Source organism: Pseudomonas sp. PA-1-6B (assembly GCF_021609545.1).
Lineage (GTDB): Bacteria > Pseudomonadota > Gammaproteobacteria > Pseudomonadales > Pseudomonadaceae > Aquipseudomonas > Aquipseudomonas fluorescens_BV.
Genome location: NZ_WJZM01000013.1, coordinates 57672 through 108125, shown reverse-complemented (window position 1 = coordinate 108125; position 50454 = coordinate 57672). Strand labels below are relative to the sequence as shown.

49 protein-coding genes (1 of these 49 cut by a window edge) are annotated in these 50454 nt (G+C 59.9%); 33 read left to right on the top strand and 16 right to left on the bottom strand.

Annotated features, from left to right (window positions below; genetic code table 11):
* Nucleotides 1-158 precede the first annotated feature (158 nt).
* The 16 genes from mnmG (at nt 159) to glmS (ending at nt 15979) form a co-directional block, all read left to right on the top strand.
* Nucleotides 159-2051: a tRNA uridine-5-carboxymethylaminomethyl(34) synthesis enzyme MnmG gene (gene mnmG / locus GIV35_RS09285; protein WP_105229199.1), complete on the top strand. Its 1893-nt coding sequence runs from the start codon at nt 159-161 to the stop codon at nt 2049-2051.
* Nucleotides 2048-2692, top strand: a complete 645-nt coding sequence (gene rsmG, locus GIV35_RS09280; RefSeq protein WP_200647459.1) for a 16S rRNA (guanine(527)-N(7))-methyltransferase RsmG — start codon at nt 2048-2050, stop codon at nt 2690-2692. Before mnmG ends, rsmG begins: the two co-directional genes overlap by 4 nt.
* Nucleotides 2693-2710: 18 nt before the next feature.
* The gene (locus tag GIV35_RS09275; RefSeq protein WP_005792605.1) at nt 2711-3508 is read left to right on the top strand and encodes a ParA family protein; all 798 of its coding nucleotides are present in this window, start codon (nt 2711-2713) and stop codon (nt 3506-3508) included.
* A gap of 9 nt (nt 3509-3517) precedes the next feature.
* Complete coding sequence (locus GIV35_RS09270; protein WP_003195890.1) at nt 3518-4390, top strand: ParB/RepB/Spo0J family partition protein; 873 nt, start codon at nt 3518-3520, stop codon at nt 4388-4390.
* 148 nt (nt 4391-4538) lie between these two features.
* Nucleotides 4539-4946: a F0F1 ATP synthase subunit I gene (locus GIV35_RS09265; protein ID WP_010565865.1), complete on the top strand. Its 408-nt coding sequence runs from the start codon at nt 4539-4541 to the stop codon at nt 4944-4946.
* Between the two features lie 16 nt (nt 4947-4962).
* Entirely contained in the window at nt 4963-5832 is an 870-nt protein-coding gene (gene atpB, locus GIV35_RS09260) for a F0F1 ATP synthase subunit A (RefSeq protein WP_003195886.1), read from the top strand.
* Nucleotides 5833-5965: 133 nt separating this feature from the next.
* A complete protein-coding gene (gene atpE, locus GIV35_RS09255; RefSeq protein WP_002555987.1) occupies nt 5966-6223 on the top strand; it encodes a F0F1 ATP synthase subunit C in 258 nt (85 codons plus the stop codon).
* A gap of 55 nt (nt 6224-6278) precedes the next feature.
* Nucleotides 6279-6749 (top strand): F0F1 ATP synthase subunit B, encoded by a 471-nt coding sequence (locus GIV35_RS09250; RefSeq protein ID WP_003195835.1) that lies wholly within the window; start codon nt 6279-6281, stop codon nt 6747-6749.
* Between the two features lie 12 nt (nt 6750-6761).
* Nucleotides 6762-7298, top strand: a complete 537-nt coding sequence (locus GIV35_RS09245) for a F0F1 ATP synthase subunit delta (protein WP_003195833.1) — start codon at nt 6762-6764, stop codon at nt 7296-7298.
* Nucleotides 7299-7319: 21 nt separating this feature from the next.
* Nucleotides 7320-8864 (top strand): F0F1 ATP synthase subunit alpha, encoded by a 1545-nt coding sequence (gene atpA, locus GIV35_RS09240; protein WP_003195831.1) that lies wholly within the window; start codon nt 7320-7322, stop codon nt 8862-8864.
* A 50-nt stretch (nt 8865-8914) separates the two neighbouring features.
* Nucleotides 8915-9775: a F0F1 ATP synthase subunit gamma gene (atpG, locus tag GIV35_RS09235; RefSeq protein WP_005792602.1), complete on the top strand. Its 861-nt coding sequence runs from the start codon at nt 8915-8917 to the stop codon at nt 9773-9775.
* Between the two features lie 27 nt (nt 9776-9802).
* Nucleotides 9803-11179, top strand: coding sequence for a F0F1 ATP synthase subunit beta (gene atpD, locus GIV35_RS09230; protein WP_003195827.1), 1377 nt, complete (start codon nt 9803-9805; stop codon nt 11177-11179).
* Nucleotides 11180-11223: 44 nt separating this feature from the next.
* Nucleotides 11224-11640, top strand: coding sequence for a F0F1 ATP synthase subunit epsilon (locus tag GIV35_RS09225; protein ID WP_003177061.1), 417 nt, complete (start codon nt 11224-11226; stop codon nt 11638-11640).
* 123 nt (nt 11641-11763) lie between these two features.
* Nucleotides 11764-13131: a bifunctional UDP-N-acetylglucosamine diphosphorylase/glucosamine-1-phosphate N-acetyltransferase GlmU gene (gene glmU, locus GIV35_RS09220; protein ID WP_186527022.1), complete on the top strand. Its 1368-nt coding sequence runs from the start codon at nt 11764-11766 to the stop codon at nt 13129-13131.
* Between the two features lie 237 nt (nt 13132-13368).
* Nucleotides 13369-14136 (top strand): DeoR/GlpR family DNA-binding transcription regulator, encoded by a 768-nt coding sequence (locus tag GIV35_RS09215; protein WP_003195822.1) that lies wholly within the window; start codon nt 13369-13371, stop codon nt 14134-14136.
* A gap of 10 nt (nt 14137-14146) precedes the next feature.
* Nucleotides 14147-15979, top strand: a complete 1833-nt coding sequence (glmS, locus tag GIV35_RS09210; protein ID WP_034129178.1) for a glutamine--fructose-6-phosphate transaminase (isomerizing) — start codon at nt 14147-14149, stop codon at nt 15977-15979.
* A 135-nt stretch (nt 15980-16114) separates the two neighbouring features.
* Here the strand turns inward: glmS and GIV35_RS09205 are convergent, their stop codons facing one another.
* The 6 genes from GIV35_RS09205 to GIV35_RS09180 are packed head-to-tail and all read right to left on the bottom strand — an operon-like array spanning nt 16115 to nt 21792.
* Nucleotides 16115-17047: a phosphatidate cytidylyltransferase gene (locus GIV35_RS09205; RefSeq protein WP_236264102.1), complete on the bottom strand. Its 933-nt coding sequence runs from the start codon at nt 17045-17047 to the stop codon at nt 16115-16117.
* 1 nt (nt 17048) lies between these two features.
* Nucleotides 17049-17669, bottom strand: a complete 621-nt coding sequence (locus GIV35_RS09200; RefSeq protein WP_034129175.1) for a lysophospholipid acyltransferase family protein — start codon at nt 17667-17669, stop codon at nt 17049-17051.
* Nucleotides 17670-17678: 9 nt separating this feature from the next.
* Nucleotides 17679-18122: a hypothetical protein gene (locus GIV35_RS09195; protein ID WP_054916981.1), complete on the bottom strand. Its 444-nt coding sequence runs from the start codon at nt 18120-18122 to the stop codon at nt 17679-17681.
* On the bottom strand, nt 18112-19410 hold the full coding sequence (locus tag GIV35_RS09190) for a phosphatase PAP2/dual specificity phosphatase family protein (RefSeq protein ID WP_236264101.1): 1299 nt from the start codon (nt 19408-19410) through the stop codon (nt 18112-18114). The genes GIV35_RS09195 and GIV35_RS09190 overlap by 11 nt, the downstream gene beginning before the upstream one ends.
* A gap of 2 nt (nt 19411-19412) precedes the next feature.
* On the bottom strand, nt 19413-21161 hold the full coding sequence (locus GIV35_RS09185; RefSeq protein WP_236264099.1) for a bifunctional alpha/beta hydrolase/class I SAM-dependent methyltransferase: 1749 nt from the start codon (nt 21159-21161) through the stop codon (nt 19413-19415).
* A gap of 10 nt (nt 21162-21171) precedes the next feature.
* Nucleotides 21172-21792, bottom strand: a complete 621-nt coding sequence (locus tag GIV35_RS09180) for a CDP-alcohol phosphatidyltransferase family protein (protein ID WP_236264098.1) — start codon at nt 21790-21792, stop codon at nt 21172-21174.
* A gap of 445 nt (nt 21793-22237) precedes the next feature.
* On the opposite strand from GIV35_RS09180, the gene GIV35_RS09175 reads away from it, so the two are divergent.
* The 9 genes from GIV35_RS09175 to cfaB all read left to right on the top strand — a co-directional run bounded on the left by GIV35_RS09175 (nt 22238) and on the right by cfaB (nt 34071).
* Nucleotides 22238-24760 (top strand): RHS repeat-associated core domain-containing protein, encoded by a 2523-nt coding sequence (locus GIV35_RS09175; RefSeq protein WP_236264096.1) that lies wholly within the window; start codon nt 22238-22240, stop codon nt 24758-24760.
* Between the two features lie 134 nt (nt 24761-24894).
* Nucleotides 24895-26820: a protease modulator HflK gene (gene hflK / locus GIV35_RS09170; protein ID WP_236264116.1), complete on the top strand. Its 1926-nt coding sequence runs from the start codon at nt 24895-24897 to the stop codon at nt 26818-26820.
* A 9-nt stretch (nt 26821-26829) separates the two neighbouring features.
* A complete protein-coding gene (hflC, locus tag GIV35_RS09165; protein ID WP_202690890.1) occupies nt 26830-27825 on the top strand; it encodes a protease modulator HflC in 996 nt (331 codons plus the stop codon).
* The gene (hflK, locus tag GIV35_RS09160; RefSeq protein ID WP_198714587.1) at nt 27822-28856 is read left to right on the top strand and encodes a protease modulator HflK; all 1035 of its coding nucleotides are present in this window, start codon (nt 27822-27824) and stop codon (nt 28854-28856) included. The genes hflC and hflK (GIV35_RS09160) overlap by 4 nt, the downstream gene beginning before the upstream one ends.
* Entirely contained in the window at nt 28853-30739 is a 1887-nt protein-coding gene (locus GIV35_RS09155; RefSeq protein WP_236264094.1) for a cation-translocating P-type ATPase, read from the top strand. Before hflK (GIV35_RS09160) ends, GIV35_RS09155 begins: the two co-directional genes overlap by 4 nt.
* A 116-nt stretch (nt 30740-30855) precedes the next feature.
* Nucleotides 30856-31107, top strand: a complete 252-nt coding sequence (gene bufA2, locus GIV35_RS09150) for a BufA2 family periplasmic bufferin-type metallophore (RefSeq protein ID WP_020302041.1) — start codon at nt 30856-30858, stop codon at nt 31105-31107.
* A gap of 67 nt (nt 31108-31174) precedes the next feature.
* Nucleotides 31175-32020 carry an MNIO family bufferin maturase gene (gene bufB, locus GIV35_RS09145; protein ID WP_105229026.1) on the top strand — a complete coding sequence of 282 codons (846 nt, stop codon included), beginning with the start codon at nt 31175-31177 and terminating at the stop codon, nt 32018-32020.
* Nucleotides 32011-32799, top strand: a complete 789-nt coding sequence (locus tag GIV35_RS09140; RefSeq protein WP_105229025.1) for an HvfC/BufC N-terminal domain-containing protein — start codon at nt 32011-32013, stop codon at nt 32797-32799. The genes bufB and GIV35_RS09140 overlap by 10 nt, the downstream gene beginning before the upstream one ends.
* Nucleotides 32800-32886: 87 nt before the next feature.
* Entirely contained in the window at nt 32887-34071 is a 1185-nt protein-coding gene (gene cfaB / locus GIV35_RS09135; protein ID WP_223022944.1) for a C17 cyclopropane fatty acid synthase CfaB, read from the top strand.
* A 131-nt stretch (nt 34072-34202) separates the two neighbouring features.
* On the opposite strand, the gene cls is transcribed toward cfaB, so the two are convergent.
* Nucleotides 34203-35642, bottom strand: coding sequence for a cardiolipin synthase (cls, locus tag GIV35_RS09130; RefSeq protein ID WP_105229023.1), 1440 nt, complete (start codon nt 35640-35642; stop codon nt 34203-34205).
* 130 nt (nt 35643-35772) lie between these two features.
* On the opposite strand from cls, the gene GIV35_RS09125 reads away from it, so the two are divergent.
* Complete coding sequence (locus tag GIV35_RS09125) at nt 35773-36294, top strand: DUF3617 domain-containing protein (protein ID WP_014720569.1); 522 nt, start codon at nt 35773-35775, stop codon at nt 36292-36294.
* Here GIV35_RS09125 and GIV35_RS09120 read toward each other — a convergent pair.
* Genes GIV35_RS09120 through folE2 form a run of 6 tightly spaced genes read right to left on the bottom strand, consistent with a single transcriptional unit; the run spans nt 36291 to nt 41501 of the window.
* Nucleotides 36291-37628, bottom strand: a complete 1338-nt coding sequence (locus GIV35_RS09120) for a dihydroorotase (protein ID WP_236264092.1) — start codon at nt 37626-37628, stop codon at nt 36291-36293. The genes GIV35_RS09125 and GIV35_RS09120 overlap by 4 nt on opposite strands.
* Before the next feature lie 3 nt (nt 37629-37631).
* Nucleotides 37632-38192, bottom strand: coding sequence for a gamma carbonic anhydrase family protein (locus tag GIV35_RS09115; RefSeq protein WP_005792581.1), 561 nt, complete (start codon nt 38190-38192; stop codon nt 37632-37634).
* Nucleotides 38189-39067, bottom strand: coding sequence for a metal ABC transporter substrate-binding protein (locus GIV35_RS09110; RefSeq protein ID WP_202690854.1), 879 nt, complete (start codon nt 39065-39067; stop codon nt 38189-38191). The genes GIV35_RS09115 and GIV35_RS09110 overlap by 4 nt, the downstream gene beginning before the upstream one ends.
* 11 nt (nt 39068-39078) lie before the next feature.
* Complete coding sequence (locus GIV35_RS09105; protein WP_003195772.1) at nt 39079-39945, bottom strand: metal ABC transporter permease; 867 nt, start codon at nt 39943-39945, stop codon at nt 39079-39081.
* Nucleotides 39946-40614, bottom strand: coding sequence for a metal ABC transporter ATP-binding protein (locus tag GIV35_RS09100; RefSeq protein ID WP_202690853.1), 669 nt, complete (start codon nt 40612-40614; stop codon nt 39946-39948). It lies immediately after the preceding gene.
* Nucleotides 40611-41501 carry a GTP cyclohydrolase FolE2 gene (folE2, locus tag GIV35_RS09095; protein WP_198714597.1) on the bottom strand — a complete coding sequence of 297 codons (891 nt, stop codon included), beginning with the start codon at nt 41499-41501 and terminating at the stop codon, nt 40611-40613. Before folE2 ends, GIV35_RS09100 begins: the two co-directional genes overlap by 4 nt.
* A 128-nt stretch (nt 41502-41629) precedes the next feature.
* Here folE2 and GIV35_RS09090 point away from each other — a divergent pair, with 128 nt between their 5' ends.
* Nucleotides 41630-42841 carry an N-acetylmuramoyl-L-alanine amidase gene (locus GIV35_RS09090; protein WP_202690852.1) on the top strand — a complete coding sequence of 404 codons (1212 nt, stop codon included), beginning with the start codon at nt 41630-41632 and terminating at the stop codon, nt 42839-42841.
* Here the strand turns inward: GIV35_RS09090 and GIV35_RS09085 are convergent.
* The gene (locus tag GIV35_RS09085) at nt 42838-43206 is read right to left on the bottom strand and encodes a hypothetical protein (protein WP_034129159.1); all 369 of its coding nucleotides are present in this window, start codon (nt 43204-43206) and stop codon (nt 42838-42840) included. The genes GIV35_RS09090 and GIV35_RS09085 overlap by 4 nt on opposite strands.
* 126 nt (nt 43207-43332) lie before the next feature.
* Between GIV35_RS09085 and dksA the strand changes: the two genes are divergently transcribed.
* The 4 genes from dksA to GIV35_RS09065 are packed head-to-tail and all read left to right on the top strand — an operon-like array spanning nt 43333 to nt 46621.
* Nucleotides 43333-43737 carry an RNA polymerase-binding protein DksA gene (gene dksA / locus GIV35_RS09080; protein WP_034129158.1) on the top strand — a complete coding sequence of 135 codons (405 nt, stop codon included), beginning with the start codon at nt 43333-43335 and terminating at the stop codon, nt 43735-43737.
* A 27-nt stretch (nt 43738-43764) separates the two neighbouring features.
* A complete protein-coding gene (gene zigA / locus GIV35_RS09075; RefSeq protein ID WP_014720560.1) occupies nt 43765-44970 on the top strand; it encodes a zinc metallochaperone GTPase ZigA in 1206 nt (401 codons plus the stop codon).
* Nucleotides 44970-45614, top strand: coding sequence for a DUF1826 domain-containing protein (locus GIV35_RS09070; RefSeq protein WP_236264091.1), 645 nt, complete (start codon nt 44970-44972; stop codon nt 45612-45614). The genes zigA and GIV35_RS09070 overlap by 1 nt, the downstream gene beginning before the upstream one ends.
* Nucleotides 45615-45658: 44 nt before the next feature.
* Entirely contained in the window at nt 45659-46621 is a 963-nt protein-coding gene (locus GIV35_RS09065) for a CobW family GTP-binding protein (protein ID WP_213153198.1), read from the top strand.
* Here GIV35_RS09065 and GIV35_RS09060 read toward each other — a convergent pair.
* On the bottom strand, nt 46615-47010 hold the full coding sequence (locus tag GIV35_RS09060) for a DUF3301 domain-containing protein (RefSeq protein ID WP_003195752.1): 396 nt from the start codon (nt 47008-47010) through the stop codon (nt 46615-46617). The two genes, GIV35_RS09065 and GIV35_RS09060, sit on opposite strands and share 7 nt — an antisense overlap.
* A 117-nt stretch (nt 47011-47127) precedes the next feature.
* On the opposite strand from GIV35_RS09060, the gene pdxY reads away from it, so the two are divergent.
* Nucleotides 47128-48000, top strand: coding sequence for a pyridoxal kinase PdxY (pdxY, locus tag GIV35_RS09055; protein WP_003195749.1), 873 nt, complete (start codon nt 47128-47130; stop codon nt 47998-48000).
* A gap of 133 nt (nt 48001-48133) precedes the next feature.
* Here pdxY and GIV35_RS09050 read toward each other — a convergent pair whose 3' ends face one another.
* On the bottom strand, nt 48134-48619 hold the full coding sequence (locus GIV35_RS09050) for an acyl-CoA thioesterase (protein WP_003195747.1): 486 nt from the start codon (nt 48617-48619) through the stop codon (nt 48134-48136).
* Nucleotides 48620-48901: 282 nt separating this feature from the next.
* On the opposite strand from GIV35_RS09050, the gene GIV35_RS09045 reads away from it, so the two are divergent.
* Nucleotides 48902-50454, top strand: the 5' portion of a protein-coding gene (locus GIV35_RS09045; RefSeq protein ID WP_200647446.1) for a cation:proton antiporter. 208 nt of this gene lie beyond the right edge of the window; the window shows 1553 of its 1761 coding nt (coding positions 1-1553); its start codon is at nt 48902-48904; the stop codon falls past the right edge of the window.

Genomic DNA, 50454 nt, shown 5'->3' with positions numbered 1-50454 from the left:
CTTTTAATTTCTATTGTCTGTGATTCATCCACAGCTGGTTAAATTTTGTGCAAAGGGTTCTTTAGGAAGGGCGAAGTCCCTATACTTGCCGCCAAAGCTGTAGAACCCTTTCAACAAACAATTCCTGATTACCTACATAAGCAGGCACGAGGTGCGTGGTGGATTTCCCTTCCCGTTTTGAAGTGATCGTCATCGGCGGCGGTCATGCCGGTACCGAGGCAGCACTGGCGTCAGCACGCATGGGTGTAAAAACCCTGTTGCTGACGCATAACGTGGAAACCCTCGGTGCCATGAGTTGCAACCCCGCAATTGGCGGGATTGGCAAAAGCCATCTGGTCAAGGAAATCGATGCCCTTGGCGGGGTAATGGCGATGGCCACCGACAAGGGTGGTATTCAATTTCGCGTGCTCAACAGCCGCAAAGGCCCGGCCGTACGTGCTACCCGGGCTCAGGCCGACCGCATCCTGTACAAAGCAGCGGTACGCGAAACCCTGGAAAACCAGCCGAACTTGTGGATATTTCAGCAGGCCGCCGATGACTTGATCGTCGAGCAGGACCAGGTACGCGGTGTCGTTACGCAAATGGGTCTGCGTTTTCATGCAGATTCGGTCGTACTGACCACGGGCACGTTCCTCGGCGGACTTATCCACATCGGTATGCAAAATTATTCCGGTGGTCGTGCCGGTGACCCGCCGTCGATTGCCCTGGCAAAACGTCTGCGTGAACTACCGCTGCGCGTCGGCCGTTTGAAAACCGGAACCCCGCCACGCATTGATGGGCGTTCTGTGGATTTCTCGATGATGACCGAGCAAGCCGGCGACACGCCGATCCCGGTCATGTCGTTCATGGGTTCCAAAGAACAGCACCCGAAACAGGTCAGCTGCTGGATTACCCACACCAACACCCGAACCCACGAAATCATTGCCGCGAACCTTGATCGTTCGCCGATGTATTCCGGGGTGATCGAAGGCATTGGCCCGCGTTATTGCCCGTCGATCGAAGACAAGATCCACCGCTTTGCCGACAAGGAAAGCCACCAGGTCTTTATCGAACCCGAAGGCTTGACCACCCACGAGCTGTACCCCAACGGAATTTCCACTTCGCTGCCGTTCGATGTGCAAATCCAGATCGTGCAGTCGATTCGCGGTATGGAAAACGCGCACATCGTGCGTCCGGGCTACGCCATCGAGTACGACTACTTCGACCCGCGCGACCTGAAATACAGCCTGGAAACCAAAGTGATCGGCGGCCTGTTCTTCGCCGGCCAAATCAACGGCACCACCGGTTATGAAGAAGCCGGGGCCCAAGGTTTGCTGGCCGGGACCAACGCAGCATTGCGTGCACAGGGCAAAGACAGCTGGTGCCCGCGTCGCGATGAAGCCTACATCGGCGTATTGGTCGACGACCTGATTACCCTGGGTACCCAGGAACCGTACCGGATGTTCACATCTCGGGCGGAATACCGTCTGATCCTGCGCGAAGACAACGCCGACCTGCGCTTGACCGAAAAAGGTCGCGAGCTGGGCCTGGTCGATGACGCCCGCTGGGCGGCCTTCTGCAAAAAACGCGAAAGCATTGCGCTCGAAGAACAGCGTCTGAAAAGTACCTGGGTTCGCCCGGGCACGGAGCAAGGCGACGCCATCGCAGAAAAATTCGGCACGCCGTTGACCCATGAGTACAACTTGCTCAACCTGCTTTCCCGTCCGGAAATCGACTACGCTGGTCTGGTCGAAGTGACTGGCCAGGGCGCAGAAGACCCACAGGTTGCCGAACAGGTTGAAATCAAGACCAAATACGCAGGCTACATTGATCGCCAGCAGGACGAGATCGCTCGGCTGCGCGCCAGTGAAGACACCAAACTTCCTGTGGATATCGACTACACCGGAATTTCCGGGTTATCGAAAGAAATTCAAAGCAAGTTGGGGATAACTCGGCCGGAAACCCTCGGGCAGGCTTCACGTATCCCTGGCGTCACTCCGGCAGCCATCTCGCTGTTGATGATTCATTTGAAAAAACGCGGCGCGGGCCGTCAGTTGGAGCAAAGCGCTTGAGTTCGTTGGTCACCTCGCAACACGCCGAAGAGTTATCCACAGGAGCGCGCCAGTTGGGCGTAGTCCTGACCGAAGCCCAGCATGAGCTGCTGCTGGGCTACCTGGCCCTGTTGATCAAATGGAACAAGGCTTACAACCTGACCGCAGTGCGTGACCCAGACGAGATGGTGTCGCGGCATTTGCTCGACAGCCTCAGCGTGATGCCGTTTATCGAAAATGGCCGTTGGCTCGATGTGGGCAGCGGCGGCGGCATGCCTGGCATCCCGTTGGCGATCCTGTTTCCCGAGTCCCACGTGACCTGCCTGGACAGCAACGGCAAGAAAACCCGCTTCCTGACCCAGGTCAAACTCGAGCTCAAGCTGGATAACCTGCAAGTTATCCACAGTCGTGTCGAAGCATTCACGCCTGAACTGCCTTTCAACGGGATCGTGTCCCGGGCGTTCAGCAGCATGGAGAACTTCAGCAACTGGACACGCCACCTGGGCGACCGTGATACCCGCTGGTTGGCAATGAAGGGCGTTCATCCAAGCGACGAGCTGTTAGCATTGCCGGCAGACTTCCACCTCGATAGCGAACACGCCTTGGCCGTACCTGGTTGCCAAGGCCAACGCCATCTGCTGATACTGCGCCGCACGGCATGATTGGGAACACAAGCAAGAATGGCTAAGGTATTCGCGATAGCGAACCAGAAAGGTGGCGTGGGTAAGACCACCACCTGTATCAACCTCGCAGCATCCCTGGTCGCGACCAAGCGTCGGGTGCTGCTGATCGATCTCGATCCACAGGGCAACGCCACCATGGGTAGCGGTGTGGATAAACACGGCCTGGAAAACTCGGTCTACGATTTGCTGATTGGCGAATGCGACCTGGCCCAGGCCATGCACTATTCCGAGCACGGCGGTTACCAACTGCTGCCGGCCAACCGCGATCTGACCGCGGCGGAAGTGGTGCTGCTGGAAATGCAGATGAAAGAAAGTCGTCTGCGCAGCGCTCTGGCGCCCATTCGCGAAAACTACGATTACATTTTGATCGACTGCCCACCGTCGCTGTCGATGCTCACGCTTAACGCGCTGGTTGCCGCCGATGGGGTAATTATCCCCATGCAGTGCGAGTACTTCGCTCTCGAAGGCTTGAGCGACCTTGTGGATAACATCAAGCGGATTGCCGAGCTGCTCAACCCGAACCTGAAAGTCGAAGGCCTGCTGCGGACCATGTATGACCCGCGCCTGAGCCTGATGAACGATGTGTCGGCGCAGCTCAAGGAACACTTTGGCGATCAGTTGTACGACACCGTGATTCCACGCAACATCCGCCTGGCCGAAGCGCCAAGCTATGGCATGCCCGCGCTGGCGTACGACAAATCCTCGCGTGGTGCCATTGCCTACCTGGCATTGGCTGGCGAGATGGTTCGCCGCCAACGCCGTAATTCACGCACCGCTGCAGCCCAGCCAACTTAAGGAATCCCCATGGCCGTCAAGAAACGAGGTCTCGGACGTGGACTGGATGCACTGTTGAGTGGTCCGACCGTCACATCGCTTGAAGAACAAGCGGTGCAGGCCGACGAGCGCGAGCTGCAGCACTTGCCGCTGGACCTGATCCAGCGCGGCAAATACCAGCCACGACGGGACATGGACCCCCAGGCCCTGGAAGAACTGTCCAACTCGATCAAGGCCCAGGGCGTGATGCAGCCCATCGTGGTGCGCCCCATTGGCGGTGGCCGCTTTGAGATCATCGCCGGGGAGCGCCGCTGGCGTGCCAGCCAGCAGGCCGGCAAGGAAACCATCCCGGCGATGGTGCGCGATGTGCCGGATGAAACCGCGATCGCCATGGCGTTGATCGAGAATATCCAGCGTGAAGACCTAAACCCGATCGAAGAAGCGATTGCGTTGCAGCGTTTGCAGCAGGAATTCCAGCTCACCCAGCAACAAGTGGCTGAGGCAGTGGGCAAGTCCCGCGTCACCGTGTCCAACTTGTTGCGTTTGATCGCGCTGCCGGAAGTGATCAAGACCATGTTGTCCCACGGCGACCTGGAAATGGGCCATGCCCGTGCGTTGCTCGGTTTGCCGGAAAATCAACAGGTTGAAGGGGCGCGACACGTTGTCGCACGAGGCCTGACGGTGCGTCAGACTGAAGCGCTGGTGCGGCAGTGGCTCAGCGGCAAACCTGCACCGGTCGAAACCGCCAAACCTGATCCGGATATCGCGCGACTCGAGCAGCGCCTGGCCGAGCGCCTGGGCTCTGCGGTGCAAATTCGTCACGGCAAGAAGGGCAAAGGGCAATTGGTCATCGGATATAACTCCCTTGACGAGCTTCAAGGCGTCCTTGCCCACATCCGCTGAAACATTTGCTTATGTAGCGCGTGATCGGAAATCACTACCCGACAGTTGAATAGGGGCTGAACCGCCCCTATACTCTGCGCGCATTTTGTCGGCACAAATTATGCCAAGTTATTGATTTCCGGCAGCCGACCATTGAGGAGCAAGAGTGATGGAAACCCGCACGCCAAACACGTTGCCGTTCCATCGCTTGGCTGTTTTTCCGGTTCTACTGGCTCAATTTGTCATTTTACTGATCGCCGCATTGGCGCTTTGGTATTGGCATGGAGTCGTAGCCGGGTATTCAGGACTCTGCGGAGGCCTGATAGCCTTGCTGCCCAATATGTATTTTGCTCACAGGGCCTTTCGGTTTTCCGGCGCCCGAGCAGCCCAGGCTATCGTCCGGTCTTTTTATGCCGGCGAGGCGGGGAAACTGATTTTGACGGCAGTGCTGTTTGCACTGACCTTTGCAGGTGTGAAGCCATTGGCGCCGCTGGCTGTATTCGGCGTCTTCGTGTTGACCCAACTGGTCAGCTGGTTCGCTCCCCTGCTAATGAAAACAAGACTTTCGAAACCTTAGGGCGTTTGAGGCAACCATGGCAGAAACAACCGCTTCGGGCTATATCCAGCACCACTTGCAGAACCTGACCTTCGGTCAGCTTCCTAATGGCGGCTGGGGCTTTGCCCACACCGCAGCAGAAGCCAAAGAAATGGGTTTCTGGGCTTTCCACCTGGATACTCTGGGTTGGTCGGTCGCATTGGGTCTGATCTTCGTCCTGATTTTCCGCATGGCGGCAAAGAAGGCGACTTCGGGTCAGCCAGGTGCTTTGCAGAACTTCGTTGAAGTATTGGTCGAATTCGTCGATGGCAGCGTGAAAGACAGCTTCCATGGCCGTAGCCCGGTGATTGCACCGCTGGCACTGACCATCTTCGTCTGGGTGTTCCTGATGAACGCCGTCGACCTGATCCCGGTGGACTGGATTCCTCAGTTGGCCATGGCGATCTCCGGCGACCCGCACATCCCATTCCGTGCCGTATCGACCACTGACCCGAACGCTACCCTGGGCATGGCCCTGTCGGTGTTCGCGCTGATCATTTTCTACAGCATCAAGGTCAAGGGCATCGGCGGCTTCATCGGCGAACTGACCCTGCACCCGTTCGGCAGCAAGAACATCTTCGTTCAAGCTCTGCTGATCCCGGTGAACTTCCTGCTGGAATTCGTCACCCTGATCGCCAAGCCGATTTCGCTGGCTCTGCGACTGTTCGGCAACATGTATGCCGGCGAGCTGGTGTTCATTCTGATCGCTGTGATGTTCGGCAGCGGCCTGCTCTGGCTTAGCGGCCTGGGCGTAGTTCTGCAGTGGGCGTGGGCTGTGTTCCACATCCTGATCATTACCCTGCAGGCCTTCATCTTCATGATGCTGACCATCGTCTACCTGTCGATGGCGCACGAAGAGAACCATTAAGACCAGTCTCGACTAGTCTGATGTCCTTCCCGGTCAAACGGGAAGGTGGCCCAACAGGGCTATGAAACGATTTGTTTTACCGCTTTAAAATCTAAAAAACCTAAACCATACGACGTAAAAGTCGGGAGGAAAGATGGAAACTGTAGTTGGTCTAACCGCTATCGCTGTTGCACTGTTGATCGGCCTGGGCGCCCTGGGTACTGCCATTGGTTTCGGCCTGCTGGGCGGCAAATTCCTGGAAGGCGCAGCGCGTCAGCCAGAAATGGTCCCAATGCTGCAAGTTAAAATGTTCATCGTCGCCGGCCTGCTCGACGCCGTGACCATGATCGGCGTTGGTATCGCACTGTTCTTCACCTTCGCGAACCCCTTCGTTGGTCAACTCGCTGGCTAATCACTCGATTTTCGAGTGATTGGGGTGATGGACAACGAATGAGCGAGGTGTTGGCGTGAACATTAATGCAACCCTGATTGGCCAATCCGTTGCGTTCTTCATTTTTGTAGTGTTTTGCATGAAGTTCGTGTGGCCTCCGGTCATCGCGGCTTTGCACGAACGTCAGAAGAAGATCGCGGATGGTTTGGACGCTGCCAGCCGTGCAGCTCGCGACCTGGAGTTGGCCCACGAGAAAGTGGGTCAGCAACTGCGCGAAGCTAAAGCACAGGCAGCCGAGATCATTGAGCAAGCCAAGAAACGCGGTAACCAGATCGTCGAAGAGGCTGTTGAAAAAGCCCGCGTCGAAGCTGACCGTGTGAAGGCTTCGGCTCATGCCGAGATCGAACAGGAACTGAACGGTGTCAAAGACGCGCTGCGTGCCCAACTGGGTGCTCTGGCCGTTGGCGGTGCTGAGAAGATCCTCGGTGCCACAATCGATCAAAACGCGCACGCGGAGCTGGTTAACAAACTGGCTGCTGAAATTTAAGCGAGGGCGATCATGGCAGAACTGACCACGTTGGCCCGACCTTACGCTAAGGCAGCCTTCGAGCACGCCCAGGCCCACCAGCAGCTGGCCTCTTGGTCAGCCATGCTCGGCCTGGCTGCAGCAGTGTCGCAAGACGACACCATGCAGCGCGTGCTCAAGGCCCCGCGCCTGACGAGCGCAGACAAGGCCGCCACTTTTATTGAAGTGTGCGGCGACAAGTTTGATGTGAAGGTGCAGAACTTCATCCACGTCATTGCCGAAAACGACCGTCTCCCGCTTTTGCCGGAGATCGCCGCTCTGTTCGACCTGTACAAGGCCGAAGCAGAGAAATCGGTAGACGTTGAAGTGACCAGTGCTTTCGCATTGAACCAAGAACAGCAAGACAAACTCGCCAAGGTTCTCAGTGCACGACTCAATCGGGAAGTGCGCCTGCAAGCTTCGGAGGACGCATCGCTTATTGGTGGTGTTGTTATCCGTGCCGGCGACCTGGTTATCGATGGCTCGATTCGCGGCAAAATCGCGAAACTTGCCGAAGCATTGAAATCTTGAGTTTGAAGGGGCAGCAGAGCAATGCAGCAACTCAATCCTTCCGAAATAAGTGAAATTATCAAGGGCCGCATCGACAAGCTCGATGTGACCTCCCAAGCCCGTAACGAAGGCACTGTCGTCAGCGTATCTGACGGCATCGTGCGGATTCACGGTCTGGCCGACGTAATGTACGGCGAGATGATCGAGTTTCCGGGCGGCGTCTACGGTATGGCCCTCAACCTGGAGCAAGACTCCGTAGGTGCCGTTGTATTGGGCGCGTACACCAGTCTGGCTGAAGGCATGAGCGCCAAGTGCACAGGCCGCATCCTGGAAGTTCCGGTTGGTAAGGAACTGCTGGGTCGCGTAGTCGACGCACTGGGTAACCCTGTTGACGGTAAAGGTCCACTGGGCAACACCGAGACCGACGCGGTCGAGAAAGTTGCTCCAGGCGTGATCTGGCGTAAGTCGGTAGACCAGCCTGTACAGACTGGCTACAAGGCTGTCGATGCCATGATCCCAGTCGGCCGTGGCCAGCGTGAGCTGATCATCGGTGACCGTCAGATCGGTAAAACCGCTCTGGCGATCGACGCGATCATCAACCAGAAAGACAGCGGCATTTTCTGCGTCTACGTAGCCATCGGTCAGAAGCAATCGACCATCGCCAACGTAGTTCGCAAGCTGGAAGAAAACGGCGCCCTGGCCAACACGATCATCGTGGCTGCCAGTGCTTCGGAATCTCCTGCGCTGCAATTCCTGGCACCGTACTCCGGTTGCACCATGGGTGAATTCTTCCGCGACCGCGGTGAAGACGCGCTGATCGTTTATGACGATCTGTCCAAGCAAGCAGTGGCTTATCGCCAGATTTCCCTGCTGCTGCGCCGTCCACCAGGCCGTGAAGCTTACCCAGGCGACGTGTTCTATCTCCACTCCCGTCTGCTGGAGCGCGCATCCCGCGTTTCCGAAGAGTACGTAGAGAAGTTCACCAACGGCGCAGTGACCGGCAAAACCGGTTCCCTGACCGCACTGCCGATCATCGAAACCCAGGCTGGCGACGTTTCCGCGTTCGTTCCGACCAACGTGATTTCCATCACCGACGGTCAGATCTTCCTGGAATCGGCCATGTTCAACTCGGGCATCCGCCCTGCAGTGAACGCCGGTGTTTCGGTATCCCGTGTGGGTGGTGCCGCTCAGACCAAGATCATCAAGAAGCTCTCCGGTGGTATCCGTACCGCTCTGGCTCAGTACCGTGAACTGGCGGCATTCGCCCAGTTCGCTTCTGACCTGGACGAAGCGACCCGTAAGCAACTTGAGCATGGTCAGCGCGTTACCGAGCTGATGAAGCAGAAGCAATACGCCCCAATGTCGATCGCTGACATGGCGTTGTCGCTGTATGCCGCTGAGCGTGGGTTCCTGACCGACGTTGAAATCGCCAAGGTCGGCAGCTTTGAACAAGCGCTGATTGCTTACTTCAACCGCGATCACGCCGAATTGATGGCGAAGATCAACGTGAAGGGTGACTTCAATGACGATATCGACGCTGGCATGAAAGCCGGTATCGAGAAGTTCAAGGCCACCCAAACCTGGTAAGCCGCAGCGGGAGCCGCAAGGCTCCCGCTTGCTAACCTGATAGGTGTTACATGGCAGGCGCAAAAGAGATTCGCAGTAAGATTGCGAGCATCAAAAGCACGCAAAAAATTACCAGCGCCATGGAAAAAGTGGCGGTCAGCAAAATGCGCAAGGCACAAATGCGCATGGCTGCTAGCCGTCCTTATGCGGAGCGTATCCGCCAGGTAATTGGGCATCTGGCCAACGCCAACCCGGAATACCGCCACCCGTTCATGATCGAGCGCGCCGTCAAGCGTGCAGGTTATGTGGTAGTGAGCAGTGACCGTGGTTTGTGTGGTGGTCTGAATACCAACCTGTTCAAGGCCCTGGTCAAGGACATGGCGGTAAACCGCGAAAACGGCGTCGAGATCGATCTGTGTGTTGTTGGTAGCAAGGGTGCGGCCTTTTTCCGCAACTTCGGCGGTAACGTCGTTGCAGCTATCAGCCACCTGGGTGAAGAGCCGTCGATCAATGATTTGATCGGCAGTGTGAAGGTGATGCTGGATGCGTACCTGGAAGGCCGGATTGACCGCCTTTCCGTGGTATCCAACAAGTTCATCAACACCATGACCCAGCAGCCAACCGTGGAGCAATTGATTCCACTGGTGGCGACTCCGGATCAGGAACTCAAGCACCACTGGGACTACCTCTACGAACCAGACGCCAAAGAGCTGCTTGACGGCTTGATGGTGCGCTACGTGGAGTCGCAGGTGTACCAGGCGGTGGTCGAGAACAACGCAGCTGAACAAGCGGCGCGGATGATCGCGATGAAAAACGCTACCGATAACGCCGGTGATCTGATCAGCGATTTGCAGCTGATCTACAACAAGGCGCGTCAGGCTGCGATCACCCAAGAGATCTCGGAAATCGTCGGCGGCGCTGCCGCGGTTTAACGGTTCAAATATTCAGAGGATCCAGCTATGAGTAGCGGACGTATCGTTCAAATCATCGGCGCCGTTATCGACGTGGAATTTCCACGCGACAGCGTACCGAGCATCTACAACGCGCTGAAAGTACAAGGCGCGGAAACTACCCTGGAAGTTCAGCAGCAGCTGGGCGACGGCGTAGTTCGTACCATTGCGATGGGTTCCACCGAAGGCTTGAAGCGCGGTCTGGACGTTGTCGACACTGGCGCTGCCATCTCCGTACCGGTCGGTAAAGCGACCCTGGGCCGGATCATGGACGTACTGGGCAACCCGATCGACGAAGCTGGCCCGATCGCCACCGAAGAGCGCTGGGGCATTCACCGCGCCGCGCCTTCGTTCGCCGAGCAAGCAGGCGGCAACGATCTGCTGGAAACCGGCATCAAGGTTATCGACCTGGTTTGCCCGTTCGCCAAGGGCGGTAAAGTCGGTCTGTTCGGTGGTGCCGGTGTAGGCAAGACCGTAAACATGATGGAACTGATCCGTAACATCGCCATCGAGCACAGCGGTTATTCCGTGTTCGCAGGTGTTGGTGAGCGTACTCGTGAGGGTAACGACTTCTACCACGAGATGAAGGACTCCAACGTTCTGGACAAAGTGGCACTGGTTTACGGTCAGATGAACGAGCCGCCGGGAAACCGTCTGCGCGTAGCCCTGACTGGCCTGACCATGGCCGAGAAGTTCCGTGACGAAGGTAACGACGTTCTGCTGTTCGTCGACAACATCTATCGTTACACCCTGGCCGGTACTGAAGTATCCGCACTGCTGGGCCGTATGCCTTCGGCAGTAGGTTACCAGCCGACCCTGGCTGAAGAGATGGGCGTTCTGCAAGAACGTATCACTTCGACCAAGGAAGGTTCGATCACCTCGATCCAAGCGGTATATGTACCTGCGGATGACTTGACCGACCCGTCGCCAGCCACCACCTTCGCCCACTTGGACGCCACTGTCGTTCTGTCCCGTGACATCGCTTCCCTGGGTATCTACCCAGCGGTCGATCCACTCGACTCGACTTCGCGCCAGCTGGACCCGAACGTGATCGGCCAGGAGCACTACGATACCGCTCGCGGTGTTCAGTACGTGCTGCAGCGTTACAAAGAACTGAAGGACATCATTGCGATCCTGGGTATGGACGAGCTGTCGGAAGCCGACAAGCAGTTGGTAAACCGTGCTCGTAAGATCCAGCGTTTCTTGTCGCAGCCGTTCTTCGTGGCTGAAGTCTTCACCGGTGCCTCGGGTAAATACGTTTCCCTGAAAGACACCATTGCTGGCTTCAAAGGCATCCTCAACGGTGACTACGACCACTTGCCAGAACAAGCGTTCTACATGGTCGGCGGCATCGAAGAAGCGATCGAGAAAGCCAAGAAACTGTAATCCTGGCGCCCGGAAACGGGCGCTCATCAGGTTGAGGCAATCAGATGGCTATGACAGTCCATTGCGATATCGTCAGCGCGGAAGGGGAAATTTTCTCCGGTCTGGTAGAAATGGTGATTGCACACGGCGAACTCGGTGACCTGGGTATTGCCATGGGCCACGCGCCATTGATCACCAGCTTGAAGCCAGGTCCGATCACTCTGACCAAGCAAGGCGGGGAAAAGGAGGTGTTTTACATCTCTGGTGGTTTCCTCGAGGTTCAGCCGAACATGGTCAAGGTACTTGCCGACACCGTGCAACGTGCTGGCGACCTGGATGAAGCCTCCGCTCAGGAAGCCGTCAAGGCTGCCGAGAAGGCGCTGAACGAAAAAGGCGCAGACTTCGACTACAGCGCTGCTGCAGTCCGTCTGGCCGAGGCCGCAGCCCAGCTGCGTACTCTCCAGCAGATCCGCAAGAAGTAAGCGGCCACGCCGTTTTGCTTGATGCGTGATTGATTAAAAAGGGTAGCCTCGGCTACCCTTTTTCTTTTTTTGCAAAACACTTCTTTGGTCTGAACCCGGACCGCCCAGGATTGGTAGCCATTCATGTCTCTTGAAATCGTCATTCTCGCCGCAGGCCAGGGCACCCGCATGCGTTCAGCCCTGCCCAAGGTACTGCATCCGGTCGCGGGCAACTCCATGCTGGGCCATGTTATCCACAGCGCCCGCCAATTGGACCCACAACGTATTCATGTGGTGATCGGCCACGGTGCCGATGTGGTACGGGAACGCCTTGCCGCGGACGATTTGAATTTCGTATTGCAAGACAAGCAACTGGGCACCGGCCACGCGACCGCGCAGGCTGTGCCTTTCATCACCGCAGACACGGTATTGATCCTCTACGGCGATGTACCGCTGATTGAAGTGGAAACCTTGCAACGCCTGCTCAAGCACGTGGTGCCTGGCCAGATGGGCCTGCTGACCGTTGAGTTGGATGACCCTACGGGCTACGGCCGCATTGTGCGCAACGCCGACGGCAAGGTGGCTGCTATCGTTGAACACAAAGATGCCAGCGAAGCCCAGCGCGCGATTACTGAAGGCAATACCGGCATTCTCGCGGTGCCTGCCAACAAGCTCGCCGACTGGATGAGCCGCCTGTCCAACAACAACGCCCAAGGCGAGTATTACCTCACCGACGTCATCGAGATGGCCGTCAGCGATGGCTTGCTGGTCGCGACCGAGCAGCCACACCATCCGATGGAAGTGCAGGGCGCCAACGACCGCAAGCAACTGGCAGAGCTGGAACGTCACTATCAACTGCGCGAAGGCCTGCGCCTGATGGCTCAGGGCGTGACCCTGCGAGACCCGGCGCGTTTCGATGTACGTGGCGAAGTCACGGTGGGCCGCGACATCCTGATCGATATCAACGTGATCCTCGAAGGCCGCGTGATCATTGAGGACGGTGTGGTCATCGGCCCGAACTGCGTGATCAAGGACAGTACCTTGCGCAAAGGCGTGGTGGTCAAGGCCAACAGCCATATCGACGGTGCCGTGATGGGTGAGGGCAGCGATGCCGGGCCGTTTGCGCGCTTGCGTCCGGGTAGTGAGCTGGGGGCCCAGGCCCATGTGGGTAACTTTGTCGAACTGAAAAACGCTCACCTCGGCGAGGGCGCCAAAGTCGGTCACCTGACTTACCTGGGCGATGCCGTCATCGGCGCACGCACCAACATTGGGGCTGGCACCATCACCTGCAACTATGACGGTGCCAACAAGTACCAGACCACCATTGGCGAAGACGTGTTCATCGGCTCCAATAACTCGCTGGTTGCTCCCGTGACCATCGGTGATGGTTCCAACACCGCAGCGGGCTCGACCATCAACCAGGATGTGGATAAGTCCCAACTGGCCGTTGCCCGCGCTCGTCAACGCAACATCGACGGCTGGAAACGCCCGGTCAAAATCAAAAAGAGCTGAGTTATCCACAACTCGATAGGTTGAGACTCACTCCTGTGGGAGCTGGCTTGCCTGCGATAGCGGTCTGACATTCATCATGATGTCGCCTGACACGCAGCTATCGCAGGCAAGCCAGCTCCCACAGTTGTTTAGTGGCATGTCCGAAAGCTCTACAAAATGCCTTCCGCCTCTTGACGATCTTTCGCCAATAGGTTTTGATTGCCTTCGTTATCTTTCGAAACGAAACTTATCACTACCATGTCGAAACGAAACACCCCCCAACGACGCCACAATATCCTCACCTTGCTCAACGAACAGGGCGAAGTCAGCGTGGACGAGTTGGCCAAACATTTCGAAACTTCGGAAGTGACCATCCGCAAGGACCTTGCCGCCCTCGAAAGTAACGGCCTGCTCCTACGTCGCTACGGTGGCGCAATCACCATGCCCCAAGAGCTGGTGGGCGACGCTGCCCAGCCCATTTCGGCCTACAAGCGCGCCATCGCCCGTGCGGCCGTGAAGCGTTTGCGTGAGCACGCGCGCATCATCATCGACAGCGGCAGCACTACCGCCGCGATGATCCCCGAACTGGGCCATCAACCGGGCCTGGTGGTGATGACCAACTCCCTGAACGTGGCCCGCGCCTTGAGCGAACTGGAACACGAGCCGGTGCTGTTGATGACCGGGGGTACCTGGGACCCGCATTCGGACTCGTTCCAGGGGCAGGTCGCTGAGCAGGTGCTGCGTTCCTATGACTTTGACCAGCTGTTCATCGGTGCCGATGGCATCGACCTGCAGCGCGGTACCACTACCTTCAACGAACTGCTGGGCTTGAGCCGTGTGATGGCCGAGGTCGCCCGTGAAGTGGTGGTGATGGTCGAATCCGACAAGATCGGCCGCAAGATTCCCAACCTGGAACTGCCCTGGAGCAGTGTCCATACCCTTATTACCGATGATCGCCTGCCGCTTGAGGCCCGCGACCAGATCCAAGCCCGCGGCATTACGCTGATATGCGCGGCAATCATCTAGGAGAAGCACCATGTGTGGAATTGTTGGCGCAGTCGCCGAACGTAACGTTACTGCCATCCTGATCGAAGGCCTCAAGCGCCTCGAATACCGCGGCTACGATAGCGCCGGTGTGGCCGTCTTCACCAACGCCGGCAAGCTGGAACGCATGCGCCGCCCGGGCAAGGTCAGCGAGTTGGACCAGGCCCTGGCCGGTGAGCCGCTGGTAGGTCGCTTAGGGATCGCCCACACCCGTTGGGCCACCCACGGTGCACCCTGCGAGCGTAACGCTCACCCGCACTTCTCCGGCGACCTGGCGGTGGTGCACAACGGCATTATCGAAAACCACGAAGTGCTGCGCGAACAACTCAAGGGCCTGGGCTATGTGTTCACCTCGGACACTGACACCGAAGTGATCGCCCACCTGCTCAACCACAAGCTCAAGGACCACAGTGACCTGACCACCGCCCTCAAGGCCACGGTCAAGGAACTGCATGGCGCCTACGGCCTGGCCGTGATCAGCGCCAGCCAGCCTGACCGCCTAGTTGCCGCACGCAGCGGCAGCCCATTGGTGATCGGCCTGGGCTTGGGCGAGAACTTCCTTGCCTCCGACCAACTGGCCCTGCGCCAAGTGACCGACCGCTTCATGTACTTGGAAGAAGGCGACATTGCCGACATCCGCCGTGAAAGCGTGCAGATCTGGGACGTGAACGGTCAGTCCGTCGAGCGCGAAGCCGTGCAATACCGCGATGGCGCCGAAGCCGCCGACAAAGGCGAGTTCCGCCACTTCATGCTCAAGGAAATCCACGAGCAGCCGTCCGTGGTACAGCGCACCCTGGAAGGTCGCCTGAGCCAGAACCAAGTATTGGTGAACGCTTTCGGCCCGCAAGCCGCCGAACTGTTCGCCAAAGTGCGCAACGTGCAAATCGTCGCCTGTGGCACCAGCTACCACGCCGGTATGGTGGCGCGTTACTGGTTGGAGGAACTGGCCGGCATCCCGTGCCAGGTCGAAGTCGCCAGCGAGTTCCGCTACCGCAAAGTGGTGGTACAGCCTGACACCCTGTTCGTGACTATCTCTCAGTCCGGTGAAACCGCCGACACCCTGGCCGCCCTGCGCAATGCCAAGGAACTGGGCTTCCTCGGCAGCCTGGCCATCTGCAACGTCAGCATCAGCTCCCTGGTGCGTGAATCCGACCTGACCCTGCTGACCCAGGCCGGGCGCGAAATCGGCGTCGCCTCCACCAAAGCCTTCACCACCCAACTGGTGGGCCTGTTACTGCTGACCCTGTCCCTGGGCCAGGTGCGCGGCACCCTCGCCGAAGGTGTCGAAGCCACCCTGGTGGAAGAACTGCGCCGCCTGCCGACCCGCCTGGGTGAAGCCTTGGCCATGGACAGCACCGTGGAAAAAGTCGCCGAGCTGTTCGCCGACAAGAACCACACCCTGTTCCTGGGCCGTGGCGCGCAATACCCGGTGGCGATGGAAGGCTCGCTGAAACTCAAGGAAATCTCGTACATCCACGCCGAAGCCTACCCGGCCGGTGAGCTCAAGCACGGCCCGCTGGCCTTGGTGGATGACGACATGCCGGTGGTTACCGTGGCGCCGAACAACGAACTGCTGGAGAAGCTCAAGTCCAACCTGCAGGAAGTACGCGCCCGTGGTGGCCAACTGATCGTTTTCGCAGATGAAAAAGCCGGCATGACCAACGGTGAAGGCACCCACGTCATCAACATGCCGCACATCCACGACACGCTGTCGCCGATCCTCTACACCATCCCGCTGCAGTTGCTGTCGTACTACGTTGCCGTGCTCAAAGGCACCGACGTTGACCAGCCGCGTAACTTGGCCAAGTCGGTGACGGTGGAGTAAGCCTTACTGACGTACCCAAAAGGGGCTGTTTAAACAGCCCCTTTTTTGTATTTTGAATTCGCTCAATTCAAGGTTGGCTATTTCAGTTAAGCGCAGCTCCTGTGGGAGCTCCATCGGGTTTGAGAAAGGGGTGGGTCAGGTCCACCAGTAGCGCACGAGATGAAAGAAGATCGGCGCCGCAAAGCACACCGAATCCAGCCGATCCAACATCCCGCCGTGTCCTTCGATCATGTGCCCCCAGTCCTTCACACCGCGGTCACGCTTGATCGCCGACATCACAATCCCTCCCGCAAACCCCAGCAAGTTGATCAGCAGCGCGATCAGAAACGACTGCCAGGGATTGAACGGTGTGGTCCACCACAGCGCCGCGCCGATCAAGGAGGACAGCAGAATTCCGCCCACAAACCCTTCCACGGTTTTCGATGGCGACAGGTTGGGCGCGATCTTGTGTTTGCCGAACAGCTTGCCGCACACGTACTGCAACACGTCCGACAGTTGCACCACGATCACCAGATAGGCGATCAGCAGCAGGTTACGGCCTTCGTAGCCCGGTATGTCCAAAGTCAGTAGTGCCGGGACGAAAGACACGCAGAACACGGCGATCATCAGCCCCCATTGCACCTTCGATGCACGTTCCAGAAAGTGCGTACTGTCGCCGCCCAGGGACGCGAGGATCGGCAGCAGCAGGAACACGTACACCGGAATGAAGATCGAGAACAGCCCATACCAGTCGGCGTAGATAAGCAGGTATTGCAGCGGCAGGGCCAGGTAGAACGCGGCCACCAGAGCCGGGTAGTCGCTGCGTCGGGTGGGCGTGAGGGTGAGGAACTCGCGCAGGGCGTAGAACGACACCGCGTAGAACAGCAGGATCACCGCGCCGGTGCCGAGCCAGAACGCGATGCCGATCACCACCACCATCACCCACCAGGCGTTGATGCGGGCGTTGAGGTTGTCGATCACGGCATTCGGGCTGCCACGGGTGCGCAGCTTGAGGATCAGGCCGATCAGCGAGGCGATGATCAGGATCGCGCCGATGCCGCCAAATAACATCAGGGTTTGGCTATCCATCTCAGGAATGCTCCGGGGCAAGGGCGAGCAGGGCGTCGCGGCTGCGGGCAAGGAAGTCGGCTTTGTCTTCGCCTTCTTCCAGTTGCAGGGGGGCACCGAAGCTGGTGGTGCATAACAACGGTAGCGGTAATACGCGGCCCTTGGGCATAACCCGGTTCAGGTTGGCTATCCACACAGGGACCAGCTCGGCCTGTGGGTAACTCTTTGCCAGGTGGTACAAACCGCTTTTGAACGGCAGCAAGCCATCCTCCAGATTGCGCGTGCCTTCGGGAAAAATGATCAGCGAATCGCCGCCCTCCAACGCCGCAAGCATGGGCTGCAATGGGTTGTCCACAGGGTCCTTGCGCTCACGGTCGATCAGCACGCCATTGAACACTCGATTGATGATGTAGCGGCGCAGCGCACTCTTGTTCCAGTAATCACTGCCGGCCACCGGGCGTGTGAATTTGCGCAGGTTCTGCGGCAGTGATGCCCACACCAGGACGAAGTCGCCGTGGCTGCTGTGGTTGGCGAAATAGATCCGCTGCACCGGGACCGGCGCGCACCCCAGCCACAGGCTGCGGGCGCCAGTGACGGTGCGGGCCATGGAAGTAATCAGCGTGGCGACCACGGGTTCGAACATGGGAATTCCTTATCCGGCGAAAGGTAGCCAAGGGCTGGCGAGAATGACGCCCAGGGTCAACAGCGCTTGCGCGCCCAGCAGCCAGGCTTGTTTACGCAGCAGTTTGAGGGCGCCGCGACGGCGTTCAGTCCATGGCCGACCGGCTCGCTTGGGCGATTGCAGGCCAAGGGTTTGCAGGGCCTGGTCCAGGTCTGGCGTGCGGGTGGTGTCGCGAGCGAGCAGGGCGAACAGGTCGGCGTCAAAGGCCACCCGCAGCGCCCAATACTTTTGCAGCAGGCCCAGCACGATCATCCAGAGGGCCAACAGCAGACAAATGGTGGAAATGCTGGCCAACAGCAACTGGGCGAGGCCGAACAGCACGCCGAGCAGCGTCAGTCCTGTGGATAACTGGTCCAGTGATCGGCCACGGCGCAACAGGCTGGCGACAATCTGGAGTTCCATATCAGCAGGCATTTGGCAAACCCTCCAATGCTTGACGGTGTTCGGGGTGCAGGACCACATCGGCCCGCGCTGTACGAATAATAGCCAGCGCTTGCTCAACCGTGGTGGCTCGCCCCGTGTTCAACAGCCAGGCGGCGATGGCGGTGGCGCTGCGTGAGTAACCGAGGGCACAGCACACCAACAGGGGGCCGCTCGCTTGCAGGCGTTCAATGGCGTGGGCCGCTTTCAAGCATTCGTCGGGGGTTGGGGCGATCAGGTCCAGCACGGGCACGCAGGCGTAAGCACGGCCCTGTGGATTAATCGGCAGCTCGGCGCATAGGTCGACAATGGCCTTGAATGAACCCAGCTCGCGGGTGGCAGGAATACGCCCGAGCCAGACGTTATCCACAATCGGATCGGCCTGAGGATGTTTGCGCGTCCACAGCCGCGAATTGATCCAGGCGCCCGCCAGATAAGGTGCATATAACCAGCGTGCCGCAGGCGTAAGGTGGCCATCCTCACGTTTTTGAAAGCCCGATGCGCCGAGTACGAGGTAGTTGGCCGTGATCAACCCCAGAGAAACCGCCGGCCATAGCAGCCATAGCCAAGCGCCACCGCATACGCAGGCCAGCACTGTCAGTATCACTGCGCCCAGCCCATAGCGTATCCCTAGCCGCCATCGTTGGTTATCCCGCGTCAGCCGTGCATTCAGTAAGGGGCTCGGGTGCGCCACCGGCCATAACCACACGCACAACCACCCCGCGAGGGCGCCTGTGGGTAAGTCGATAAAGTGATGTTGATAAGTGGTCAGCACCGAAACCCCGATTAGCGCGAACCAGCCGTGCACCACCCAACGCCAGAATCCTTGAGTATGCCGTTGGTACATGACCCACAGGATCACCAGCAGCGCGATATGCAGCGAAGGCGCCTGGTTGAAGGGCTTGTCAAAACCGGCCAGCACCGCAAACAACCAACCGAACACACCGTCCAGTTCCGGCCGCTCAAACGTGAAGCGCAGTGGCCAGATCAGGAAGCAACTCACGGCTATCACCTGCGCACTCAGCAGGCGCAGCGCATGCTGTTTGAGCTCATGACGCGTGTTGGGTAGCAGCAACGAGAAGCCGTAAAGCAGGTCGATGGACCAATAGGGTACGATGGTCCAGGCCCAGAATGGCATGCGTGTTTCCCAGCCGAACACCAGCGTGCCGACGTCGCTGCGCTGGCTGGTGACCCAGGTGGCAAAGCCATAGGTGCTGAAAAACAGCGGCGCCAACAGCAGCAGCCAAAGCACCGCAGGTTTCAATAAACCGGGTTCGCGCATGTTCAGATCTTCTGTGCCAGGGACACGGTGAAAATGCCCCACTCATCCACGCGCTGGGTGATCTTGCGAAAGCCCGCTGCTTCGACGAGTTGGTCCATTTCCGCCTGGCTGCGCCGGCGCATCACCCAAGCCTGGCCCTGACGGTGGCTGGTGAGCGCACGGGCAATCAGCTCCAACTGCGGGTGCCACGGTTGGCCGGTGTAGACCAGGTAACCACCTGGCTCCACGGCTTCGGCCAGGCCCGCCAGTGAACCGCCGACCATGGCGTTATCGGCGAACAATTCGTACAGGCCGGATACCACGGCCAGGGTCGGCTTGGGGTCCAGGGCGGCCAGGTCAGCGCGGTCGAACGCATCGCCTTTGACGAATTGGGCGATGTCCCCCAAACCCTTTTCGCGAATCAGCGCGCCACCGTCGCGCACGTTGATGTCGCTGTAGTCGCGCAGCAGGATCGATTCCGGCAACGGCGATACGCCTTGCAAGGCTTCCAGGATGTAGCGCCCGTGGCCGGCGGCGATGTCGACAATCCGTACTTCGCGCTGGTCGTCACGCAGCTTGGCCATGGCCAGGCGCAGCAGCTCTTCGACGTTCAGCTTGCGCTGGCGAATACCGCGCCAGCCGATGGAGTTGAGGTAGTTGCTATCAATCATGCGCCCCAGCGCCCCTTTGCCGGTGGGCGTGTTGCGATACACGTAATCCAGGGTACTGCCGGAGTCGAAGCCGGTATCGAAGCCCAGCTTCACCCCATCTGACAGGTTCTTGCCCAGGCCCATGCTGGCGCGGGTTATGCGCCAGTACAGGTCGCGCAGTGAATTGCGTGGCAACGGCGCGGCGAGGGATTCGGATTCGGCGCACGTGGCGCCAAGTTTATCTGCATCCAGTAAAGAAGCGCGGTCCAGCGGGTGGGCGAAGTTCTGCAAGATAAAGCGCTTGGCGCTGCTCACAGCCACGGCGCGATCACGTTCGCCGAGGGTGTCGTGGAAAAAGCCGGGGAGGATATGCAGCTCTTTTTTAAGGCTGCCGAGGCGGTCGAAGAACAGCTGCTGGGGTTTACGGTGCACCACAAGGTCGGAGCCCGAAATAAGCAGTTGGGTCGGCACCTGGATCGCCTGGGCGTCGGCGACAACCCGGTCGGCCGCTTCGTAAAGGCCCAGCAGCACATTCACCGAAATGGCCTTGGTGATCAGTGGATCGCTGTCGTAGGACGCCACGCGTTCGGGGTCATGGCTGAGGAACTTGGCCTTGACGTAGCTGTTGACGAAAAAGTTGCCACGAAACTTGCGCATCAGTGCCAGGCCGGGGCGGGCGAAGGGCACGTACAGCTTGACCTTGAAGGCTGGCGAGGCGAGCACCAGCGCGCGGATCTTCGGCGCGTAATCGTGGACCCAGGTAGCTGCGATCACCGCGCCGACGCTTTGGGCGATCACGGCGAGGTTTTGCTCTTCGATGCCGTAGGTGGCACCGACGTGGTCACAGAAGGTCTGAACATCGCGGGCACTGGTGGCGAAGCTGGGGCTGTCGCCACGTTCTCCGGGGGATTGGCCGTGGCCACGGGCATCCCAGGCGAAGAAGTCGAATTCAGGCAGGCCCAGTTCATCCACCAGGTGGGCAATACGCCCCGAGTGCTCATGGCCGCGATGGAACAACAGGATCGCCTTGCGCGGCCCGACACCTGCCATGGCCGGCCAGTGCCGATAGAAAAGCTCGACGCCATCATGGGTACTGAAGGTGTGCTGTTGCTGTTCGCGCATCGCAAAATCCTTATGCAGAAGGGAGAGATTGTTGTTCTTTGAGGCCCTGACGCACCCGGTTGACCAAGGTATAGGCGAGCAGGGCGGCGACCAGCCACATCACCGCCTCCACCCAACCGGCGCCGAGCCAGCCCAGCGCCACGCCCGTGGCCAGCACCCCGAGCACGAACGCCCGATCACTCTTGCCCATGGGCCCGTCATAACGGCGCGACGCGCCCACCATCGGCCCCAGCACCCCGGCGTATTCGCTGAATATCGCAAGCAGCGTCACCAGCAGCACCGGCGCCAGGCTCACATCGGGGATCAATGCAAAGGGCAGGATCAGCGCGCTGTCGGCGATCACATCGCACAGTTCATTGAGATAAGCACCGAGGCGCGACTGTTGGCCGAAGTCCCGGGCCAGCATGCCATCGATGGCATTGAGCGCCATGCGCACAATCATCCACAGCGGGATCAGTGCAAACAGCCAGAGGTGTTGGGCAAAGCCCGCGATCAACAGCCCCACCAGCAGGGAAACAACCCCGGCCAGCACGGTGATCTGGTTCGCGGTGGTGCCGTTGTCATAAAGGCGCTGCACGAGAGGCCGCAGCAGGTTTTGAAAACGCGGTTTGAGTTGGTAGATGGAAATCATGGGGGTGACGCTTCCTTGTCCGTGAACCCGCGAAAAACTGTCTGAAGAACTGTCTGAAGTGTGCCGACTAATCGCAGCCGACACCAGTGATGGCTCGTGTTTATAGGGGGATTAGTCACGCTCTTGAGCATAATCAATCACCGCTTGTGGGAGCGTCCTATGGGGCCTCAACAGCAGGTGATCGAGTTCGTGTCTATAGTTACATCTCTACACACGCAGAGGGTCGCAAATGTCTTCGACTTTGCACCGACAGACACCGACTCTGAGGGTGACAGACGCGCGTAGGTTGCAAGTAGCGGTCGTTGCGTATCACCGACAGACATTAGACGAGGCACTGCAGGCACGTACCGAAAGGTATTCGCGCGATGTCCTTGGTCGAGTGCATGCACAATGGGACACGCGATTGTGGGCAACGGGTGGTGAAACAGGGGAGCCCAACCAAGTTATGACCCATAGTCTGTCGGGCCAGCTGTTGCGTGTTGAAAGCGTAGATGCGGGCTGGCGTGTCAACCTTGTGGGCGACGCAGCTCAAACGCTGCATAGTTGGGATGGGCGGGGTACTGTCCGGCGGGTGTGCTATGACTCCCAAATACGTCAGGTTAGTGTGAGCGAAGAGTCAGCGACCACTCTCCAGACCTTCGTCGAGCGGCTGACGTACGGATCATCGACTGAAATGGGCAATCGTTGCGGTCGGCTGGTTCGGCATGACGATGGGGTCGGCAGCCAGGTTTTTGTCGATTACGGTTTGCTGGGGCACGTTGCAGGCCAGACTCAACAGTTTCTCAAGGCATTGGTACCCGCGGATTGGCCTGAGTCTTTGGATGAGCGCGACGCGTTATTGGAGACAGATCATCAAGGCGCGGCAATGCGGTATCTCACGCAATGGCATCACGATGCGTTGAATCAGTTGCTCCGCCAAACCGATGCGTTGGCGAATGTGCAGAGCCATTGCTACAACGTGGCGGGTGAACTGGTTCAATCCAGTCTGACTGAGGATGGAAAACCGGAGCAATTGCTGCTCAGCGCGGTCCGCTATAACGCTTGTGGTCAAGTCGAATCCCAACTGGCGGGTAATGGTGTCATTTCCCAGCCCGGCTACGACGCCCGCAGTGGGCGACTACTACGACTGAACACAATCCGGCAGGATAAAGTACTCCAGGACCTACATTATCAGTGGGACCCCGTGGGTAACCTGCAATGCTTGGAGGACCGGGCACAACCAACCCAATGGTTTGATTCTCAAAGAATTGTCCCCGTTAGCACTTATCGCTACGACACGCTTTACCATTTGATTGAGGCCACCGGACGGGAAAGCGTCCTGGCCGGCATTCAGCCTGGCCTGCCCGGTGTTGTACTACCAGGAGGAGGTGACGCGAGTCGGTTGCGTAACTACACGCAGGTTTACACCTATGACCTCGGCGGAAATCTAATCACGCTCAAGCATGGCAGCGAACCCTTGCGCATGATGAAGACAGCCGAGCGTAGTAATCGAAGCATGTATATGGCCGATGAGATGAATCCACCGGATTTAGCCAATGGGTTTGATGCAAACGGCAATTTGTTGATGTTGGACGGCGCGCAGAGGATGACATGGGACGCCCGTAATCAATTGCACCAAGTCACCCAGGTGCTGCGCAAGGCGGGGCCTGCGGATAACGAACGGTATTTCTACCATGGCACTGGGCAGCGTGGACGCAAGGTACGAGTGTGGCAGGCAAAGTCTGTTGAGCATGTGGCCCAGGTCATGTATCTGCCGGGTTTGGAGATACACAGCGATACGGCGACGGGAGAAGTCCTGCATGTCATCAGCGTGGCGTTAGGGCGCAGTCAAGTTCGACGGTTAAACTGGCGAGCGAACGGTCGCAAGAGACTACCTGTCCCACAGTGGCGCTACAACGTTGATGACCATCTGGGCAGCGTTGCGTTGGAACTCGATGAATATGGCGACGTGATCAGTCATGAGGGGTATTACCCCTTCGGTGGTACGGCGTGGTGGGCGGCCAGAAGTCAGACTCATGTTAATGGCAAGACCATCCGTTATTCAGGCCAAGAGCGGGATGCGACCGGATTGTACTATTACGGTTCGCGTTACTATGCGCCATGGCTGATGCGCTGGATCAACCCGGATCCCTCGGGCGAAATCGATGGGCTGAATCTGTATCGAATGGTCCGAAATAATCCGCTCCGGTATCGAGACCACGATGGCAGGGCTCCGGAAGTCGCCGACGACTATTCGGATAATTCCTCCAGTGCCCATGTTCCGGCTTATCGACAGAATCCAGAGACATTCCGGCGTCGTGACGTGGATGCTCACGTCGCCGCCGAGCGCCGGGACGCCGTGGAGAGGAGCATGACTCACCGTATGTATGGCGAGCACCGCGTTGAGTCTACTTACACGTCTGCTTCAATCCCAGGCAGGTATCGGTTCAGAAACGAATTCTTGCCCGGCCGCTGGCGCTTGATGGAAAACTACCGTGCGCCAGTAGAGGGGCCCAATGCTACCGACGTTACCTGGCATCAGTATGAAATGATTTCAAGGCATAACAATTTTTACGGTGTTTTACCGCAAGCCATTGTGCGCTGGAACGTTCAAAACAATGAGGCTCTGCTTGCTACGCAGCAGCAGGAAGGCATGCTGGAGCGGTTTTTGGCCAGTGAGGGTAATGGCCGTTCAACTCAGAGAATCATGACTGCTTTCGGCCTGCGCGCTACGGGTATCACGCGACAGGAAGTTTACGATTATCAACTGGGGGCGGACGTTGACATCATAGAGGTTCATGTCGAGCCTCAGCCTGTTCTCGAACCCGCTCCGATGGTTAGGAGCCCGTCCCTGGAGGCTTTGACTCGAGCAGTAGAGCGAGACTTGCGCCGTGCGGCGCGCAACCCTGTCTCACGGGTTGCCCATCGTGTTTGGCGAAACATGCGTAGAGTCATTCAAGGTAGCAGTGCCCGACGTGCCCTGAGGTAACTCTGTGAAGGCCGGACAGCCGACGGATATTTTGCGAGTGCTCCTCGACCTAAATGTGCGAACGGGGTTGAGAACAAAAATTTCACGCTTCGTGTTATATCGTAACGAATTGTGTGCAAATGGGCGTTGAGCAGATGCAAGTGGATCTAGAGGCTGGCGGGGCTTCGGTTGAAGGCCTCGCGCGTTTTCAGCAGGGGCTGTTCCACGCCCGTCGATTGCGCCAGGCCGGTATCGGCCTGACAACCCTGGCCCTCAGTGGTTGGATATTGGCGCTGTTCGTAGCGTTGTTTGCACCCGTGTCGATCTGGCCGGTGGTATTGATCAACTGCGCGTCGGCCTTGCTGCTGCTGGTGGCCGGCTTGCAGTCGGCCTGGTGGGTGGCCGATTGGCGTGCCCAGGCGCTGGAAGTGCCGCGCGGTGAAGCGGTCGAACAATCCATCGAGCCCACACCCTGGCATAAGGGCCTGATCAACCGGTTCGGCAACGGCCTGTTGGCGCAGATTGGCGCACCGGTGCTGTGGTTGGGAGGCTGGTCGTTGCTGGCGCTGGTCAGCATCCTGCAGTTCTGGAACCTGGGCTTGCCCGCTGCTGCCATCGGGCAATCGGCAAGTATTGGCGCAGCGCTCGCTTTGGCCCTGGCGTTTGGCCTGCTGGTATTCGAACGCCGCCTGGCCCAGGAAACCGCTGCCCAATGGCCGGAAGCCTCACAGTTGGCGCAGTTGAGCCGGATGGCAATTATCTGCCTGGTGCTCAGCGCGATCTGCCTGCTGTTTGCCAATGCGGAGTCGGTCTGGCCGCTGCGCCTGGCCACCTTCATCGGGCTCCTGCCGGCGCTGGTAGCGCTGGAATTCCTGCTCAGGGGCGTGCTCTCGCTGTTCAGCCCGCGCCAGCCGCGCCTCGAACCGCGCTTGATGGCGCAGAGTTTTATTGCCGGCCTGCTGCGTTGGCCGCCGCAGCCGTTGCTGGCGTTGCAGCATGAATTGCACAACCGCTTTGGCATCGACCTGCGCCAGATCTGGGCCTTTACCTATATGCGCCGAGCTTTTTTCCCGGTGCTGCTGGTGGTGCTGGCAGTAGGTTGGGCGCTGACCGGTGTGCATGAAGTGCCCCTGCAAGGCCGTGGGATTTATGAGCGTTTTGGTAAACCGGTCGAGGTGTTCGGCCCCGGGCTGCATGCGGGTTTGCCGTGGCCGCTGGGCCGCGTACTGAATGTTGAAAACGGCGTGGTGCATGAGCTGGCGACCAGCGTCAGTGACGCCGCCACACCGCAGTTGGCCGCAGCCGAAGGCCCGGCGCCGTTGATTGCCAACCGCCTCTGGGACGCCAGCCATGTGAATGATAAATCCCAGGTGATTGCCAGCAGCAGCGGCGACAAGCAGGGCTTCCAGATCGTCAATATGGACGTGCGTTTTGTCTACCGCATCGGCCTCACTGATCAGGCTGCGCTTGCCGCCACCTATAACAGCGCGGATATCCCGACCCTGATACGCAGCACCGCCAGCCGCATCCTGGTGCACGATTTTGCCTCGCGCACCCTGGATGAATTACTCGGCGAAGAGCGCACCAGCCTCGCCGACGAGATTGGTCGCAGCGTGCAAGACGACCTGCAAACCCTCGACAGCGGTGTGGAAATCCTCGCCACGGTGGTCGAGGCGATCCATCCGCCGGCCGGTGCCGCCAACGCTTACCACGGTGTACAGGCCGCGCAGATCGGCGCCCAGGCGCTGATCGCCCGTGAGCGCGGTGCGGCCAGCGAACAGACCAACCAGGCGCTGCTTCAAGCCAGCACCGCCCGCGATCAGGCCCAGGCGAGTGCCCGCGAGGTGAATGCCGGTGCCCAAGCAGCGAACCTGCGCTTTGCCGCCGAACAAAAAGCCTACGCCGCTGCGGGCCAAGCCTTCGTGCTGGAACAGTACCTGGGCCAACTGAGCCAAGGCCTGGCCCAGGCCAAGCTGCTTATTCTGGATCATCGCTTGGGCGCCGACAGCGCGCCGACGATCGATCTGCGTTCTTTTACCTTGCCCGCCGACCCGTCGGTGCCGCGCAAAGCCGTTCAATAAGGAGTTCGTCTGTTGAGCGCTCATTCCCACGATCATGGTCATCACCACCATCACGGCCACCACCATCACCATCACGGCGATGAGCAGGCGGCCGGGCCTTTTCCCTGGCGGCGCATGACGTGGGCGGTGTTGCTGGTGCTGTTTGCCGTGGCAGCGGCGAGCCTGGTGCAAGTGCGTTCCGGCGAGGCCACGGTGATTACCCGCTTCGGCAACCCCGCGCGCGTGCTGCTGGAGCCGGGCCTGGGCTGGCGCTGGCCGGCACCGTTCGAAGCGGCGATCCCGGTGGACCTGCGCCTGCGCACCACGTCCAGCGGCTTGCAGGATGTGGGCACCCGCGATGGCCTGCGGATTATCGTGCAGGCCTACGTGGCGTGGCAGGTGGAGGGCGATGCCGACAACGTGCAGCGTTTTATGCGTGCGGTGCAGAATCAGCCTGATGAGGCGGCGCGGCAGATTCGTACCTTCGTCGGCTCCGCGTTGGAAACCACGGCAGCCAGCTTTGACCTGTCCAGCTTGATCAATACCGACGCCAGCCAAGTGCGCATCGCCGATTTTGAGGCGCAGTTGCGCCAGCAGATTGATCAACAATTGCTCACCACCTATGGTGTGCGCGTGGCGCAGGTCGGTATCGAGCGTTTGACGTTGCCATCGGTGACCCTCACCGCCACGGTTGACCGCATGCGCGCCGAGCGTGAAACCATCGCCACCGAACGCACCGCCGTGGGCAAGCGCGAAGCGGCGCAGATCCGCTCCGCTGCCGAGCGTGATGCGCGCATCATGCAGGCCGATGCCACTGTGAAAGCCGCCGACATCGAAGCGCAGTCGCGGGTTGAAGCCGCGCAGATTTATGGCCGCGCCTACGCTGGCAATCCGCAGCTGTACAACCTGCTGCGTTCGCTGGATACCTTGGGCACGGTGGTCACGCCGGGGACCAAGATCATCCTGCGCACCGACGCCGCACCTTTTCGCGCCCTGGTGGATGGGCCCAAGGACCTGCAGCCATGAGCGAGCGTGACAGCCCGGACAGCCCGTGGATCCAGGCCGGGCGCCTGACGTTCCTGGCACTGTACGCGGTCACCGTATTGGCGGCGTTGGCCTGGGCCTTTTCCAATGTGCGCCAGATCGACCCGCAGAATCGCGCCGTGGTCCTGCATTTTGGTGCCCTCGATCGCATTCAGAACGCCGGATTGTTGCTGGCTTGGCCGCAGCCTTTCGAACAAGTCGTCCTGCTGCCAGCGGCCGACCGGGTGATCGAACGCCGGGTGGAAAACCTGCTGCGTTCCGATGCGGCGCTGCAGGCCGATCGCGTGGCCAGTTTCGCCACGCCCTTGAGCGATGCCCTAGCCGGTTCCGGCTACCTGCTGACCGGCGATGCCGGGGTGGTGCAGTTGGACGTGCGGGTGTTCTACAAGGTGACCGAACCCTACGCCTTTGTGTTGCAGGGCGACCACGTACTGCCGGCCCTGGATCGGCTGGTGACACGCAGCGCCGTGGCTCTCACCGCTGCGCGGGATCTGGACACCATCCTGGTAGCCCGCCCGGAACTGATCGGCAGCGACAATGGCGCCGCCGAACGCCGTGAGCGGCTGCGCGGCGACCTGGTGCAAGGCATCAACAAACGCCTGGCGGAGTTGGCGGCCAGCGGCTTGGGGCTGGGTATCGAAGCCACCCGCGTCGATGTGCAATCGAGCCTGCCAGGGCCTGCGGTGAATGCGTTCAACGCGGTACTGACCGCCAGCCAGCAGGCTGATAAAGCCGTGGCCAACGCTCGCACTGAAGCGGAAAAACTCACCCAGACCGCCAACCAGGAGGCTGACCGCCAGGTGCAAGTCGCCCATGCCCAGGCCAGCGAGCGCTTGGCCAATGCCCAGGCGCAGACCGCTACCGTTGCCAGCCTGGCCCAGGTCAAAGACCCCGGTTTGCTGTTGCGCCTGTACCGTGAACGCTTGCCGAAGATTCTTGGCCAGGCCGGTTCAGTGACCACCGTCGATCCCAAAGACGACTCCCGCTTGATCATCCAGGGAGCCGAACAATGAGCGCACCCATGCTGACCTCTGCCGAACAGCGCAGCGCTGCCCGGCAATTGACCTTGGCGATGCTCGCCCTGGGCTTGCTCGTGCTGGGCCTGGTGTGGCGCTGGCTCGCGCCCGACCAGAGCGGCGTCAGCCAGTTGCTGCTGGGCGTGGCATCCCTGTTGGTGGCGGTGCCGGTGATGCGTTCGGCCTGGTACAGCCTGCGCTTTCCGAGCCTGCACGGCATCACCGACCAATTGATCGCCCTGGCCATGCTCGGCGCCTGGGCCACCGGTGATCTGCTCACCGCCGCGTTGCTGCCGATCATCATGATCTTTGGCCATGTGCTGGAAGAGCGCAGCGTGATTGGCTCCCAGGAAGCGATCCATGCCCTGGGCAAACTCACCCGCAGCCACGCCCGCCTGGTGCAGGCGGACGGCAGCATCACCGAAGTGGATAACGGCACCTTGAACACCGGCGATATCGTCGAAGTGCGTGCCGGTGACCGCGTGCCGGCCGATGGCGTGGTGTTGTCCGGCCAGGCGAGCCTGGACACGGCGCCGATCACCGGCGAGTCGGTGCCGTTGGAAGCCAGCGTGGGCGTGCAGGTGTTTGGTGGGGCGATCAACCTCGATGGCCTGCTGCGCCTTGAGGTCACGCGTACCGGCAACGAATCGACGTTGGGCAAAGTCATTGCGCTGATGCAGAACGCCGAGCGTTCCAAGCCGCCGATCACCCGGCTGCTGGAGCGCTACGCCGGCAGCTATATGGTGTTGGTGCTGTTGCTGGCGGCGGTCACCTGGTTTGTCACCAACGATGCGCAGGCGATGCTGGCGGTGTTGGTGGCGGCTTGTCCGTGCGCTTTGGTGCTGTCGGCGCCGGCCACCGCGATTGCGGGGATCGCCGTGGCGGCGCGCCATGGCATCCTGATTCGCAGCTCGGCGTTCCTGGAAGAACTCGCCGACCTGACATCGCTGGTGGTCGACAAGACCGGCACCCTGACCTTTGGCACCCTGCGCTTGCAGTCCATCGAGACACGCGCGCCGGATCGCCAAAAGCTGCTGAACCTGGCGGCCAGCCTCGGTTCGGCAAGCAGTCACCCGGTCAGCCGAGCGTTGGCGGGGTTGGCGACCCAGGAGCAGATGCTGGTGCTTAGCGACATCCGCGAGCGTCAGGGCCTGGGCGTGGTCGCCCAGACCGAGCAGGGCGAAGCGGCGCTGGGACGGCCGGAGTTGTTTGAACAGTTGGGCATCGTCACCACCGCCGTGCCCACCCATGATGGCCCGATTGCCGGGCTGGGGTTGAACGGCGAGTTCCTCGCCTGGCTGTTGTTGGCCGACAGCGTCAAACCCGAAGCGCGCCAGGCCCTGCAAGAGCTGCGTGACTTGGGCCTGGGCCGCCAACTGCTGCTGACCGGTGACCGCCAAAGTGTGGCCGACAGCCTGGCGCTGGACGTGGGCATCAGTGATGTCGAAGCCCAAGCGCTGCCGGAAGACAAGCTCAACCGCGTGCTGGGCGAAATCAGCAGTGGCTTCAGGCCAATGGTGGTGGGCGATGGCATCAACGACTCCCTGGCGCTCAAGGCCGGCGTGGTCGGTGTGGCCATGGGCGCGGGCGGTGCGGACATCGCCCTGGCCTCTGCGGACGTGGTGTTGATCGGCAGCGACTTGCGCCGCCTGGGCACCTGTGTGCGCTTGAGTCGCCAGTGTCGGCAGACGTTGCAGGTCAACGTGATCATTGGCTTGGGCTGGACGCTGGCCATTGTGGTGTTCGCCGCATTCGGCTGGTTGGGGGCGGCGGGTGCGATGATCGCGGCGGTACTGCACAACCTCAGTACCCTGCTGGTACTGGGTAACGCCGGGCGTTTACTGCGCTTCCAGGAGCCGCTGCTGAAGCTCGACGAATAATTTCAGAAATATTTGCTCACGGCTGTAACGCCGACAGGAGGCCTCACTCTAGTGCTGTGTCGAGACTGAACAATCCGTTCGGACCGGCTCCACTACTGATCATGAGGAATACAACAATGAGTATTAAATCCGCTGCTGCTGGTGCCGCCCTCGCAATGGCCGCTGCTTCTCTGTTCGCGGGTGTGGCCACCCAGGTACAAGCGGCAGACGCCACCGTTCACTGCTACGGCGTGACCTCCTGCAAAGGTATGAACGACTGCAAAACCAAGGACCACGCGTGCAAGGGCCAGGGCGAGTGCAAAGGGATGGGCTTCAAGGCCATGACCAAATCGGCCTGCGACGCCGCTGGCGGTACAGTCGGCGAGTAACCGGCAAACAAGTGCAACCGCGGCGGCTGCCTGCCACCGCTGCGGACACTTTGCCCAGGAGTGAGTCATGTCCGCGTCCCTTCCAAGTCTGGGTTACGGCCTGGGTTTACGCAGTGAGTACTACCATCAGATCCTTGAACAGTCGCCGGCCGTGGATTGGTTCGAAGTGATCTCCGAGAATTACTTGGTGCAGGGCGGCAAGGCCTTGTACTACCTGGATGCGATAGCCGAACGTTACCCCTTGGTGATGCACGGTGTGTCGTTGTCCATCGGCGGGCCACATGCCCTCGATATGGATTACCTGAACCACATCAAACAGCTCGCAGAGCGCATTCAGCCGGCGTGGATTTCCGATCACCTGTGCTGGAGCCGCGGCAGCGCGCATCAGTTACATGACTTGTTGCCCCTGCCTTACACCGAAGAAAGTCTCTACCACGTGGCCGGCCGCGTGCGTCAGGTGCAGGACGTCTTGCAACGGCCGCTGGTGCTGGAAAACGTCTCCAGCTACGTGCGTTCCAAAGCGGATGAATTCACCGAGTGGGAGTTCCTCAACGCCTTGGCCCATCTGAGCGGATGCCAATTGCTGCTGGACGTCAACAACGTCTACGTCAGCGCACGTAACCATGGCTTTGATGCCTGGACGTTCATTCGCAACCTGCCACCCGAAAGCATTCGCCAGCTGCATTTAGCGGGGCATATGGACTATGGCGACTATGTGGTCGATACCCATGACCATCCCGTGTGCGACCCGGTGTGGGCGCTGTATCAGCAAACCCTTGAACATCTGGGCCCAGTGTCGACGTTGCTGGAACGCGATGACCATTTTCCACCCTTTGAAGAGTTGCTCACCGAGTTGAGCAAAGCCCGTGAACTGGGTGCCAGCGCCTTGGCCCGGAGAGCGTTATGCGCCTGATCGACTGGCAGTTGGCATTTGAACAGCATCTATTATCCGAAGCGCCCGCGGCCAACAGCGGCTTTGCCGCCACCTTGCTGGGAGGGCCGACGTTGGATGTGGACACCGGCCTGGCGATTTACCACAACGCCTATCTGTCGCGACTGCAAGAGGTGCTGCGCCATGACTTCGGTGCCATCTGGTATTGGCTGGGAGATGAGCAGTTTTGCTCACTGACCGAGGCCTACATCCGCCGTTATCCGTCGGCCCATTACAGTGTGCGCTGGTTGGGCGAGCGCTTTGCGATGTTTATCGTTGAGCATCTGATGGCAGCGCAAAGTGCGCCTTTGGCTGAGTTGGCACGCCTGGAGTGGGCATTCACCTTGGCGTTTGACGCCGCCGAAGGGGAGCCGCTGACCTTGAATGACATGGCGCATTTGGCGCCTGAAGACTGGCCCACCCTGCAGGTTGCGCTGGCGCCTTCGGTGCAGCAACTGCTTTGCCGTTTCAACACAGTGGCGATTTGGCGAGCCAGTAAGGATGAATCAGACTTCCCCGGCAGCCAGGTGCTGGACCCGGCGCAAATCTGCCTGGTGTGGCGCAACCAGAACCGCTGCCACTACCGCAGCCTGGAAGCCGCTGAAGCGTGTGCACTCTCGGGCATGGTGACCATGGGTTGGAATTTTTCAGAACTGTGTACTGAGGTCGCGGTCACTTATGCAGAGGGGGCGTCGCTGCAAGCGGCCACTTGGCTGAAACAGTGGGTCCAGGAAGGTTTGCTCGAGCGCCGAGCGCCATAGAAGGGGGGCTATTCATTCGATAGCTTCCTACTTTGTTTGGCATGGTCTACCCTCACAGCAGACGTCTGAAACAAGGGGGGACTACTCATGCTCGCGCAACTTCCACCGGCCTTACAGAATCTTCAGCTACCGCTGCGTCTTCGACTCTGGGACGGCCATGAATTCAACTTGGGCCCTGAGCCCAGCGTCACCATCGTGGTCAAGGATCCCACGGTTGTATCCAGGCTGACCCATCCAACGCTCGACTCACTGGGCGAAGCCTTCGTCGAGGGCAAGCTGGAGCTGGAAGGCTCCATCACCGAAGTGATCAGAGTATGTGACGAGTTGAGTCACGCTTTGGTCGATGACGACGAGGAGAGTCGCCCGATACGCTCGATTCACGACAAGGCCACCGACGCGGCGGCCATTTCCTACCATTACGACCTGTCCAACGAGTTCTACCAGCTATGGCTGGACCAGGACATGGCCTACTCCTGCGGTTATTTCGAAACCGGCAGCGAGTCGATCGACCAGGCCCAACAAGACAAATTCCGCCACCTGTGCCGCAAGTTGCGGCTGCAGCCGGGTGAGTATCTGCTGGATGTGGGCTGCGGCTGGGGCGGGTTGGCGCGCTATGCCGCACGTGAGTTCGGGGTCAAGGTGTTCGGCATCACCTTGAGCAAGGAACAACTGGCGCTGGCCAAGGAGCGGGTGAAAACCGAAGGCCTGGAAGACCAGGTCGACCTGCAATTACTCGACTACCGCGACCTGCCCCAGGACGGCCGTTTCGACAAGGTGGTAAGCGTGGGTATGTTCGAACACGTCGGCCATGCAAACCTGGCGCAATACTGCCGCACCCTGTTCGGCGCGGTGCGTGAAGGTGGCCTGGTGATGAACCATGGCATTACCGCCAAGCACACCGACGGCCGCCCCGTAGGCCGTGGCGCCGGCGAGTTTATCGAGCGCTACGTGTTCCCTAACGGCGAACTGCCGCACCTGGCGATGATGACCGCCCAGGTCAGTGAAGCAGGGCTGGAAGTGGTCGATGTCGAAAGCCTGCGTATGCATTACGCCCGCACATTGGACCATTGGAGCGAACGCCTGGAAGACAACCTGGAAGCAGCGGCGAAGATGGTACCGGAACAGGCGCTACGCATCTGGCGGCTGTACCTGGCCGGTTGCGCTTATGCGTTTGCCCGAGGCTGGATCAACCTGCACCAGATACTGGCAGTGAAACCCCATGCCGATGGCGGGCATGAACTGCCGTGGACGCGGGAAGACCTCTACCGCTGACCACCAGACCCTGAAGATCGAAACTGTGGGAGCTGGCTTGCCTGCGATAGCGTTGTATCAGGACCGGATGAGTCGACTGACACACCGCCATCGCAGGCAAGCCAGCTCCCACATTGGTTTTGTGTTGGTGGTTAGAGAATGGGTGAGATCAGGCGCGCAATGCGCATCCCCAGTTGTTGCAGGCGACGGGTCTCGCGGCTTTCTTCGTGGCTGACTTCATGGGCCAGGGCAAAGTCGTTCAGCAGCATCTGCTCAACCTGGCTGGCGAAGGCTTCATCCACCGTCAGCAGCATCACTTCAAAATTCAGCCGGAACGAACGGTTGTCCATGTTGGCACTGCCAATGGCGCTGATTTCGCTGTCCACCAGCACCACCTTCTGATGCAAAAAGCCCGGCGTGTAGCGAAACACCCGCACGCCCGCTCGCACCGCTTCGTTGGCATACAGGCTGGACGCAGCGTACACGATGCGATGGTCGGGCCGTGACGGCAGCAGCAGGCGCACATCGACTCCGCGCAATACCGCCAGGCGCAGGGCGGCAAACACCGCCTCGTCGGGGATGAAGTAGGGGCTGGTGATCCACACGCGCTCGGTCGCGGCATGGATGGCCTCGACGAAAAACAGCGAGCAGGTTTCATAAGGGTCCGCTGGCCCGCTGGCGAGCAACTGGCAGAGCACACCGTCTTCCGGGTAGGCGTCCGGCAGGATCAGCGGCGGCAGTTCCCGTGCGGCCCAGAACCAGTCCTCGGCAAACGACTCCTGCAGGCATGCCACCACCGGGCCTGTGACCTGCACATGGGTATCGCGCCATGGCGCCAGGGGCGGTTTTTTACCCAGGTATTCATCGCCTACGTTATGCCCGCCGACAAAACCGGTGATGCCGTCCACCACGACAATCTTGCGATGGTTACGGAAGTTGACCTGGAAGCGATTGAGCCAGCCACTGCGGGTGGCGAATGCCTTGACCTGCACTCCCGCGTCACGCAGCGCCTGCACATAACGATGGGGCAGGGCGTGACTGCCGATGCGGTCGTACAGCACGTAAATGGCCACGCCCTGAGCGGCTTTTTCCTTCAACAGGGCCTGCAATTGGCGGCCCAGTTCATCATCGTGAATGATGAAAAACTGGAACAGCACGGCGGTCTTTGCGTTACGAATAGCCTCGAAGATCGCGCCGAAGGTGGCATCGCCATTGATCAACAGGCGCACTTCATTGTTGGCCAGGCAAGGCATGCGGCCCAGCTTGGGCATGGCGCGCAAGGAGGCGTAGGCGCTGGAGTTGCGCGCCGCCAGCGCTTCCTCCACCCACGGGCGCCAGTTCAATTCGGTGATGGCCGTGTGCATTTCCTGGTTGGCCTGGCGACGGGCCTGGATGTACGCGTCGAAGGTGCTGCGGCCAAAAATCAGGTAGGGGATCAGCGTCAGGTAGGGCATGAACATCAATGACAACGCCCAGGCGATCGAGCCTTGGGCGGTGCGCACGGTCAGTACTGCGTGGATCGCGGCGAGCGTTCCGAGAAAGTGCAGCGTGGCAATGACGTAGGCGAGCAGGTGCGGGCCAAAGAAATCCATGAACGTCGTAACTCCGGGCAGTCCAGTGCGTAACAGACCATGAACGGCTGTGAATGTCGCTATTTTATTTGCCATGCAACACTGGCTGCTTTGCGACGTCTAACGCCCACAATTACCCAGGAGTTACCCGATGAATGCTCGTCTGCTTGGTTTGGCCATGGTTGTTGGTTTGTCGCTGCCTGTGGCGGCGCAGGCGCAGATGCTGGCGCCGGGCTTGTGGGAATTGACCACCAGCAATATGAAAGTCGATAACCAGGACCTGCCGGACTTGTCGCTGATCCTCGGTCAACTCAAGCAACAGATGACCCCTGAACAGCGGGCCATGCTCGAAAAGCAAGGCATCAACATGGCCGGTAAAGGCGTACAAGTGTGCCTGACCCCGGCTCAGGTGGCCTCCGATTCGATCCCCCTGACCGACCCTCAATCGGGCTGCAAACAGGAAGTCACCGACAAGAGCGGCAACCAGTGGAAATTCCGTTTCAGTTGCCCGAAAGCCCAGGGCACTGGGGTGGCAACGTTTCAGAGCCAGAAAGAATTCACCACCAGCGTCAACGGTACCTTCAATGCCACCGGGATCCAGCAGAAGGGTAGCCTGGACAGCCACGCCCAGTGGCTGGGCAACGATTGCGGTTCGGTCAAACCCCGCGCTTAACGCCCGAACTGCAGGGGCAAGCCCTGGCAACTGTTGACCACCTGGCCGTTGTGCCAGGCCAGGTGGCCGCTGACCAGGGTGGTACTCACGCTGTGGCGAAAGCTGCGCTCTGCAAAGGGTGTCCAGCCGCAGCGGGCGAGAATAGGCTGGCTGTTGACCGGCTTGCCAGCAGGCTCCGGTTTGATCAGTACCAGGTCGGCCCAATAGCCTTCGCGCACGTAGCCGCGATCAGCAATAGCAAACAGGTCGGCCACGCGGTGGCTGGTCTTGGCTACCAGAGTGGTCAGGGGCAAATGCTCGTCGGCCACCAACTCCAGTAACGCCGGCAGGGCATGCTGCACCAGAGGCAAGCCCGAGGGCGCTTGCCGATAACCCAACAGTTTTTGCGCCCAGGTATGCGGCGCATGGTCGGTGCCAATCACATCCAGACGATCACTCAATAACGCCAGGCGCAGCGCGTCGCGGTCGGCGCGGGTCTTGATCGCCGGGTTGCATTTGATCTGGTGGCCAAGGCGGTGGTAATCGCGGTCATCGAACAGCAGGTGGTGCAGGCAGACCTCGGCGGTGATGTGCTTGTCGGCCAGGGGCTTGTCTTCGAACAGCGCCAGTTCGCGAGCGGTGGTCAGATGCAACACATGCAGACGCGTGCCATGGCGTTTGGCCAATTCCACGGCAAACGATGACGAGCGATAACAGGCCTCGGCATCGCGGATCAGCGGGTGGGCGACGGCGGGAATATGCTCGCCGAAGCGTTCGCGCAGGCGCTGCTCGTTGGCCAGGATGCTGGGCGTGTGCTCGCAATGAGCGAGCAGGATGGTCGGCACCTCGGCAAACAGGCGCTCCAGAATGCGTGGGTCGTCCACCAGCATATTGCCGGTGGAGGCGCCCATGAACACCTTGACCCCCGCCACTTGACTGGGGTCTAGGGCGGCGACGATGTCGAGGTTGTCGTTGCTCACGCCGAAATGAAAGCCGTAGTTGGCCACTGAATGCAGTGCGGCACGGCGCTTTTTATCGGCAAGGGCTTCCAGGTTCAGGGTGGCCGGTTGGGTGTTGGGCATGTCCATGAAGCTGGTGATACCGCCGGCCACCGCCGCGCGAGATTCGCTGTAGAAGCTGCCTTTTTCCGGCGCGCCGGGTTCGCGAAAATGCACCTGGTCGTCGATCATCCCTGGCAGCAGCCACTGGCCGTTGGCATCGATTTCCGCCGGTTCGTTACCGCCTTGAATGCTGGCGGCAATCTTCTCGATACGACCATTGGCGATCAGTACGTCGGCGTCGAATACCTGGCCCTCGTTGACCAGGCGGGCGTTGCGGATCAGCAGGCGGCTCATGGTTCAGAACTCGTTTTGCAGGGCTTTGTAGCCGCGCACCAGGTCGACGTTGGTGCGTGCCACGTCTTCGGAAAACTCCGAGGCGCTGACACTCACCGGCGGGAATTGCGACAAGTCGGTGTTGGGGCCGATACGCGTGGTGGAGGGCACGTAGAAAGCGGCGGGCAGGTCGCGACCGTCGACTACCGAGTTGTGGCGCACCACGCACCCATCGCCCACGGCGCAATTGAACAGCACGCTGTTGAAGCCAATAAACACGCGGTCGCCCACTGTGCAGGGGCCGTGGACGATGGAACGGTGAGCGATGGAGGTGAACTCGCCGATGGTCACCGCTGCGCCGGATTTGGAGTGGATGACTACGCCGTCCTGGATGTTGGAGTTGGCGCCGATGGTGATCGGGTCCATGGCGCCGCTGGCATCCACTTCGTCGGCGCGGATCACGGCGTAAGGGCCAACGAACACGTTCTCGCCGATGATGACTTTGCCGCAGATGATCGCGGTCTTGTCGACGTAGGCCGATTCGGCAATCACCGGCAGGTCGCCCGAAGGATTTTTGCGGATCATGGCTGGCTCAGTGCGGCGCACAGGGTGTTGAGGTTGTATTCGAACAGCCCGATAAAGGTGCTGGCCGGGCCTTCTGCGGCGAGGGCGTCGGAGTACAGCGTGCCGCCGATCTGTGCGCCGCTTTCGTCAGCGATCTGCTTGAGCAGGCGTGAGTCCTTGATGTTTTCCATGAACACGGCTTTGACCTTGTCCTTGCGAATCTGGGTGATCAGTGCGGCAACTTCAGCGGCCGAAGGGTCACGTTCGGTGGACAAACCCTGGGGCGCGAGGAACTGGATGCCATAGGCTTGGCCCAGGTAACCGAAAGCGTCGTGGGAAGTGACGATGCGGCGGTTACCCGGTGGCAGGGCGCCGAACTTGGCCTTGGCCTCGTCCAGCAGGCTATGGATTTGCTTGAGGTAGGCCTGGCTGTTGCTCAGGTAGGCGGTCTTGTTGCCAGGGTCGGCGGCTACCAGCGCTTTGGTGATATTGCTCACATAAATTTCGGCGTTGGCCAGGTTGTGCCAGGCGTGCGGGTCGGGAATGGTTTCGCCATCCTCGTCCATGGTGTGGGAAATCACACCTTTGCTGGCGGTGACCACCGTTGCCTTGGTTTCGGTGCTGGTGACCAGGCGGTCCAGCCACGGCTCGAAACCGAGGCCGTTCTTGATGATGACCTTGGCCTTGAGCAGTGCCTTGGCGTCGTCCGGCGTGGGTTCATAGGTATGGGCGTCGGCGTCCGGGCCGACCATGTTGCTGATCTGGATATGCTCGCCACCGATCTGGTGGGTGATGTCATCGAGAATACTGAAGCTGGTGACCACTTGCAGTTTGTCGGCGGCGTGGGCCATCGAAAGCGGCAGCAGCAGACTGAACAGCACGAATAGAGCGCGCATCGGGAAACACCTCATTGGGATGTGAGCAAAGGCGGGCGGCGCAACAAACCGTGCACCGGACCGAACACCACGGACAACAAATACCCAGCGCCTGCCACCAGCACGATCGCCGGGCCGCTGGGCAGTGAGTAGTAGAACGACAGCAGCAGGCCCAACCACACCGACAGGCATCCCAGCAGCGCCGATACCGCGATCAGCACTGGCAAGCGTCGGCTCCAGAAGCGTGAGGCGATGGCCGGCAACATCATCAAGCCGACCACCATCAACGCGCCGATGGCCTGGAAACCGATCACCAGGTTCAGCACCACCAGGGTCAGGAACACGCCATGGGCGAGGGGCCCGAGGCGGCTGACGGTTTGCAGGAACAGCGGGTCGAGGGTGTCCAGCAGCAGCGGTTTGTAGATCAGCGCCATGGCGATCAGGCTGAAACCCGAGACCCAGAGCATGCCGGTCAGTGTGGTTTGATCCACGGCCAGGGCGGAGCCGAACAGCAGGTGCAGCAGGTCCAGGCGCTTGCCGGCAAGGCCCAGGATCAGCACGCCGGCGGCCAAAGAGATGGGGTAGATGGCGGCGAGGCTGGCGTCTTCGCGCAGGCCGGTGCGGCGAGTGATCCACGCGGCCAGGCCGGCCATGCTTAGGCCTGCACCCAGGCCGCCGAGGGTCAGCGCTGGCAGGCTCAGCCCGGCGAACCAGAAACCCAGGGCTGCGCCGGGCAGGATGCCGTGGGCCACCGCATCACCGATCAGGCTCATGCGCCGCAGGATCAAAAACACACCTAGCGGCGCGGTGCTGCAAGCCAGTACCAAACCGCCGATGAGTGCGCGGCGCATAAAAACGAACTCATGAAACGGCAGCCACAAGTGGGCAGTGAAGTGCATTCAGGCCACCTGCATCTGCGGTTGCGGGCGGATCAGCTCTTTGCTGGGGCCGAATAGGCAGCCGGTGTTTTTGATCTGCAGTACGTGCTGGGTGTGGTGACGCACGGAGGCCAGGTCATGGCAGACGATCACCAGGGTGCGGCCTTCGTTGTGCCAAGCGTGGATGTGTTTCCAGCACAGCGCCTGACCGTCCTCATCGAGGGCTGCGTGAGGTTCGTCGAGCAGCAGGACGGCGGCGTCGGCCAGACTCATGCGTGCCAGCAGGGCGCGCTGCAATTCACCGCCGGACAATGCCATCAACGGTCGGTGTTCCAAGCCGGTCAGGCACCAGTCTTCGAGTACCGCTTGCAGGCGTTGGCTGCGTTGTTGTGAAGTGTGCTGTGTACCCCAAAAACCTGCAGCCACCAGTTCTTGCAAGCGGATGGGGAACTGCCGGTCCAAGTGTTGCTGCTGGGGTAGGAAGGCCAAGCCGCCACGGCGTGGAACATCCACAATGACCTTTCCCGCCAGCGGCTTTTGCAGGCCGGCGATGACTTTGAGCAGGCTGCTCTTGCCTGTGCCATTGGCGCCGATGATGCCGATGAGGCTGCCTTTTTCCAGGGTCAAATCCAGTGCCGGGGTGAGCGGTTGCCCGGGGGCACCCCAGCGCAAAGAGTTACAGGTGATCATGCAAAGTCTCTCGTCCAGCGGCTTTCAGCCACGGCATCGTGCGCGTGCAGGCTTTCGGCGTGGATCACTTTGAGGTGGAAGGCTTTGATGGCATCCGAGCGTTTCAAGGCGAGGTTCAGGCGGCGAGCGGCGTCTTCGCAGAACATCAGGTTCTGCCCGTTGGCCAGGGCGAAGGCTTGTTCGTCTGCGCGTTTCACCGCGGTTTGTACGGCGGTACCGAGTGCGGTTTCGGCAGCGTTGATCAAGTCGATTATCGGCAGGTCAGTACCTTGCAACTGAGCGTGCAACTGCGCGCTGCTGCGTTGGCTATGGGGTGTGGCGACGATGCCGTTGGCACTGCCGAGCCAGGCCAGCAGCGCTTCGTGCTGCAACGGCGTGTTGGCGAAATCATCCACAAATTGCTGCTGAATCAACTGCCTGGCGAGTGCGGCGGAGCAAGGGCAGGTTGAGGAATAAGTAACGTCAATTTTTAGTTCCACGTGGAACATCTGGTTTTCCAGACGCGCTTCGATGCTCACCGGGTAGCTCTTCCATCCGGCTAGCGGACTGACCAGGGCGGGTCGTTTAAGCAGCAACTGGGTGTGGATGCGCAGGTAAGCGTTCTTAGATAAACCTTCATGTGTGTCGAGAAAACGCTGCAGTACATTACGCAGCAGTGCAGGTGTCAGCGGCTGTTGATCGAGCATTTCCAGAGCCAGATACAGGCGTGACATATGAATGCCACGGGCCGTGCCGTCGTCCAGGCTTACGCCCACGTCAGCGGTGGCGGCCAGGTGTTGACCGTCAATCAGGATCGGCAAGGCGATGCCGCACATCCCCACCCAGTCGAGTGGCAAGGCTTGGCGTGAAGCCTGCGCGGCAATGTCCGGCAGAGTCAGCGCATTCATAAGCAGGTCCATCGTTGGAAATAATTCGACATGTTATAGTATAACAATACGAGCTACGATGAATTTTCTGCTCCAGCCTTTGTTCAGTCATATCGAGTAGGGACACTCCTTTATCTGCGGTATATGCCATGCACCGACGTCAGCTCCTCAACCTGCTGCTGGTCAGCCCCTTGTTTGCCTTGCCTTTGGGGGCTTACGCCACGCAGATTCGGAATGCACGCTTGTGGCGCTCGGAGGACAAGCTGCGCCTGGTGTTCGACCTCAGCGGCCCGGTGCAATACAAGACCTTTTCCCTGACCTCACCGGACCGCTTGATCATCGACTTGAGTGGCGCCGGTCTTAGCGGTGACTTTTCCCAATTGGCATTGAAGAACAGTGGGATTACCTCGATCCGTTCCGGGCATTTCGGCAAGAGCGATACGCGCATCGTGCTGGACCTGGTCGAGCCCATGCAGCTCAACAGCTTCGTGTTGCCGCCCCAGGATGGCCAAGGCCATCGCCTGGTGTTGGATATGACCAACGCGACCCGTGCGCCCCGTCAAATCGCCGCTGAGCCGGCACCCTGGGTGACGCCGGTAGACAAGGCGCATCCCAAGCGCGACATCATCGTGGTGGTCGACCCCGGCCATGGCGGCAAAGACCCAGGTGCCATTGGCTCCAAGGGCCAGCGCGAAAAAGATGTGGTGCTGTCGATTGCCCAGTTGTTGGCTAAACGCTTGAAGCGCGAAAAGGGTTTTGACGTAAAACTGGTGCGCAACGACGACTTCTTCGTGCCGCTGCGCAAGCGCGTGGACATCGCCCGTCAGCACAAGGCCGATATGTTTATTTCGGTACATGCCGACGCCGCGCCACGGCTGACCGCGTCGGGCGCCTCGGTGTATGCGTTGTCTGAAGGGGGCGCCACTTCGGCTACGGCACGTTTCATGGCCCAGCGCGAAAATGGCGCCGACTTGCTGGGCGCCACCACCTTGCTCAATCTGAAGGACAAGGACCCGATGCTGGCCGGGGTCATTCTCGACATGTCGATGAATGCGACCATCGCCTCCAGCCTGCAACTGGGTGGCTCGGTATTGGGCAGCCTGCAAAACATCACCAGCCTGCATCAGAAACGTGTGGAGCAGGCCGGGTTCGCCGTGCTCAAGTCACCGGACGTGCCTTCGATCCTGGTGGAGACGGGTTTCATTTCCAACCCTCGGGATGCCCAGCGGCTGGTGACGGCGCGCCATCAACAGGCGGTGGCGGATGGCCTTTTCGAAGGACTCAAGCGTTACTTCCAGAAGAACCCACCCATGAACAGCTACATGGCCTGGGTGCAGGCGCAGAAAAACAGCCAGGTCTAACAGCCGGTCATTCGGCTGCAAGTGAACTTGGCGCTGGCGCCCCCTGAGCTGGAAAATCGGTTGATGGTGGTCCAGCCCACGCGCCGCGTGTAGCCGACCCACGCCTCGCCATCCGATGCCAACCCGGTAAAAAACGTCAGTTGCCCATAACGGCTGTTGGTCTGCGCCCAATAGCGTTTGCCAATCACTTCAAACCCGCGCAGATACGTAGTGCTGCCGACGGTCGCCACGCTATAGGCATTGCCCAACGGGTCTACACAAGCGAGCAGGTTGGCGCTGCGTGTGCAGTTGGCCAACAGGCTGGGTGCCTGGGCGCAGGCAGGCCCGGCGACTGCCAATAGCAGCGCGCACAGCAGGTATTTCATCGAGGTTCTCAACATAGGCAGGTGACCCAGCATTGCGCCCTTCGTCGCGGCGAGCAAGAGGGATTGGCTTATTTGTATTGTTATACTATAACATAAATGCACAGCCCGACCCGCGAACCGCTTCCCATGACCGAACACGATCTTTTGGCCCAACCAGCGGCCGACTACATGAATGAGGCCCAGCAGCGCTTCTTCCGCGAACTGCTGCTGGCTCAGCGCGATGACCTGCAAGCCCGTATCGACGCAGAGTTCCAGGCGCTGCGCGAGCAGGAAACCAACAGCGACCTGGCGGATATCGGCAGTGCCGAAGAGCAACGCCAATGGCAACTGCGCCTGCTGGAGCGTGAAAAGAAGCTGTTGGACAAGATCGACGACGCCCTGGAGCTGCTGGCCCGTGGCGAATACGGCTGGTGCCGTGAAACCGGCGAACCCATCGGCCTGCAACGCCTGCTGCTGCGCCCTACCGCCACCTTGTGTATCGAAGCCAAAGAACGTGAAGAGCTGCGCGAACGCCATAGACGGGCAGTTTGACCGGCCAACCTTGATGAGGAATACCTGATGCCCAATCGTCTCCCTGTGACCGTGTTGTCCGGCTTTCTCGGTGCCGGTAAAAGCACGCTGCTCAACTATGTCCTGCGCAACCGCGACAACCTGCGGGTGGCGGTGATCGTCAACGACATGAGCGAAATCAACATCGACGGCAGCGAGGTGCAGCGTGATGTCACGCTCAATCGTTCGGAAGAAAAGCTGGTGGAGATGAGCAATGGCTGCATCTGCTGCACCTTGCGTGAAGACTTGCTTGAAGAGGTGGGAAAACTCGCCAAAGAAGGTCGTTTCGATTACCTGCTGATCGAATCCACCGGTATTTCCGAACCTTTGCCCGTGGCCGAAACCTTCACTTTTCGCGATGAAAACGAGCAAAGCCTGGCCGACATTGCACGCCTGGACACGATGGTCACTGTGGTCGACGGTATGAATTTCCTGCTCGACTACCAAGCCGCCGAAAGCCTGGCTTCACGGGGCGAAACCCTCGGTGAGGAGGATGAACGTTCCATCACCGACCTGTTGATCGAACAGATCGAATTCGCCGACGTCATCCTGATCAGCAAGATCGACCTGATCAGCAGCCGCGAGCGCGAAGAACTGATGGCCATCCTCGAGCGCCTCAACGCCCAGGCGGAAATCATCCCGATGGTCATGGGCGAAGTGCCGTTGAACAAGATCCTCAACACTGGCCGTTTCGACTTCGAACGCGCCGCCCAGGCCCCGGGCTGGTTGCAGGAATTGCGCGGTGAGCATGTGCCGGAAACCGAAGAATACGGCATAGCGTCCACGGCTTACCGTGCGCGCCGGCCGTTCCATCCACAGCGGTTTTTCGACTTTATCGACCGCCCCTGGGTCAACGGCAAGCTGTTGCGCTCCAAGGGTTTCTTCTGGTTGGCCAGCAAACATCAGGATGCGGGCAGTTGGTCCCAGGCGGGCGGGTTGATGCGCCATGGGTTTGCCGGGCGTTGGTGGCGCTTTGTGCCGAAAAGCCAGTGGCCTCAGGACGAAGAAAGCGTGGCGGCGATCATGGCTAACTGGCAGTTGAGCACGGGTGACTGCCGTCAGGAACTGGTGTTTATCGGGCAAAACATCGACTTTGCCCAGATGCGTACCGAGTTGGACGCCTGCTTGCTCACCGATGAAGAAATGGCCCTGGGCGTCGAAGGTTGGCGCCAGTTGCCCGACCCGTTTGGCCCTTGGTATGAGCAGGTCGCCTGATGCTGGTTCCGGTCATTCCCCTGCGCCACGTCATCCGCCAGACACATGGGGAAACGCCGCTGGCGCTGTCCGATATCCTCAATGACGGCGTCAACCTGGCCATCTGGCAGCGCCAACTGCCCCTGCATATCGCCGAGTTTGGCGCTTTGCTGGTGGCGCTCAATGAACCGTTGGCCGAGTCCTTGGTGGTCGAGTTGGCTAGCGAAGACTCCGTGCCGAACTTGCAAGGTTTGGCGTCCAGCTGTCGCGATCTTGAAGGCTACGATGGGTTTATCGCCGATGTGTCGTGGTTGGTCAGTGCATTCGCCTGCCTGCTGGGCGCCAAGCGCATCGGCGTGCGTTTACGGCTATTGGACAAGGCCATGTGTCCGCGTTTTCACGTTGATCACGTGCCTGTTCGGCTGATCACCACCTACGCCGGTATCGGAAGCCAATGGTTGCGTGAAGGCGTCATGGACCGGCGCACATTGAGCCAGGCGGATGCCGAGCCCACTGAGCGCATCGAGCAGATCCATTGCGGTGAAGTGGCGCTGCTTAAAGGCACCAAATGGCACGGCAATGAAGGGCATGGGCTGATCCACCGCTCGCCAGCGCTCAAAGCTGATGAGCGACGGTTGATCCTGACGCTGGATTGGCTGGCATAACCGCGTAGGATCAAACGCTCTACACGGCCTGAACCATGCCTCTTATGCTGCAGAACATTCCTACCCACGTGATTGCAGGGCCATTGGGCGCCGGCAAGACCAGCCTGATCAAGCACCTGCTTGCCCAGCGCCCGGCCAACGAGCGCTGGGCGGTGCTGATCAACGAGTTCGGCCAGATCGGCCTGGACGCAGCCTTACTCACACAAGACGATGACGGTATCGCCCTGGGCGAGGTGGCAGGCGGCTGTTTGTGTTGTGTGAACGGCGCACCGTTCCAGGTAGGGCTGGGCCGCTTGTTGCGTAAGGCTAAGCCGGACCGCTTGTTTATCGAGCCCTCAGGCTTGGGCCATCCGGCGCAATTGCTCAAGCAACTGCGGCACGCACCATGGCAAGACGTGCTGGCCGTGCAGCCTTGCGTGCTGGTACTCGATGCCCAGGCGTTGGCGGCGGGCAGGCCGTTGCCGCAGGCACAACAGGAGGCGTTGGCCAGTGCCGGTCTGCTGGTGCTGAACAAGGATGAGACGCTGACTGCGGCGCAACGTCAGGCGATTGAAGCGCAATTACCCGATTGCCCGCTCCATTGGACACGCCAGGCGCAACTGCCACTCGACCGGTTGCCCGGTTTGAAAGCACGGGCCCAAGTAGCGGTGGATAATTTCGGCGTGCCTGAAGCGGTGGGGCAAACGCCGGCGATCTGGAGCGACCCTGGGTTGCCGATCTGTCTGAGTCAGAGCCAGGAGGGCGGCTGGAGCATTGGCTGGCGCTGGCACCCAAGCCAGCGATTCGATGTCAGCCGTCTGCATCAGTGGCTATCGAGTATCGACTGGCGCCGTGCCAAATTGGTCATCCACAGCGTTGACGGTTGGGTGTCCGCCAACGCTGTGGATAACAGCCCACTGCACTGGCAACCCTGCGCTTGGCGGCGCGATTCACGTGTTGAGTTGATCTTCAGCGCACCACAGGACGTGGCCGCATTGCAGAGCGCCCTGGCAGCCTGCCGTTACTGATGTTTCTTGCTGGCGTGGTCCTGGCGCCACTGGCTCAATTCGATGATCTCGGCGCTGGGCAGCGGCTCCTTGGTTTCGAACGGGTAGGGCGCCAGTTCGATCTGCGCGCTGTGGGCGCCGAATTGCGTGATGACCCCGGCATGCCGGGTTTCGCCGGTCACCGTGAACTCAAAATTATAGATACGCGCCAGGCGTCGGCGGCCATTGGCATCCTTGACGAAACCGATGCGTTTGAGCGCCACGGCACCGTCAAGCAGCTCGATATCGAGCTTGGCGCAATGCTGCTTGACCCGCGCCAGCGCCCGTTCACGCAGGCCGTGGTTGTGCCAAACCCAGGCGGCGCCGGTGGCCAGCAGCATCAAGACGAAGATGTTTCCCAGGGTCAGCATTCCATGAACTCCAACAAAGTGAGCGCAGCTTAACTGTGTCGCCGGTCTGTCGTACAGGTTGCGTTTAGTCGCATACTGCTCGGCCTGAAATTCAACGGTTTTACGGAAATCTCCCGCATGAAACGCACACCTCACCTGCTTGCGATCCAGTCTCACGTGGTCTTTGGCCACGCCGGAAACAGCGCCGCCGTGTTCCCCATGCAGCGGGTCGGGGTGAACGTCTGGCCGCTCAACACGGTGCAGTTCTCCAACCACACACAGTATGGACAGTGGGCGGGCGAAGTGTTGGCGCCGCAGCAAATTCCTGCGCTGGTAGAGGGTATTGCCGCGATTGGCGAGCTGGGCAACTGTGATGCGGTGCTATCCGGTTACCTGGGCAGTGCCGACCAGGGCCGCGCCATCCTCAGCGGTGTGGCGCGCATCAAGGCGATCAACCCCAAGGCGCTGTACCTGTGCGATCCGGTGATGGGCCACCCGGAAAAGGGTTGCATCGTGCCGCAGGAGGTCAGCGATTTCCTCTTGGATGAAGCCGCCGCCATGGCGGACTTCCTGTGCCCCAACCAACTGGAGCTGGATAGTTTTGCCGGGCGCAAGCCGCAATCGCTGTTCGATTGCCTGGCGATGGCCAAAGCATTGCTGGCGCGCGGACCCAAAGCGGTGTTGGTCAAGCACCTGGATTACCCAGGCAAACTGCCAGAAGGGTTTGAAATGCTGTTGGTGACGGCCGACGGCAGTTGGCACTTGCGTCGGCCCCTGCTGGCGTTTCCGCGTCAGCCAGTGGGTGTGGGCGACCTGACGTCCGGGCTGTTCCTGGCGCGGGTGCTGTTGGGTGATAGCCTGGTGGCTGCCTTTGAATTCACCGCCGCGGCCGTGCATGAAGTGCTACTGGAAACCCAGGCCTGCGCCAGTTATGAACTGGAACTGGTGCGGGCCCAGGACCGTATTGCCCACCCTCGTGTGCGCTTCGAAGCCACACCGATCAGCCTGTAAGCACAAAGAACCCAATGTGGGAGCGGGCTTGCCCGCGATGGCGGAGTCTCAGTCAAAGCGATGTCGACTGAACCACTGCTATCGCGGGCAAGCCCGCTCCCACACTTTTTTGAGTTGATTCGCCGCTTGGAGTTTAAGGCGCGTCGGCTTTGATCTCCCGGTAGCGCTTTTCCAGTTCCTGACGAATCTGCCGACGCTGCTGAGCCTGCACAAAGCGGCGCTTGTCTTCGCTGTTCTGCGGCTGCAACGGCGGTACGGCGGCAGGTTTGCGCTGGTCGTCCACGGCCACCATGGTGAAGAAGCAGCTGTTGGTATGGCGCACCGAGCGTTCACGGATATTCTCGGTCACCACCTTGATGCCCACTTCCATCGACGTATTGCCGGTGTAGTTGACTGACGCCAGGAAGGTCACCAGCTCACCGACATGAATCGGCTCGCGAAAGATCACCTGATCTACTGACAGCGTGACCACATAACGACCGGCATAACGGCTGGCGCAGGCATAGGCCACTTCGTCGAGGTACTTGAGCAGCGTGCCGCCGTGCACATTGCCAGAGAAGTTGGCCATGTCAGGGGTCATCAGTACCGTCATCGACAGCTGGGCGTTTCCGGGTTCCATAGCACACTCACGGGTTGTAGGCATTGGTTGGGGGGAGGCACCTCTGCGGGTACTCAAAGTCTTTGCAGCGCCATCCCTAACGGGACGCCGTCAGGCAGCTTGCCGTCACGCGCGCAGCGATCTGTTTCCATATATTGCACCGGCTTTCCAGCAGAAGTCGCGGTGTTACCCTTCAAAAGCCCGTCTCAGGGCTTTTCTTACGATCAAGGCAGACTTTTCCGACCCTTCAAAGGCGAGGCCGGAAGTGGGAAAAGCGCCGGCACCCTCAAGGAGCCCCTCGCCATGCACGCCATCAGCTTTATCCAGGACTTGGCCGTGATCATGCTGGTGGCAGGGGTGGTCACCATCCTGTTTCACCGCTTCAAGCAGCCGGTGGTGTTGGGCTACATCGTCGCCGGCTTCATTATCGGTCCCCACACTCCGCCGTTTGGCCTGATCCACGATGAAGACACGATCAAGACCCTGGCGGAGTTGGGAGTCATCTTCCTGATGTTCTGCCTGGGCCTGGAATTCAGCCTGCGCAAGCTATTCAAAGTCGGGGCCACGGCGTTTATCGCGGCGTTCCTGGAAATCGTGCTGATGATCTGGATCGGCTACGAGATCGGCCGCTGGTTCGACTGGAGCACCATGGACTCGCTGTTCCTCGGCGCGATCCTGGCAATCTCCTCGACCACCATTATCGTCAAGGCCCTCAACGACCTGAAGATGAAAGACCAGCGGTTCGCCCAGCTGATTTTCGGTGTGCTGATTGTGGAGGACATCCTGGGTATCGGCATCATTGCCTTGCTGTCGAGCATCGCCGTGAGTGGCACGGTCAGCTCCGGCGAGGTGTTTTCCACGGTCGGCAAGCTCTCGCTGTTCATGATCGTCGCCCTAGTGATTGGTATTTTGCTGGTGCCGCGCCTGCTGGCCTATGTGGCAAAGTTCGAAAGCAACGAGATGCTGCTGATCACTGTATTGGGGCTGTGCTTCGGTTTCTGCCTGCTGGTGGTGAAGTTGGAATACAGCATGGTACTCGGGGCCTTTTTGATCGGCGCGATCATGGCTGAATCCCGCCAGTTGATTAAGATCGAACGCCTGATCGAACCCGTTCGCGACATGTTCAGCGCAATTTTCTTCGTGGCGATTGGCTTGATGATCGACCCGCAGATCCTGCTGCAATACGCCTGGCCCATTGCGGTGATCACCGTGGCCGTGGTGCTGGGCAAGATGCTGTCTTGCGGGCTGGGCGCGTTTATCGCCGGCAACGATGGTCGCACCTCGCTGCGGGTTGGTATGGGGCTGTCACAAATTGGCGAGTTTTCTTTCATCATCGCGGCGCTGGGGATGACCCTGCAGGTCACCAGCGACTTTCTGTATCCCGTGGCGGTGGCCGTTTCGGCGATCACCACACTGCTGACGCCCTACCTGATTCGCGGGGCCGATCCGCTGTCATTGAAGATCGCTGCAGTGATGCCCACGCGGATGAGCCGGGTATTGGGCATGTATGGCGAATGGCTGCGCAGCATTCAGCCGCAGGGCGAGGGGGCGATGTTGGCCGCGATGATCCGCAAGATCATTCTGCAGGTCGGGGTAAACCTGGCGTTGGTGATCGCGATCTTCTTTGCCGGCAGCTTTTTCGCGGAGCGCATCGGTGGGTATCTGGAGGGCTGGGTCAGCGATCAGAGTTGGCAGAAGGCGTTGATCTGGGGCGGGGCGCTGCTGGTGTCGTTGCCGTTTCTGATTGCGGCGTATCGCAAGCTCAAGGCGCTGTCGATGCTGCTGGCGGAGATGAGCGTGAAACCAGAAATGGCCGGGAGGCATACCCAACGTGTGCGAAGGGTGATTGCGGAGCT

Bases quoted from the DNA above. Each gene is read 5' to 3' on its own strand.
- GIV35_RS09275 (WP_005792605.1), top strand. From the start codon at position 2,711: ATGGCTAAGGTATTCGCGATAGCGAACCAGAAAGGTGGCGTGGGTAAG.
- GIV35_RS09270 (WP_003195890.1), top strand. From the start codon at position 3,518: ATGGCCGTCAAGAAACGAGGTCTCGGACGTGGACTGGATGCACTGTTG.
- GIV35_RS09265 (WP_010565865.1), top strand. From the start codon at position 4,539: ATGGAAACCCGCACGCCAAACACGTTGCCGTTCCATCGCTTGGCTGTT.
- atpB (WP_003195886.1), top strand. From the start codon at position 4,963: ATGGCAGAAACAACCGCTTCGGGCTATATCCAGCACCACTTGCAGAAC.
- atpE (WP_002555987.1), top strand. From the start codon at position 5,966: ATGGAAACTGTAGTTGGTCTAACCGCTATCGCTGTTGCACTGTTGATC.
- GIV35_RS09245 (WP_003195833.1), top strand. From the start codon at position 6,762: ATGGCAGAACTGACCACGTTGGCCCGACCTTACGCTAAGGCAGCCTTC.
- atpA (WP_003195831.1), top strand. From the start codon at position 7,320: ATGCAGCAACTCAATCCTTCCGAAATAAGTGAAATTATCAAGGGCCGC.
- atpG (WP_005792602.1), top strand. From the start codon at position 8,915: ATGGCAGGCGCAAAAGAGATTCGCAGTAAGATTGCGAGCATCAAAAGC.
- atpD (WP_003195827.1), top strand. From the start codon at position 9,803: ATGAGTAGCGGACGTATCGTTCAAATCATCGGCGCCGTTATCGACGTG.
- GIV35_RS09225 (WP_003177061.1), top strand. From the start codon at position 11,224: ATGGCTATGACAGTCCATTGCGATATCGTCAGCGCGGAAGGGGAAATT.
- glmU (WP_186527022.1), top strand. From the start codon at position 11,764: ATGTCTCTTGAAATCGTCATTCTCGCCGCAGGCCAGGGCACCCGCATG.
- GIV35_RS09215 (WP_003195822.1), top strand. From the start codon at position 13,369: ATGTCGAAACGAAACACCCCCCAACGACGCCACAATATCCTCACCTTG.
- glmS (WP_034129178.1), top strand. From the start codon at position 14,147: ATGTGTGGAATTGTTGGCGCAGTCGCCGAACGTAACGTTACTGCCATC.
- GIV35_RS09205 (WP_236264102.1), bottom strand. From the start codon at position 17,047: ATGGATAGCCAAACCCTGATGTTATTTGGCGGCATCGGCGCGATCCTG.
- GIV35_RS09200 (WP_034129175.1), bottom strand. From the start codon at position 17,669: ATGTTCGAACCCGTGGTCGCCACGCTGATTACTTCCATGGCCCGCACC.
- GIV35_RS09195 (WP_054916981.1), bottom strand. From the start codon at position 18,122: ATGCCTGCTGATATGGAACTCCAGATTGTCGCCAGCCTGTTGCGCCGT.
- GIV35_RS09190 (WP_236264101.1), bottom strand. From the start codon at position 19,410: ATGCGCGAACCCGGTTTATTGAAACCTGCGGTGCTTTGGCTGCTGCTG.
- GIV35_RS09185 (WP_236264099.1), bottom strand. From the start codon at position 21,161: ATGCGCGAACAGCAACAGCACACCTTCAGTACCCATGATGGCGTCGAG.
- GIV35_RS09180 (WP_236264098.1), bottom strand. From the start codon at position 21,792: ATGATTTCCATCTACCAACTCAAACCGCGTTTTCAAAACCTGCTGCGG.
- GIV35_RS09175 (WP_236264096.1), top strand. From the start codon at position 22,238: ATGACCCATAGTCTGTCGGGCCAGCTGTTGCGTGTTGAAAGCGTAGAT.
- hflK (WP_236264116.1), top strand. From the start codon at position 24,895: ATGCAAGTGGATCTAGAGGCTGGCGGGGCTTCGGTTGAAGGCCTCGCG.
- hflK (WP_198714587.1), top strand. From the start codon at position 27,822: ATGAGCGAGCGTGACAGCCCGGACAGCCCGTGGATCCAGGCCGGGCGC.
- GIV35_RS09155 (WP_236264094.1), top strand. From the start codon at position 28,853: ATGAGCGCACCCATGCTGACCTCTGCCGAACAGCGCAGCGCTGCCCGG.
- bufA2 (WP_020302041.1), top strand. From the start codon at position 30,856: ATGAGTATTAAATCCGCTGCTGCTGGTGCCGCCCTCGCAATGGCCGCT.
- bufB (WP_105229026.1), top strand. From the start codon at position 31,175: ATGTCCGCGTCCCTTCCAAGTCTGGGTTACGGCCTGGGTTTACGCAGT.
- GIV35_RS09140 (WP_105229025.1), top strand. From the start codon at position 32,011: ATGCGCCTGATCGACTGGCAGTTGGCATTTGAACAGCATCTATTATCC.
- cfaB (WP_223022944.1), top strand. From the start codon at position 32,887: ATGCTCGCGCAACTTCCACCGGCCTTACAGAATCTTCAGCTACCGCTG.
- cls (WP_105229023.1), bottom strand. From the start codon at position 35,642: ATGGATTTCTTTGGCCCGCACCTGCTCGCCTACGTCATTGCCACGCTG.
- GIV35_RS09125 (WP_014720569.1), top strand. From the start codon at position 35,773: ATGAATGCTCGTCTGCTTGGTTTGGCCATGGTTGTTGGTTTGTCGCTG.
- GIV35_RS09120 (WP_236264092.1), bottom strand. From the start codon at position 37,628: ATGAGCCGCCTGCTGATCCGCAACGCCCGCCTGGTCAACGAGGGCCAG.
- GIV35_RS09115 (WP_005792581.1), bottom strand. From the start codon at position 38,192: ATGATCCGCAAAAATCCTTCGGGCGACCTGCCGGTGATTGCCGAATCG.
- GIV35_RS09110 (WP_202690854.1), bottom strand. From the start codon at position 39,067: ATGCGCGCTCTATTCGTGCTGTTCAGTCTGCTGCTGCCGCTTTCGATG.
- GIV35_RS09105 (WP_003195772.1), bottom strand. From the start codon at position 39,945: ATGCACTTCACTGCCCACTTGTGGCTGCCGTTTCATGAGTTCGTTTTT.
- GIV35_RS09100 (WP_202690853.1), bottom strand. From the start codon at position 40,614: ATGATCACCTGTAACTCTTTGCGCTGGGGTGCCCCCGGGCAACCGCTC.
- folE2 (WP_198714597.1), bottom strand. From the start codon at position 41,501: ATGAATGCGCTGACTCTGCCGGACATTGCCGCGCAGGCTTCACGCCAA.
- GIV35_RS09090 (WP_202690852.1), top strand. From the start codon at position 41,630: ATGCACCGACGTCAGCTCCTCAACCTGCTGCTGGTCAGCCCCTTGTTT.
- GIV35_RS09085 (WP_034129159.1), bottom strand. From the start codon at position 43,206: ATGAAATACCTGCTGTGCGCGCTGCTATTGGCAGTCGCCGGGCCTGCC.
- dksA (WP_034129158.1), top strand. From the start codon at position 43,333: ATGACCGAACACGATCTTTTGGCCCAACCAGCGGCCGACTACATGAAT.
- zigA (WP_014720560.1), top strand. From the start codon at position 43,765: ATGCCCAATCGTCTCCCTGTGACCGTGTTGTCCGGCTTTCTCGGTGCC.
- GIV35_RS09070 (WP_236264091.1), top strand. From the start codon at position 44,970: ATGCTGGTTCCGGTCATTCCCCTGCGCCACGTCATCCGCCAGACACAT.
- GIV35_RS09065 (WP_213153198.1), top strand. From the start codon at position 45,659: ATGCTGCAGAACATTCCTACCCACGTGATTGCAGGGCCATTGGGCGCC.
- GIV35_RS09060 (WP_003195752.1), bottom strand. From the start codon at position 47,010: ATGCTGACCCTGGGAAACATCTTCGTCTTGATGCTGCTGGCCACCGGC.
- pdxY (WP_003195749.1), top strand. From the start codon at position 47,128: ATGAAACGCACACCTCACCTGCTTGCGATCCAGTCTCACGTGGTCTTT.
- GIV35_RS09050 (WP_003195747.1), bottom strand. From the start codon at position 48,619: ATGGAACCCGGAAACGCCCAGCTGTCGATGACGGTACTGATGACCCCT.